57 protein-coding genes (2 of these 57 running past the window's edge) are annotated in these 57,671 nt (G+C 37.1%); 27 read left to right on the plus strand and 30 right to left on the minus strand.

The genetic code is table 11. From position 1 onward, the window contains the following. Together RM573_RS02070 and RM573_RS02075 are read left to right on the plus strand one after the other, a co-directional pair. Nucleotides 1-68, plus strand: the final stretch of a protein-coding gene (locus RM573_RS02070) for a sigma-54-dependent transcriptional regulator (protein WP_311576459.1). 1,354 nt of this gene lie to the left of the window's left edge; 68 of the gene's 1,422 nt are visible here — the last part of the coding sequence; its start codon lies beyond the left edge, outside the window; its stop codon occupies nt 66-68. After that, nucleotides 58-1,407, plus strand: coding sequence for a sensor histidine kinase (locus tag RM573_RS02075; protein WP_311576462.1), 1,350 nt, complete (start codon nt 58-60; stop codon nt 1,405-1,407). The genes RM573_RS02070 and RM573_RS02075 overlap by 11 nt, the downstream gene beginning before the upstream one ends. A 65-nt stretch (nt 1,408-1,472) precedes the next feature. On the opposite strand, the gene trhO is transcribed toward RM573_RS02075, so the two are convergent. After that, nucleotides 1,473-2,450, minus strand: a complete 978-nt coding sequence (trhO, locus tag RM573_RS02080; RefSeq protein ID WP_311576465.1) for an oxygen-dependent tRNA uridine(34) hydroxylase TrhO — start codon at nt 2,448-2,450, stop codon at nt 1,473-1,475. 224 nt (nt 2,451-2,674) lie between these two features. Between trhO and rsmE the strand changes: the two genes are divergently transcribed. The 4 genes from rsmE to ruvX are packed head-to-tail and all read left to right on the plus strand — an operon-like array spanning nt 2,675 to nt 5,424. Continuing rightward, the gene (gene rsmE, locus RM573_RS02085; protein WP_311576467.1) at nt 2,675-3,421 is read left to right on the plus strand and encodes a 16S rRNA (uracil(1498)-N(3))-methyltransferase; all 747 of its coding nucleotides are present in this window, start codon (nt 2,675-2,677) and stop codon (nt 3,419-3,421) included. A gap of 47 nt (nt 3,422-3,468) precedes the next feature. Then, nucleotides 3,469-4,416, plus strand: a complete 948-nt coding sequence (gene gshB, locus RM573_RS02090; RefSeq protein WP_311576470.1) for a glutathione synthase — start codon at nt 3,469-3,471, stop codon at nt 4,414-4,416. A gap of 19 nt (nt 4,417-4,435) precedes the next feature. Beyond that, nucleotides 4,436-4,990 (plus strand): YqgE/AlgH family protein, encoded by a 555-nt coding sequence (locus tag RM573_RS02095; RefSeq protein ID WP_311576473.1) that lies wholly within the window; start codon nt 4,436-4,438, stop codon nt 4,988-4,990. After that, a complete protein-coding gene (ruvX, locus tag RM573_RS02100; protein ID WP_311576476.1) occupies nt 4,990-5,424 on the plus strand; it encodes a Holliday junction resolvase RuvX in 435 nt (144 codons plus the stop codon). Before RM573_RS02095 ends, ruvX begins: the two co-directional genes overlap by 1 nt. Nucleotides 5,425-5,574: 150 nt before the next feature. On the opposite strand, the gene RM573_RS02105 is transcribed toward ruvX, so the two are convergent. Both RM573_RS02105 and RM573_RS02110 read right to left on the minus strand, forming a co-directional pair. Next, a complete protein-coding gene (locus tag RM573_RS02105) occupies nt 5,575-6,699 on the minus strand; it encodes a PilT/PilU family type 4a pilus ATPase (protein ID WP_311576479.1) in 1,125 nt (374 codons plus the stop codon). 25 nt (nt 6,700-6,724) lie between these two features. After that, nucleotides 6,725-7,768 (minus strand): type IV pilus twitching motility protein PilT, encoded by a 1,044-nt coding sequence (locus RM573_RS02110; RefSeq protein WP_303451645.1) that lies wholly within the window; start codon nt 7,766-7,768, stop codon nt 6,725-6,727. Between the two features lie 168 nt (nt 7,769-7,936). On the opposite strand from RM573_RS02110, the gene RM573_RS02115 reads away from it, so the two are divergent. From RM573_RS02115 to RM573_RS02130, 4 genes are all read left to right on the plus strand, one after another. Then, the gene (locus tag RM573_RS02115) at nt 7,937-8,623 is read left to right on the plus strand and encodes a YggS family pyridoxal phosphate-dependent enzyme (protein ID WP_311576486.1); all 687 of its coding nucleotides are present in this window, start codon (nt 7,937-7,939) and stop codon (nt 8,621-8,623) included. Nucleotides 8,624-8,700: 77 nt separating this feature from the next. Next, nucleotides 8,701-9,516: a pyrroline-5-carboxylate reductase gene (proC, locus tag RM573_RS02120; protein ID WP_311576489.1), complete on the plus strand. Its 816-nt coding sequence runs from the start codon at nt 8,701-8,703 to the stop codon at nt 9,514-9,516. Between the two features lie 77 nt (nt 9,517-9,593). Continuing rightward, nucleotides 9,594-10,142: a YggT family protein gene (locus tag RM573_RS02125; RefSeq protein WP_311576492.1), complete on the plus strand. Its 549-nt coding sequence runs from the start codon at nt 9,594-9,596 to the stop codon at nt 10,140-10,142. Between the two features lie 83 nt (nt 10,143-10,225). Then, on the plus strand, nt 10,226-10,666 hold the full coding sequence (locus RM573_RS02130; protein ID WP_311576495.1) for a DUF4426 domain-containing protein: 441 nt from the start codon (nt 10,226-10,228) through the stop codon (nt 10,664-10,666). A 76-nt stretch (nt 10,667-10,742) separates the two neighbouring features. Here the strand turns inward: RM573_RS02130 and RM573_RS02135 are convergent, their stop codons facing one another. Further along, a complete protein-coding gene (locus RM573_RS02135) occupies nt 10,743-11,642 on the minus strand; it encodes an EamA family transporter (RefSeq protein WP_311576498.1) in 900 nt (299 codons plus the stop codon). A 94-nt stretch (nt 11,643-11,736) separates the two neighbouring features. Between RM573_RS02135 and RM573_RS02140 the strand changes: the two genes are divergently transcribed. The 4 genes from RM573_RS02140 to RM573_RS02155 are packed head-to-tail and all read left to right on the plus strand — an operon-like array spanning nt 11,737 to nt 14,581. Beyond that, nucleotides 11,737-12,348, plus strand: a complete 612-nt coding sequence (locus RM573_RS02140; protein WP_311576500.1) for an XTP/dITP diphosphatase — start codon at nt 11,737-11,739, stop codon at nt 12,346-12,348. Between the two features lie 12 nt (nt 12,349-12,360). Further along, a complete protein-coding gene (gene hemW / locus RM573_RS02145; RefSeq protein ID WP_311576503.1) occupies nt 12,361-13,530 on the plus strand; it encodes a radical SAM family heme chaperone HemW in 1,170 nt (389 codons plus the stop codon). Then, nucleotides 13,527-14,057 carry a tRNA adenosine(34) deaminase TadA gene (gene tadA, locus RM573_RS02150; RefSeq protein WP_311576507.1) on the plus strand — a complete coding sequence of 177 codons (531 nt, stop codon included), beginning with the start codon at nt 13,527-13,529 and terminating at the stop codon, nt 14,055-14,057. Before hemW ends, tadA begins: the two co-directional genes overlap by 4 nt. 50 nt (nt 14,058-14,107) lie before the next feature. Then, complete coding sequence (locus tag RM573_RS02155) at nt 14,108-14,581, plus strand: GNAT family N-acetyltransferase (protein WP_311576510.1); 474 nt, start codon at nt 14,108-14,110, stop codon at nt 14,579-14,581. Nucleotides 14,582-14,643: 62 nt separating this feature from the next. Here the strand turns inward: RM573_RS02155 and RM573_RS02160 are convergent, their stop codons facing one another. After that, nucleotides 14,644-14,772 carry a hypothetical protein gene (locus tag RM573_RS02160; protein WP_311576513.1) on the minus strand — a complete coding sequence of 43 codons (129 nt, stop codon included), beginning with the start codon at nt 14,770-14,772 and terminating at the stop codon, nt 14,644-14,646. Between the two features lie 214 nt (nt 14,773-14,986). Continuing rightward, complete coding sequence (gene mltF, locus RM573_RS02165) at nt 14,987-16,456, minus strand: membrane-bound lytic murein transglycosylase MltF (protein ID WP_311576516.1); 1,470 nt, start codon at nt 16,454-16,456, stop codon at nt 14,987-14,989. 172 nt (nt 16,457-16,628) lie between these two features. Here mltF and purL point away from each other — a divergent pair, with 172 nt between their 5' ends. Beyond that, nucleotides 16,629-20,555, plus strand: a complete 3,927-nt coding sequence (gene purL, locus RM573_RS02170; protein ID WP_432280194.1) for a phosphoribosylformylglycinamidine synthase — start codon at nt 16,629-16,631, stop codon at nt 20,553-20,555. An 81-nt stretch (nt 20,556-20,636) separates the two neighbouring features. Here purL and RM573_RS02175 read toward each other — a convergent pair whose 3' ends face one another. Next, on the minus strand, nt 20,637-21,518 hold the full coding sequence (locus RM573_RS02175) for a universal stress protein (RefSeq protein ID WP_311576519.1): 882 nt from the start codon (nt 21,516-21,518) through the stop codon (nt 20,637-20,639). A gap of 383 nt (nt 21,519-21,901) precedes the next feature. On the opposite strand from RM573_RS02175, the gene RM573_RS02180 reads away from it, so the two are divergent. Then, a complete protein-coding gene (locus tag RM573_RS02180) occupies nt 21,902-22,576 on the plus strand; it encodes a nitroreductase family protein (protein ID WP_311576522.1) in 675 nt (224 codons plus the stop codon). A 71-nt stretch (nt 22,577-22,647) separates the two neighbouring features. Here the strand turns inward: RM573_RS02180 and RM573_RS02185 are convergent, their stop codons facing one another. Beyond that, nucleotides 22,648-22,860 (minus strand): hypothetical protein, encoded by a 213-nt coding sequence (locus RM573_RS02185; protein WP_311576525.1) that lies wholly within the window; start codon nt 22,858-22,860, stop codon nt 22,648-22,650. A gap of 5 nt (nt 22,861-22,865) precedes the next feature. Continuing rightward, nucleotides 22,866-23,213 (minus strand): ribonuclease E inhibitor RraB, encoded by a 348-nt coding sequence (locus RM573_RS02190; RefSeq protein WP_311576528.1) that lies wholly within the window; start codon nt 23,211-23,213, stop codon nt 22,866-22,868. Nucleotides 23,214-23,473: 260 nt separating this feature from the next. Here RM573_RS02190 and RM573_RS02195 point away from each other — a divergent pair, with 260 nt between their 5' ends. Then, nucleotides 23,474-24,361 carry a pseudouridine synthase family protein gene (locus RM573_RS02195; protein WP_311576532.1) on the plus strand — a complete coding sequence of 296 codons (888 nt, stop codon included), beginning with the start codon at nt 23,474-23,476 and terminating at the stop codon, nt 24,359-24,361. A 13-nt stretch (nt 24,362-24,374) separates the two neighbouring features. On the opposite strand, the gene dapA is transcribed toward RM573_RS02195, so the two are convergent. The 3 genes from dapA to RM573_RS02210 form a co-directional block, all read right to left on the minus strand. After that, nucleotides 24,375-25,286 (minus strand): 4-hydroxy-tetrahydrodipicolinate synthase, encoded by a 912-nt coding sequence (gene dapA / locus RM573_RS02200; protein WP_432280195.1) that lies wholly within the window; start codon nt 25,284-25,286, stop codon nt 24,375-24,377. Between the two features lie 42 nt (nt 25,287-25,328). Then, nucleotides 25,329-25,709 (minus strand): hypothetical protein, encoded by a 381-nt coding sequence (locus RM573_RS02205; protein ID WP_311576539.1) that lies wholly within the window; start codon nt 25,707-25,709, stop codon nt 25,329-25,331. Nucleotides 25,710-25,828: 119 nt separating this feature from the next. Continuing rightward, entirely contained in the window at nt 25,829-26,596 is a 768-nt protein-coding gene (locus RM573_RS02210) for a DUF4097 family beta strand repeat-containing protein (protein ID WP_311576542.1), read from the minus strand. Between the two features lie 127 nt (nt 26,597-26,723). Between RM573_RS02210 and RM573_RS02215 the strand changes: the two genes are divergently transcribed. The 4 genes from RM573_RS02215 to RM573_RS02230 all read left to right on the plus strand — a co-directional run bounded on the left by RM573_RS02215 (nt 26,724) and on the right by RM573_RS02230 (nt 31,089). Next, nucleotides 26,724-28,001 (plus strand): CinA family nicotinamide mononucleotide deamidase-related protein, encoded by a 1,278-nt coding sequence (locus RM573_RS02215; protein WP_311576545.1) that lies wholly within the window; start codon nt 26,724-26,726, stop codon nt 27,999-28,001. A gap of 240 nt (nt 28,002-28,241) precedes the next feature. After that, complete coding sequence (locus tag RM573_RS02220) at nt 28,242-28,568, plus strand: hypothetical protein (protein WP_311576549.1); 327 nt, start codon at nt 28,242-28,244, stop codon at nt 28,566-28,568. Between the two features lie 46 nt (nt 28,569-28,614). Next, complete coding sequence (locus RM573_RS02225; protein WP_311576552.1) at nt 28,615-30,300, plus strand: flagellar assembly protein A; 1,686 nt, start codon at nt 28,615-28,617, stop codon at nt 30,298-30,300. A 15-nt stretch (nt 30,301-30,315) separates the two neighbouring features. Continuing rightward, the gene (locus tag RM573_RS02230; protein WP_311576556.1) at nt 30,316-31,089 is read left to right on the plus strand and encodes a DUF2884 family protein; all 774 of its coding nucleotides are present in this window, start codon (nt 30,316-30,318) and stop codon (nt 31,087-31,089) included. A 42-nt stretch (nt 31,090-31,131) separates the two neighbouring features. Here RM573_RS02230 and RM573_RS02235 read toward each other — a convergent pair whose 3' ends face one another. The 12 genes from RM573_RS02235 to murJ form a co-directional block, all read right to left on the minus strand. Then, on the minus strand, nt 31,132-31,452 hold the full coding sequence (locus RM573_RS02235; RefSeq protein WP_311576559.1) for a TapY2 family type IVa secretion system protein: 321 nt from the start codon (nt 31,450-31,452) through the stop codon (nt 31,132-31,134). Nucleotide 31,453: 1 nt separating this feature from the next. After that, on the minus strand, nt 31,454-31,861 hold the full coding sequence (locus RM573_RS02240; RefSeq protein WP_311576562.1) for a type IV pilin protein: 408 nt from the start codon (nt 31,859-31,861) through the stop codon (nt 31,454-31,456). Further along, nucleotides 31,861-35,412, minus strand: a complete 3,552-nt coding sequence (locus RM573_RS02245; protein WP_311576566.1) for a pilus assembly protein — start codon at nt 35,410-35,412, stop codon at nt 31,861-31,863. The genes RM573_RS02240 and RM573_RS02245 overlap by 1 nt, the downstream gene beginning before the upstream one ends. A gap of 30 nt (nt 35,413-35,442) precedes the next feature. Further along, nucleotides 35,443-35,949 carry a pilus assembly PilX family protein gene (locus tag RM573_RS02250; protein WP_311576569.1) on the minus strand — a complete coding sequence of 169 codons (507 nt, stop codon included), beginning with the start codon at nt 35,947-35,949 and terminating at the stop codon, nt 35,443-35,445. Next, on the minus strand, nt 35,943-36,920 hold the full coding sequence (locus RM573_RS02255; protein WP_311576572.1) for a PilW family protein: 978 nt from the start codon (nt 36,918-36,920) through the stop codon (nt 35,943-35,945). The genes RM573_RS02250 and RM573_RS02255 overlap by 7 nt, the downstream gene beginning before the upstream one ends. A gap of 1 nt (nt 36,921) precedes the next feature. Then, nucleotides 36,922-37,470 carry a type IV pilus modification protein PilV gene (gene pilV, locus RM573_RS02260; RefSeq protein WP_311576574.1) on the minus strand — a complete coding sequence of 183 codons (549 nt, stop codon included), beginning with the start codon at nt 37,468-37,470 and terminating at the stop codon, nt 36,922-36,924. Between the two features lie 315 nt (nt 37,471-37,785). Then, complete coding sequence (gene ispH, locus RM573_RS02265) at nt 37,786-38,715, minus strand: 4-hydroxy-3-methylbut-2-enyl diphosphate reductase (protein WP_311576577.1); 930 nt, start codon at nt 38,713-38,715, stop codon at nt 37,786-37,788. Between the two features lie 31 nt (nt 38,716-38,746). Continuing rightward, on the minus strand, nt 38,747-39,181 hold the full coding sequence (gene fkpB / locus RM573_RS02270) for an FKBP-type peptidyl-prolyl cis-trans isomerase (RefSeq protein ID WP_311576580.1): 435 nt from the start codon (nt 39,179-39,181) through the stop codon (nt 38,747-38,749). 1 nt (nt 39,182) lies between these two features. Then, nucleotides 39,183-39,695 carry a signal peptidase II gene (gene lspA / locus RM573_RS02275; protein WP_311576583.1) on the minus strand — a complete coding sequence of 171 codons (513 nt, stop codon included), beginning with the start codon at nt 39,693-39,695 and terminating at the stop codon, nt 39,183-39,185. A 116-nt stretch (nt 39,696-39,811) separates the two neighbouring features. Beyond that, a complete protein-coding gene (gene ileS, locus RM573_RS02280; RefSeq protein ID WP_311576585.1) occupies nt 39,812-42,649 on the minus strand; it encodes an isoleucine--tRNA ligase in 2,838 nt (945 codons plus the stop codon). A gap of 54 nt (nt 42,650-42,703) precedes the next feature. After that, the gene (ribF, locus tag RM573_RS02285) at nt 42,704-43,654 is read right to left on the minus strand and encodes a bifunctional riboflavin kinase/FAD synthetase (protein ID WP_311576588.1); all 951 of its coding nucleotides are present in this window, start codon (nt 43,652-43,654) and stop codon (nt 42,704-42,706) included. Nucleotides 43,655-43,787: 133 nt separating this feature from the next. Further along, nucleotides 43,788-45,359: a murein biosynthesis integral membrane protein MurJ gene (gene murJ, locus RM573_RS02290; protein WP_311576591.1), complete on the minus strand. Its 1,572-nt coding sequence runs from the start codon at nt 45,357-45,359 to the stop codon at nt 43,788-43,790. A gap of 247 nt (nt 45,360-45,606) precedes the next feature. Here murJ and rpsT point away from each other — a divergent pair, with 247 nt between their 5' ends. Both rpsT and RM573_RS02300 read left to right on the plus strand, forming a co-directional pair. Beyond that, a complete protein-coding gene (rpsT, locus tag RM573_RS02295; RefSeq protein WP_311576594.1) occupies nt 45,607-45,867 on the plus strand; it encodes a 30S ribosomal protein S20 in 261 nt (86 codons plus the stop codon). A gap of 158 nt (nt 45,868-46,025) precedes the next feature. After that, nucleotides 46,026-47,678, plus strand: coding sequence for a DUF8614 domain-containing protein (locus tag RM573_RS02300; protein WP_311576597.1), 1,653 nt, complete (start codon nt 46,026-46,028; stop codon nt 47,676-47,678). Nucleotides 47,679-47,742: 64 nt separating this feature from the next. On the opposite strand, the gene prsT is transcribed toward RM573_RS02300, so the two are convergent. Continuing rightward, nucleotides 47,743-50,532, minus strand: a complete 2,790-nt coding sequence (prsT, locus tag RM573_RS02305; RefSeq protein WP_311576600.1) for an XrtA/PEP-CTERM system TPR-repeat protein PrsT — start codon at nt 50,530-50,532, stop codon at nt 47,743-47,745. 274 nt (nt 50,533-50,806) lie between these two features. On the opposite strand from prsT, the gene RM573_RS02310 reads away from it, so the two are divergent. Further along, nucleotides 50,807-51,658: a PEP-CTERM sorting domain-containing protein gene (locus RM573_RS02310; RefSeq protein WP_311576603.1), complete on the plus strand. Its 852-nt coding sequence runs from the start codon at nt 50,807-50,809 to the stop codon at nt 51,656-51,658. Nucleotides 51,659-51,802: 144 nt separating this feature from the next. Here the strand turns inward: RM573_RS02310 and RM573_RS02315 are convergent, their stop codons facing one another. The 4 genes from RM573_RS02315 to RM573_RS02330 all read right to left on the minus strand — a co-directional run bounded on the left by RM573_RS02315 (nt 51,803) and on the right by RM573_RS02330 (nt 54,785). Then, nucleotides 51,803-52,546: a tRNA-uridine aminocarboxypropyltransferase gene (locus RM573_RS02315; RefSeq protein WP_311576606.1), complete on the minus strand. Its 744-nt coding sequence runs from the start codon at nt 52,544-52,546 to the stop codon at nt 51,803-51,805. Between the two features lie 232 nt (nt 52,547-52,778). After that, nucleotides 52,779-53,579, minus strand: coding sequence for a DUF2884 family protein (locus RM573_RS02320; protein ID WP_311576609.1), 801 nt, complete (start codon nt 53,577-53,579; stop codon nt 52,779-52,781). 292 nt (nt 53,580-53,871) lie between these two features. Then, entirely contained in the window at nt 53,872-54,081 is a 210-nt protein-coding gene (locus RM573_RS02325; protein WP_303451569.1) for a cold-shock protein, read from the minus strand. A gap of 188 nt (nt 54,082-54,269) precedes the next feature. Then, nucleotides 54,270-54,785: an RNA methyltransferase gene (locus tag RM573_RS02330; RefSeq protein ID WP_432280202.1), complete on the minus strand. Its 516-nt coding sequence runs from the start codon at nt 54,783-54,785 to the stop codon at nt 54,270-54,272. Between the two features lie 132 nt (nt 54,786-54,917). On the opposite strand from RM573_RS02330, the gene RM573_RS02335 reads away from it, so the two are divergent. The 3 genes from RM573_RS02335 (at nt 54,918) to RM573_RS02345 (ending at nt 57,458) form a co-directional block, all read left to right on the plus strand. Then, entirely contained in the window at nt 54,918-55,682 is a 765-nt protein-coding gene (locus RM573_RS02335; RefSeq protein ID WP_311576619.1) for a class I SAM-dependent methyltransferase, read from the plus strand. Between the two features lie 206 nt (nt 55,683-55,888). After that, entirely contained in the window at nt 55,889-56,539 is a 651-nt protein-coding gene (gene lepB / locus RM573_RS02340) for a signal peptidase I (protein WP_311576622.1), read from the plus strand. Nucleotides 56,540-56,714: 175 nt separating this feature from the next. Then, nucleotides 56,715-57,458 (plus strand): peptidylprolyl isomerase, encoded by a 744-nt coding sequence (locus RM573_RS02345; RefSeq protein WP_311576625.1) that lies wholly within the window; start codon nt 56,715-56,717, stop codon nt 57,456-57,458. 94 nt (nt 57,459-57,552) lie between these two features. Here the strand turns inward: RM573_RS02345 and arfB are convergent, their stop codons facing one another. Beyond that, on the minus strand, nt 57,553-57,671 hold the 3' end of the coding sequence (gene arfB, locus RM573_RS02350) for an alternative ribosome rescue aminoacyl-tRNA hydrolase ArfB (RefSeq protein WP_311576628.1). The gene runs 301 nt beyond the window's last position; the window shows 119 of its 420 coding nt (coding positions 302-420); the start codon falls outside the window, past its right edge — the gene reads right to left on this strand; its stop codon occupies nt 57,553-57,555.

Below are 57,671 nucleotides of genomic sequence, written 5' to 3' on the forward strand. Positions count from 1 at the left end.
ATTCAGCCAAGGAGCTAGGTTTAACAAGAGCGGCACTTTATAGAAGGATGGAAAAACATGGGCTTTAAACGTTTTTCTTTAATGATAATAACTCGCACTCTTTTAGTCATTTTAACTGCATTACTTTTTGCCTATTTTATGTATTCACCAGGCTATCATGCGGCAAGCTTTGTGACCTTATTAATCATCGGATTTCAATTTCATGAAATGATCCGATTCATCACAAAAACCAATGCGGAATTAACACGGTTTTTAAATGCAGCTCGATATGCCGATTTTTCTCAACGATTTGAATTAGCAGAATTAGGTATGGGTTTTGATGAGCTTGGCAAGGCATTCACGGAAATCTTAAACCGATTGCAATTAGCCAGAGTTGAGCAAGAGAAAGACCTCAAATACTTCAAGGCAGTTATAGAACAAGTTCCCGTGCCTTTACTGACGGTTCATCATAATAAAAACATCACGTTATGGAATAACGCTGCACGTCGTTTATTTGGCAGTAATCACGTCACAAAACTGTCAGATCTACAGCAATTTTCTCAAGATTTCGAACAAACGTTAGCGAATATAAATCATAGTGGTAACTTACTGATTGATATAATGATTGATGGAATGGAGCATAGATTAAGTGTTTCTGCGACTCAAATTACCGTCAACCAACAGCAAGAAATTTTAATCAGTATGCAAGATATACAAAACGAGTTAAATATTGCCCAGCTGCAAGCATGGCAAGACTTAGTGAGTGTATTAACTCATGAGATTATGAATAGTATTACGCCTATCGCTTCTTTAACAAAAACAGCTGCCGATCTCGTGGAAGATGTCAGAAAAAACTATCATCATAACCAAGCAGCTCTTGAAGATTTATCAGATGTCGCTGACGCGGTAAAAACAGTTGCTAATAGAAGTGATGGTTTGATGAGCTTTGTTAGTAGTTATCGAAAATTAACACGGCTCCCTACCCCAAATAAAAAGCGGATCAAAATAGAGCCGTTTTTATCGGATATCAGTAATGTGATGAGTCAAACAGGGTTTTGTCACGACATTACAATGTCTATCCTTGTGGAGCCAACAACCTTGGAATTTGAGGTTGATGTTGCCATGATGGAACAAGTGTTTATCAACTTATTGAAAAATGCTCAACAAGCACTAATTAATAAGACTAAGCCAATCATAAATATTCATGCAAAGCTTAATAAGCGAGGCAGAGTAATGATTGCGATTGCCGATAATGGTAACGGGGTGGCGAAGGAAATCATCGAACAGATCTTTGTGCCGTTTTTTACAACCAAGCGGGAAGGCTCAGGCGTTGGTTTAGCGTTAACACGACAAATAATGATTGCTCATGGCGGTCATATTAAAGTTGAAAATACCAATGAGGGTGCTTGCTTTACCCTGACATTTTAAACATAAACTCAAGCAATAAAAAGCACAACACTGACGTCGGTTAACGCTACCACATTAATTGATTTTTATTTACTAGCCTGCTCTTTTTTCGCGGCTAGCTTTTCTTCTCGACGTTGTTTGATAACGCTTTCGATTTCACCACCAATATGTTTTTCGCCGCGAGCTTTGGCTAAATTGATCTGCTTTTCACGTTCTGCAAACCGACTACGTTGTTCTTCATTGTATTTGTCGATACATTTAGGGCAACTCACGCCTTTAACATAATGCTCGCTTTGTTTTTCTTCTTCGGTTATTGGATAACGACAAGCGAAACATTGATCATATTGACCTTGTTCTAAACCGTGTCCAACGGCAACTCTGCCATCAAAAACAAAACATTCACCTTGCCACATCGACTCATCTTGTTTCATTTCTTCTAAATATTTCAGTACACCGCCTTCTAGGTGATATACGTCTTCAAAGCCTTGTTCTTTTAGGTAAGCGGTTGATTTTTCGCAACGAATACCTCCCGTACAAAACATCGCTACTTTTTTATGCTTGGTTTTATCGAGGTTTTTCGCGACATACTCTGGAAATTCACGGAAAGTTTCGGTGTTAGGATTGACCGCATTTTCGAAAGTACCAATTTCAACTTCGTAATCATTACGGGTATCTACTAATAACACTTCAGGATCAGAAATAAGTGCATTCCAATCTTTAGGTTTGACGTAAGTACCAACGGTTAATGTCGGGTCTATGCCCTCAACTCCCATAGTCACAATTTCTTTTTTAAGTTTAACTTTGCTGCGCTGAAAAGGATTTTCATCAGCATACGAATACTTATGTGAAACAAGGCCTAATCTTTCATCTTTACTAAGATGCGATAATACTTTATCAATGCCCTCTTGTGGTCCAGCAATCGTGCCATTAATCCCTTCATTAGCAAGCAGTAAAGTGCCTTTTACTTCATGTTCTAACATCACATTTAGTAATGGTGTTTTTAATTGTTCAAAGTTTTCTAAACGGACAAATTTATAGAGTGCACAAACCGTAATATTTTTCATATCATACCCATTGAGCCAGCCAGAGCGTAAATCTGGAGCTGTAGATTAAAAAATTAACCGTGCAAAATAATTCACTAATTTCATTGCACGATCGACTAAAGGCGCGCAGTTTACCAAAAAATAACAAAAATGAAAAAATAAATCCCATTGAAATAAATTAGTCATTGAAAATCCCCCCTTTTGTCCTTATCTTCAAAGACATAACTGTTTACTATTTAATGACTATGCGTAACCCTCGAATTTATCAAAATAACCAATGGACGATTGGCGACACGATTACATTAAGTGATGACGCTTTTGGTCATACGGTTCGTGTATTACGGTTAAAAAACGGCGATAACGTCACCTTATTTAACGGCTCAAAATATCAAGAGTCATGGGGTGAATTTCAAGCTGAATTAGTCAATGTTGGTAAAAAAAGTGCACAAGCAATTATTCAAAGTTTTAAAGCCATTGCTAATGAATCTCCCGTTAATATTCATTTAGGTCAAGCAATCTCGCGCGGCGATAGAATGGATTTTACTTTACAAAAATCTGTGGAATTAGGCGTAAATAGCATTACGCCATTGTTTACTGAGCGCTGCGGCGTGAAAATTTCTGGAGAACGATTGGCCAAGAAAATAGAACAATGGCAAAAAATTGTCATTAGTGCTTGTGAGCAAAGTGGGCGATGCACAGTACCTGTCGTTCATCCTGCATTGCCTTTGGACAATTGGTTAGCACAAGAAAGTTCTGCGTTAAAATTAAACCTACACCCGAAAGCGGAACATTCTATAATGAATTTACCCAGTGAAAATTCTCGTATACGCCTACTGATTGGGCCCGAAGGTGGACTAAGCGACGAGGAAATTTCGCAAGCAAATGAACAGCAATTTATTGATGTATTACTCGGTCCTAGAGTATTACGTACTGAAACAGCAGCGTTAACTGCCATAACAGCTCTACAGTGTCGTTATGGCGATATAAAATAACCATATCATGGTACACGCAACATCAACCAATTAGGAAAAGACTTACAATGACAATTAAACTCGGTATCGTCATGGATCCCATTTCACAAGTGAAGGTGAAAAAAGATTCGTCCATGGCAATGATGTTAGAAGCACAAAAACGTGGCTACGAAATTCATTATATGGAAATGCAAGACTTGTATCTTTATCAAGGGCAATGTCGAGCGAGCACACAAAAAATAACCGTGTATGATGATCCTGAGCATTGGTATGAATTAGCTGAGCCTCAAGACATTGCGGTGGAGTCTTTAGATGCCGTGTTAATGAGAAAAGATCCGCCTTTTGATACCGAATATATTTACGCAACGTATATGTTAGAACGTGCTGAAGTTGCCGGAACATTAATTGTTAACAAGCCACAAAGTTTACGAGACTGTAATGAAAAGCTTTTTACTGCTTGGTTTCCTGAATTAACCGCAAAAACATTAGTGACACGTAAAAGCGAACAAATTCGCGCATTTCATCAAGAAGAAAAAGACGTGATTATTAAACCACTTGATGGCATGGGCGGCTCGTCAATTTTTCGCATTAAAGAGCAAGATCCAAATGTTGGCGTTATTATTGAAACCTTAACTAATCACGGTAGCCAGTATGCTATGGTGCAAGAATTTATGCCGGAAATTAAAGATGGCGATAAACGCATTTTAATCGTTAATGGCGAACCTATGCCTTATTGCTTAGCTCGTATACCTGCACAAGGTGAAACACGTGGCAATTTAGCTGCAGGTGGTAGCGGGCGAGCACAACCTTTATCTGCCAGCGATAAAATGATTGCAGAGACGATTGCCCCAGAATTAAAGAAACGTGGTCTATACTTTGTAGGGTTAGACGTCATTGGTGACAAAGTGACTGAAATAAACGTGACCAGCCCAACCTGTATTAGAGAAATTGAAGCAGCCTATCCCATTAATATCAGTGGTAAATTAATGGACGCTATTGAGCAAAACATACAATAATAATTGTTGAGGTGTTGATATGGAAAGCTTAGAAAATCATTTATTAATTGCAATGCCGACGTTGAAAGATTCTTATTTTGACAAAACGGTTACCTATATTTGTGAGCATAACGAAGAAGGCGCGATGGGATTAATCATTAATGTACCAGTGAATGTCACTATTAATGAATTACTTGCACAATTAGAAGATGATATTCCCTCTCGCTCTCATTTAACACAACGGGTATTAACTGGAGGACCTGTTTCAACCGACCGTGGTTTTGTTTTACATAGCCCACAAGCCGGTTGGAGTAGCTCGCTTGCCTTAAGTGATGATGTGATGATCACCACTTCAAAAGATATTTTAATTGCTCTGGGCAGCGATCAAGAGCCTGAAAAATATATGGTTACTTTAGGTTATGCTGGATGGGGTCCTGGTCAATTAGAAGAAGAAATTCAAGCGAACTCTTGGTTAACCACGCCTTCTGACAATGATATTTTATTTAATACGCCAATCGAGAAACGATGGCAAAAGGCCGCTGAAAAAATAGGCGTTAATGTCGCACATTTATCTTCAGAAGTAGGTCATGCTTAATGGCAAAAGCAATCGGAGAGCGAACGGTACTCGGTTTTGATTTTGGCACAAAATATATTGGTGTAGCCGTTGGCCAAGAATTAACGGGAACGGCTTCCCCTTTAGGCTCTATCAAAGCAAAAGACGGTATTCCTAACCAAGAACAACTGAGTAAATTTTTTAATGAATGGCAGCCAAATTTAATTGTAGTTGGCTTGCCATTGAACATGGATGGAACGAATCAAAACGTCACCTTTGCGGCAAAAAAATTCGGAAATAGACTAGCGAACCAATTTAAATTAGCGGTTGAATTTGTTGATGAACGCTTAACCACTGCAGATGCGAAAGAGCAGCTTTTTGCCCAAGGCGGTTACCGTAATTTAAAAAAAGATAATATCGATGCTGAATCAGCTAGACTGATCATTGAAAGCTTTTTTGAGAGTCAATATTTGTAATAGCTTAGTCATTTTCTCCATTCATATTGAATTTATATAGCTAAAATTTTATACCTATACTTAGTCGATATAACCGCAAAAAGCAGCAATAAAAAGGGCGATCGTTATCGCCCTTTTAACTTTTAACTTTTAACTTTTAAAGCAATAAGCCTATTCTGTCGGCTCTAAACCATCAATAGTTACGCCTGAAAGTGAACCTGAGCCACCTTGGTCATTACTTCTTAGTTTGATCATTAAGCGTAAATCATTTGGAGAGTCGGCGTGATGTATCGCATCAGCGTAATTAATCAGTCCTCTTTGGTACAAATTAAATAGTGCCTGATCAAAAGTTTGCATGCCTTGATCGGTCGATTTTTGCATTACTTCTTTAATACTCCCTACTTCACCTTTTTTAATTAATTCAGCAACAAAAGGAGAATTCAGTAGTATTTCAATAGCGGCAACTCGACCATTACCATCTCGTGTTGGAATTAATTGCTGGGCAATTACCCCACGTAAATTCAACGCCAAATCAAAGAGTAACTTACCATGTTGCTCTGCTGGTACTAAGTGCATTATGCGGTCAATCGCTTGGTTCGCATTGTTAGCATGCAAAGTAGCAATACATAAATGGCCGGTTTCAGCGAAACTTAACGCATGTTCCATAATCTCTTGACTACGGATCTCACCAATAAGAATAACATCAGGCGCCTGACGTAAAGAACTTTTTAGTGCAGCATCAAAGCTTTCAGTATCTAAACCTACTTCACGTTGTGTGATCATCGATTTGCCATGTTCGTGCACAAATTCAACCGGATCTTCTATCGTTAAGATATGGCCTTTAGAGTTACGATTACGGTAACCAATTAAAGAAGCCATTGAAGTTGATTTACCTGTACCTGTTCCCCCGACAAAAAGGACTAAGCCGCGTTTCGACATCACCACATCTTTTAACACGGAAGGTAAGCCTAAATCATCGGCGTCAGGAATTTCTGTCACGATACGACGAACTACCATGCCCGCCATATCTCGTTGCCAAAAGGCCGAAACACGAAAACGGCCAATGCCATCAATTGATATTGCAAAGTTACATTCTTTTTCTTGATCAAATTGCGCTTTTTGTTTTTCATTCATCGCACTATGAACAAGGTCTAACGCATCATCCGCTGATAATGAATGTTCATCAATGGGGGTTAATTCACCATTAATTTTGGCACTCACCGGCAACTTTGCCGTAACAAACATATCAGATGCGTCTTCTTGCACCATTTTCTCTAAATAATTATGAAATCTCATAAATGAAAACCTTTACTAACACTCATTAATAGCTTTGAAATTGTGTTTTATCCGATGCTTTTTCCATCGCGTCTTGTTTCGTGATCATCCCGCGATTCACTAAGTTTTGTAAACATTGATCCATGGTTTGCATCCCATGTTGCATACCGGTTTGAATTGCAGAATACATTTGGGCAACTTTTGCTTCACGAATTAAGTTACGAATAGCCGGCACACCGATCATAATTTCATGTGCGGCAACACGACCACCACCGACTTTTTTCACTAAGGTTTGTGAAATAACCGCTTGTAATGATTCAGATAACATTGAACGAACCATCGACTTTTCTTCCGCTGGGAAAACATCAATAATACGATCGATTGTTTTTGGTGCTGAGGTAGTATGCAAGGTTCCGAACACTAAATGACCGGTTTCTGCTGCTGTCATAGCTAGGCGAATTGTTTCTAAATCTCGCATCTCACCGACCAGAATAACATCTGGATCTTCACGCAATGCCGAACGTAACGCCGCACTAAAACTTAAAGTATCGCGATGCACTTCACGTTGGTTTATCAAACACATTTTATTTTCGTGGACAAATTCGATAGGATCTTCAATCGTTAAGATATGATCATGTTTACTATTGTTAATGTAATCGACCATGGCAGCCAAGGTTGTTGATTTACCTGAGCCTGTCGGACCGGTAACCAAAACTAAACCACGTGGTTTTTCAGATATTTGTCTAAAGATATCAGGACAACCTAAATCTTCTAGCGATAATACTTTACTTGGAATGGTACGAAATACTGCTGATGGACCACGGTTTTGATTAAACGCATTCACCCTGAACCGAGCAAGATTTGGCACTTCAAAAGAGAAATCGACTTCCATATTCTCTTCATATTCTTTACGTTGACGATCATTCATAATATCGTAAACAAGCGCATTCACATCTTTCGCGTCAAATGCGGGGATATTGAGTTTACGAACATCCCCATCAACACGAATTAAAGGAGGAGTGCCAGTAGAAAGATGTAAATCAGATGCATTATTTTCTACGCTAAACGCGAGTAATTCGGTAATATCCATAAAAACCTCTTATAAACTAATTTTAACTTTTATTTTTATAAACTAAGTAACTATTTTTATACTAAGCAATTTTTCTAATAACTATTTATTTAAATTCTATATTTTATGAAAGCATAAACGATGAATGCTTAAACTTAACATTTTTCTCAGGTAATTGAATAAAAAAACATGACCCATATTAAAAATAATCTCGCCGCTATTAAACTGCAAATAACGCAAGCTTGCGAACTTGCTAACCGAAGTATAGATGAAGTTTGTTTGTTGGCGGTAAGTAAAACTAAATCGGCAGATCTTATCCAACAAGCCTATGACAGTGGACAACGAGCTTTTGGTGAAAGCTATATTCAAGAAGCGGTTGAAAAAATTCAGCAATTAACTCACCTTAATGATATTTCTTGGCACTTTATCGGTCCTATTCAATCGAATAAAACGCGACTGATTGCCGAAAATTTTTCTTGGGTTCATAGTGTCGATCGAGAAAAGATTATTTACCGCCTTAATGAACAAAGGTCAAATCAAGATATCCCTCTCAACGTTTGTTTACAAGTAAATATTAGTGATGAAAAAGCTAAATCTGGTATTAATGTCAATGAGTTAGAACGTTATGCGTCGCTTATTGAGCAAGCTAAACATTTAACTTTACGGGGATTAATGGCCATACCGAAAAAAAATGACTCAAGCGAAAGCTTTCATAAAATGGCTGAACTTTTTACCAAGTTAAAATTAAGCCATCCATCCATTGATACCCTTTCTATGGGCATGTCTGGAGACTTAACCGAAGCAATAGCTAATCATTCGACCATGGTCCGTATAGGTACTGCGATTTTCGGCGAGCGAGAAATAGCAAAAGAATAACAGAAAAAGCGCGACTTTTTGCTTCAATTCAACGACAATTTGACTAAACGTCAATTCCAAAACAAACTAGGTTTTCTATGACAAATATCGCTTTCATCGGTGCTGGAAATATGAACAGCGCCATTATTTCTGGACTTATTAAAAAAGGCTATGATGCCAACAATGTGATGGTTTCAAATCCCTCAGCTGGCAAAAGAGAAGCCTTAGCCAATACTCTTGGCATTAAACATACCTCAGATAATATCGAGGCAGCAAAATTTGCCGATTTTATCGTTTTAGGAGTAAAGCCACATTTTATCGCCGAGGTTTGTCAACAAATCAGTCAAGCAATGGATGTCAGTGATAAATGTTTTATTTCAGTTGCTGCTGGCTGTTCAATGGCAACCATGGAAAAAGCGTTAAACAAATCCTGTTCAGTGATACGTACCATGCCGAATACGCCAGCTCAATTAGGATTAGGAGTGAGCGGAATTTATCCTTCAAAAAACACAAACACTCGTCAAAAAGAACTGGCTGAGCAGTTAATGTCTGCCGTTGGCATAACTAAATGGCTTGATAAAGAAGAAGAAATTGACAATATCATCGCCGTGACAGGTTCAGCACCGGCTTACTTTTTCTTATTTATGGAAGCCATGGAAAAAAAAGCGCTCACCTTAGGATTTACTGAACATGAAAGTAGAGAATTAGTGCAACAAACAGCACTCGGTGCTGCACAAATGGTGGTAGAAAATGACATTTCAATTAAAGAGCTGCGTGAAAATGTCACCTCTAAAGGTGGTACCACACAAGCTGCATTAAGCACCTTTATTGACGGTGGCTTAGAACAGTTAGTGTCTGACGCTATGGATAGAGCCTTGCACCGCGCGAAAGAAATGGCACAAAGTAATCGTTAATTAACCTTAAAATCACAATTGAAAAATGCTTCACTTGACCAAATATTATAAGTAAGTGAAGCAATTTGGAGTATGCAATGGCAGCAATAAATTATTTACTTGGCTTTGTTTTTGACGCCTTGTTAATGGTATTAGTAATTCGTGTTTGGCTTCAGCTAGTTAAAGCTGACTTTTATAATCCACTGAGTCAATTTGTTGTAAAAGTTACCAACCCAGTGGTCATTCCATTTCGTCGAGTAATTCCAGGCTTTGGTGGAATAGATGTGGCAACGCTTGTTATCGCGTACCTTGTTGCTTCTTTGAAATTTATAATTATCCCAGTATTAAATGGTGGACCAATCGATATTATCTCGTCACTATTTTTAGGCTTGTTGTATTTAGCCAAACAAACTGGATTTTTATTGTTTGTGCTAATGCTGGTAATGGCATTAATGAGCTGGGTTGTACAAGGATATAATCCAACACTGATGATCTTACATCAATTAACAGAACCTGTTTTACGTCCGATCAGAAATATTATTCCCAATATTGGTGGTTTAGATTTATCAATTTTAGCGGCATTTTTATTATTGAATGTGATTAATATATTACTCTCTGATTGGATCCCCTACTGGCGAATTCTTTAACAATTGCCTTTTTAATTACAAAACAATCTAAACTAGGGGTATGAGTCACTTCACGTGTCATACCCTTTTTTATTGGAGATATCATGAATACCTACATAAAAGTTACGTTAATCACCTTAATAATATTGGCAAGCACCCTGTTAAACGCACAGGCTGAAAACATGAAAAAAATGGGTAACATGAATATTCATTATATTGCCCTAAATGCCAGCTTTTTAACCCCTGAAATAGCTAAAGCTTATGACATAGTGCGTAGTAAATACAATGGCTTAATTAATATTTCAGTGCTAGATAATACTTTAGCTTCAACACCAGCAAAAACAGTGTCGATTACCGGAACTGCGAGAAATTTAGCCGGACAAGACAAAAAATTAGCATTTGTTGAAGTTAAAGAAGGCGATGCGATTTATTATTTAGCACAAGTCAATTATCGTAACGAGGAAACCATCGTTTTTGATTTAACGATTACCGATAGTAAAGAAAGTCATCAATTAAAGTTTTCACAAAAGTTTTATGTCGATTAGCAACATTTATCATTGAAAATAATCTGTACTAAATACAAACCGACAGCTCTTGTCGGCTTGTATTTAAAAGCCGATGTCAACTAACCGTTGAACGTGAAAAACATTTAAACCATCGGCCGCCTACGGCATTTATCACCAGCCCCACCATCACTAAACAAATTCCTAGATATTGTTGCTCACTTATACTTTCATTAAGAAATAACGCCGCACAAATAATACCAACTACGGGAACGCCTAATGTTAATGGTGCAACTTGTCCTGCCGGGTATTGAGATAACAGGTAACTCCATAAACTATAACCTAATATAGAGGCTGCTACTGCCAAATAAAAAATCACAAAAACAGTAGTAAAGCTACTTTGTTGTAAGCTACTGAGAATGGCATCACTGCCTTCAAAAAGTAAACTGGTTAGAAAAAAAGGTATCATTGCAATCCAAGATGACCACACAACCAACCCCGTATTCGATTGATAACCACGTTGATTAATCATGCGATTACAAACATTTCCACTTGCCCATGAAATAGCGGCGGCAATCGTTAATGCAAATCCAATCACTGTCATATTACCGTGTTCGCCAGTAAAACCTATAATACTTAGCCCTATTCCAGCAAAAATCATCGCGATAATTTGATTGATTTTAATCGTTTCATGTAAAAACAATGCCGACAAAATTAAAGTGAAAACAGCCTGAGATTGTAAAACTAATGACGCTAAACCGGCTGGCATACCAAAGGCCATAGCTGAAAATAACAAGGCAAATTGTCCGAAACATAAGGTCAATGAATAAGCCGCCATCCAACGCCAAGGAATATCAGGCTTTTTAATAAATAACGAGCCCAAGGAAGCCACCAATAAAAACCTCGCGGCTCCCATAAATAATGGCGGTAAATCATCAACCCCCCATGAAATGACGACGAAATTAAATCCCCAAATGAAGATAATCAATAAACTGATTAAACTATCTTTAATGGTCATTACTATCCTTACATTCAATCAATACAGGTCTCCCTCTTTCCTTTAGATTAAGGTATTATGCACGGCAATTGAATGAATATTTTGAGAATGCACTATGTCTACTATCGTATTGGCAACAGGCAATAAAGGAAAAGTGAAAGAACTCGCTGAATTATTAGCCGAACATCATATTAATGTTGTACCACAAAGTGAATTTAATGTGCCTGACGTGCCTGAAACTGGCACCACATTTGTTGAAAATGCAATTATCAAAGCAAGACATGCGGCAAAAATTACCGGCTTACCAGCCATTGCTGATGATTCAGGTTTAGAAGTTGATGCCTTGCATGGCTCACCCGGTGTTTACTCGGCACGTTATGCCGGTGAAGGAGCAAGCGATCAAGACAACAACAAAAAATTAATTACCGCACTTAAAAATGTTCCCGAAGAAAACAGAAGTGCACGATTTCATTGCGTATTAGTGTTTATGAAACATGAAAATGATCCTACGCCGATTATTTGTCATGGCAAATGGGAAGGTTCAATAATCACCACTCCTCAAGGCGAACAAGGTTTTGGTTATGACCCGCTATTTTGGCAAGCAAGCCTTAATATGACGTCAGCGCAATTACCCCGTGAGATTAAAAATACCTTAAGCCATCGTGGCCAAGCTTTACAGTTACTAACCGCTAAATTAAATCACGTTTTCACTGACAAAACAGGGTAAGTTACTAATATAATGCTCATTGAACAGCCACTTTCTTTATATATTCATATTCCATGGTGCGTGGAAAAATGCCCTTACTGTGATTTTAATTCTCATGCCCTACCGCACAATAAATCTAAGCAAGAAAATGGCCTGCCTGAAGATGCTTATGTCACGGAACTCATCAAAGATTTAGACAGTGATATTAAACGTTTTTCGCTGGAGAGCCGTCAACTACATACTATTTTTATTGGTGGAGGCACACCGAGTTTATTTTCAGCACGCGCTATCGAACGCTTGCTTTCACAAGTTTTAAAACGTTTTGATCATGACGATAATATTGAGATCACCCTAGAAGCAAACCCAGGCACGGTTGAAGCCGAAAAGTTTATTGGTTTTTTCAATGCAGGAGTGTCAAGGTTATCGGTGGGTGTACAAAGTTTTGAATCTGACAAATTAATCAAACTCGGGCGCATTCATGATAGTCAACAAGCAAAGAATGCTGCTAATCTTGCCGATAGCTGCGGCGTACAAAGTTTTAATTTAGATTTGATGCATGGTTTACCTAATCAGACAATCGCTAATGCCTTAGACGATTTAAAAACTGCTATTTCACTTAATCCCCGTCACTTATCTTGGTATCAATTAACCATAGAGCCTAATACTGCTTTCCATTCAAAACCACCGAAACTACCAATGGATGAAACCTTATGGAAAATTCAAGATAAAGGTTTTGAATTATTAGCTCAAGCGGGTTATCAACAATATGAAATATCGGCCTTTAGCCAACAAGGTTATCAATGCCAACATAATTTAAATTATTGGAAGTTTGGTGATTACCTCGGCATTGGTTGTGGAGCCCATGGAAAAATATCAGACGTAGCGCAACAAACCATTTACCGCACCGTAAAAGTCAAGCACCCTAAGGGCTATTTAGATCAATCGAGAGCACATCTTGATCATTTAAATATCGTTGAACAATCAGAGCTGCCTTTTGAATACATGATGAACCGTTTGCGTTTATTCTCATCTTTCACACTTAATGAATATCAAGAAGCTACTGGCTTAGCCGCCGATACAATAATCACTATTTTACATCAAGCTAAAGCTAAAAACTTGATGGAAAATCAAGATGATAGTTGGCGAGTCACTCAGCAAGGACATCGATATTTAAATGATTTACTCGAGATGTTTTTGTCATGAATGAAGATTTGATCATAACCGATGAGCAACACAGTATTGATGAAAAATTCATGGCATTGGCGATTAAATTAGCTCACCAAGCAGAACAACACAACGAAATTCCCGTAGGCGCTGTGGTAGTGGCAAACGGTAACGTTATCGGTGAAGGTTTTAATCAATCGATTATGTTAAACGATCCATCAGCACATGCTGAAATGATAGCCATTCGCCAAGCAGGTAAAGTGCAAAATAATTACCGATTACTCGATTGCACCCTATACGTAACACTTGAACCTTGCCCAATGTGTGCAGGATTATTAGTGCATAGCAGAATTAAGCGCATCGTTTATGGTGCTCTAGACTTAAAAACAGGCAGCGCTGGAAGTGTTTTTAATATTACAGGTAGTGAAAAACTCAATCATCAAATTCCAGTGACTTCAGGGGTTTTAGCCGAGCAATGCAGTCATTTATTATCCGCTTTTTTTAAACGTCGTCGTCTAGAAAAAAAAGCATTAAAGCAAGCTGCTAAAACAAGTGAACGGCAATAAATAACCTGTGAAACTTTCATCGGCTCATCATTGGAGAGAATAACATCAATATGAATCGTCTTAAATTAATCCCATGTAGTAAAAAACAGCTAGAGATTGTACGCACTTGGTCAGCTGGGAAAAATGAATTGACCCAATGGGCAGGACCAAATATACGTTTCCCTCATACCCTTAACACATTTTTAACCGACCTAAAAATTCAAGAACTACCTAGTTACGGTTTAATAAACGATAAAAAAGAACTAGTTGCCTTTGGACAATACTATCAACGATTAGGTCATTGTCACTTAGGTAGGTTAATCGTAAACCCTGAATATAGAAGACAAGGTATTGCTAGCATTTTAGTAGAAACATTATCTGTGAAAGCAAAGCAGGATTTAAAGTTATCCCCTTTATCATTATTTGTTTATCAAAATAATACCGCAGCATTAACCTTATATAAAAAATTAGGTTTTATCGAAACATGCTATCCAGAAAAAATGCCTTTAGATGACTGTTTATATCTAACAAAAGTTGACTGTTGAAAACGAACATTGAAATAGAGTTGAGATAGGGACAAAGGTGTCACTCAAAAATATTCGAGTGATTACTTTGTTATAGATTGAGAGAGCGATTGATTTTCTTGAATAAACTGCACATGACGTCGTGCACTTACTTTATGTTTTTGTTGACTGATCAAACGTTTTCTTTGAATTGAATGAGATTTTTTTCGCATACAAGTCTCCTAATAAATTGAATGTTATATAAATACATTAATGGCATAAATACTTTCGACAATTAGTTTTTAGTGATCGCTAAATAAAACGATAACAAGTATTTACTTTTACAACCTAAGTATCTATGAGTTATATGACCAAATGATGACAATAAAAATTTCACCACTAATTTTTATTGCTTAACGATTATTAAAAAAAATCAAACAAGCAAAACTACTTCGGGCTGGTTGCAATATCGCTAGTCTTTTGGCTATTTGGGATGGCCTCTTCTAGTAATGCTTTTTCCGCCTCTTGTAATTTCAGCGCTTCTTCTTGTTTTAACTCAGCTTGTTGTTTGTTATCCATCCAAGTTAAAGTGTCATAGTATCGTCGTATATTATCCACATAATTAATCGGTTCATCGCCACGAGCATAACCGTATTTGGTATTTTTATAGTATTTTTTCTGTTTTAATAATGGCAATCTGTCTTTTACTTCCACCCAACGATCAGGGTCACCGCCTTGTTGTTTCGTTATTTTACGAGCGTCATTTAAGTGACCTAAACCAACATTATAAGAAGCAAGTGCAAACCAAAGTCGATCTGGATGTGGCACTCTATCAGGCATACGTTCAAACATTTGCTTAAAATATTTAGCCCCCCCTCGAATACTTTGTTCGGCATCTAAACGACTTTTAATGCCCATTTGTTTTGCGGTAGGTAAAGTTAACATCATCATACCTCTTACCCCCGTATGTGAACGAGCATGTGGTTCCCAGTGAGACTCTTGATAACTAATTGCGGCTAATAAACGCCAATCTACGTCTTGACTATATTTTTCAAAAATAGCACGATATTTCGGAAGTTTTTCTTCAACCGCTTTGATAAAAGTACGTGTATCAACATAATTAAATTCTTCAACATGTCCATAATACTTATCGTCTAACGCCAGCAATGTCCCGTTATGATGAACGCTACCAAAAAAATCAATTAAACTTGCAAGAATTGAATCATCTCCTGTATTAGCAACAACCCATGCCATTGGCTCAGATTTTTTGATGGTAAAACCTATACTAATTTCCGGATAATAACGTCGACTGACGGCTAAGGTATGACTATCAACTATGGTATAATCAATTTCTTCCGCTAATATTTTTAAAAGCAACTCTTCATTATCGAGTTCTTCGCTTTCTTGCCATTTCAAGCCTGCATGGCTTTCGGACAAACGAGTAAGATTTTCGACATGACTTGAGTTCGCTGTCACCATGATAGTGCCGGTAAGATCTTCTAATTCTCTCGGACGTTTTTTACCTTGTTTAAAAACGAGTTTTTGACTGATATTGTTGTAACTGGGTGCAAAATCATACTTTTCTCGACGATTTTCTGTGACGGTAAGTCCAGCGGCAAGCAAGTCGACTTCGCCTTTATCTAAACGGCTAAAGAGTTCGTCTAAGCTGTAACTTGCCATGATTTTTAAATCTACGCCTAACGAGTCAGCATATTTTTTTGCTAATTCGTACTCAAAACCTGTGTCACCTTCAGCACCAACATAATAACTGGTTGGCCCATAAAGGGTGCCAACCACAAGATAGCCGCGTTCAAGAATGCGCGATAAACTAGCTGATTTTTTTTCCGGATTACACCCTTGTAGCAATAGTATTGATACTATTGTACAAACAAAAATGCTAAGTCTGTTTTGCTTCATATAAAATTGATTTTGCTTCATAAGCACTTATTGTGGCTTGGTTTTATTTTTTGTGAAAGTATTATTTCAGTATAGCTAATTTCTGATAATAATTTTGCTTATCATTGACTTCAATATCCACTATAATACGCGCGATTTTTTCCCCTAATTTAATTTACTAGTGAGTAAACAAATGGCGATGTTGATCCAAACACTTCGTGGCGCTCCGGCACTATCAGATTTTCGTATCAAAAAACTGTTAAACCAATGTGCTGAGTTAAACCTTCCTATCAACGATATTTATGCGGAGTTTACTCACTTTGCTCAATTATCATCGGCATTAGATGATACTGAAACTAAGGTACTGGCTAAATTATTAACCTATGGCCCAACCATAGAAGAACATGAGCCTGTTGGACAATTTATTTTAGTTACGCCTCGCCCTGGTACTATTTCTCCTTGGTCATCAAAATCAACCGATATTGCTCATAACTGTGGCTTAGATAAAGTAATACGGTTAGAGCGAGGGATTTCTTATTATGTTTCTGCGGATGAACTAAATGAACATCAAAAGACGCAATTAGCAAGTTTGATTCATGACCGTATGATGGAAACGCTTTTTAATGATTATCAAGAAGCAGAACAATTATTTGCCACAGCTGAGCCGGGTCATTTTACATCTATTGATGTGCTTTCTGGCGGTCGTGCAGCATTAGATAAAGCAAACGTAGATTTAGGTCTTGCCCTTGCAGAAGATGAAATTACTTATCTTGCTGAAAACTTTGCTAAGTTAGGTCGTAACCCTAACGACATTGAATTATATATGTTCGCCCAAGCAAACTCTGAGCATTGTCGTCATAAAATCTTCAATGCTGACTGGACTATTGACGGAGTTAAACAACCAAAATCATTATTTAAAATGATCCGTAATACCCATGAAATCAACCCTGATTATGTGTTAAGTGCTTATAAAGATAATGCGGCAGTTATGGTCGGTAGTGAAGGCGGACGATTCTTCCCTGATCCTGAAACCTTAGAATATGGCTATCATCATGAAGACATTCAAATTCTAATGAAAGTAGAAACTCATAACCACCCTACCGCGATTTCTCCTTACCCTGGAGCCGCAACAGGATCTGGTGGTGAAATTCGTGATGAAGGTGCAACCGGTGTTGGCTCAAAACCCAAAGCGGGATTAGTCGGTTTTTCTGTATCAAATTTACGTATTCCAGGTTTTGAACAACCGTGGGAAACAGACTTTGGCAAGCCTTCACGCATTGTGTCAGCCCTCGATATTATGATGGAAGGCCCATTAGGTGGCGCGGCATTTAATAATGAGTTTGGACGCCCTGCGATTTTAGGTTACTTCAGAACATATGAAGAACAAGTTAACTCATTTAACGGTGTTGAAGTTCGCGGTTATCACAAACCTATCATGCTTGCCGGTGGTTTAGGTAATATTCGTGACGAACATGTCCAAAAAGGTGAAATTAGTGTTGGCGCAAACCTAATCGCTTTAGGTGGTCCAGCCATGAATATCGGCTTAGGCGGCGGTGCAGCATCTTCGATGGCATCAGGTCAATCGGCTGAAAACTTAGACTTTGCTTCAGTTCAACGTGAAAATCCAGAAATGGAAAGACGCTGTCAGGAAGTCATTGACCGTTGTTGGCAATTGGGTGATGACAACCCTATTTTATTTATTCACGATGTGGGTGCTGGCGGTTTATCCAATGCTTTCCCTGAATTAGTATCAGATGGTGGCCGTGGTGGTAATTTTGAACTACGTAATGTACCCAATGATGAACGTAGCATGGCCCCGCATGAAATTTGGTGTAATGAATCTCAAGAGCGTTATGTATTAGCGGTTTCTGATGAACGCTTAGCCGACTTTGAAGCTATTTGTAACCGAGAAAGAGCCCCTTTTGCTGTCGTAGGTAGAGCAACAGAAGAAGAGCATTTAACGGTAACGGATTCTCACCATAACAATACACCTATCGATCTACCCCTTGATGTTCTATTAGGTAAAACGCCTAAAATTATCAAAGATGTAAAATCCGTAAAAGAAACGGGTGAAGCGTTATCATTAAATGATATTTCCATCAGCGAAGCTGCTGATCGATTATTACGCTTACCGACCATTGCTGAAAAAACCTTTTTAATTACCATTGGTGATAGATCGGTAACGGGTATGGTAAACCGAGATCAAATGGTTGGCCCATGGCAAGTGCCTGTGGCGGATTGTGGCGTGACTGCAGCAGCATTAGATTCTTATCATGGTGAAGCAATGTCACTCGGTGAAAGAACGCCCGTTGCTTTGCTTAACTACGGCGCATCTGCTCGTTTAGCAATTGCCGAGTCTTTAACGAATATTGCTGGTACGGACATTGGCGATTTAAATCGTATTAAATTATCAGCAAACTGGATGTCTCCAGCCGGTCACCCTGGTGAAGATGCTGGTCTTTATGAAGCCGTTAAAGCCGTTGGTGAAGAATTATGTCCCGCATTAGGGTTAACTGTTCCAGTTGGTAAAGATTCAATGTCGATGAAAACCCAATGGGATGAAAATGGTGAGCAAAAGTCGGTAACTTCGCCACTTTCGCTTATTATTACCGCTTTTGGTCGTGTGGAAGATATTCGTAAAACAGTGACACCAGAGCTTCGTAGCGATAAAGGCGACACTCGATTAGTTGCCATTGACTTATCGGGCGGAAAAAATCGTTTAGGTGGCTCATGTTTAGCTCAAGTATATAAACAGTTAGGCGATGAAACGCCTGATGTTGATAACGCAGAGCACTTAAAAGGTTTCTTTAATGCTATACAAACCTTAGTTCGCGAAGAAAAATTAATCGCCTATCATGACAGATCAGATGGTGGATTATTCACAACGGTGGCTGAAATGGCTTTTGCCGGTCATACCGGTGTTGATATCGATCTTTCAAACTTAACTATGACTGATGGTGGCAGCGATTTAGAAGTATTGTTTAATGAAGAATTAGGTGCGGTGATCCAAATACGTGAAGCAGATGTAGATGATATTCACGCGACTTTTGAAAAGCACGGCATCTTATCGCTTTGTACCGATATTGGTCGTTTAAATGATTATGACATGATCACTTTTAAACGTGATGATACCGTAGTTTTAGAAAATACTCGTACTTATTTCCGCACTATTTGGGCAGAAACAACCCTTAAAATGCAAGCTTTACGCGATAATCCAGAATGTGCGCAACAAGAATTTGATGTTAAGTTTGATACAGAAGATCCTGGTTTAAACGTCGAATTAACTTATGATATCAATGAAGACATTGTCGCTGATTTAATTGCAAAAGATGCAAAAGACATTACCAATCCACGCGTGGCAATTCTACGTGAGCAAGGTGTTAACTCGCATGTTGAAATGGCAGCATCATTTGACCGTGCTGGTTTTATTGCAGTAGACGTGCACATGTCAGATATTCTCTCAGGTCGTACTGATTTAGCAGATTTTAATGGCTTAGTTGCTTGCGGCGGCTTCTCTTATGGTGACGTTTTAGGAGCTGGTGAAGGTTGGGCAAAATCTATTTTATTTAATGCGAATGCGCGCGAAATGTTTAAAACCTTCTTCCACCGTGAAGACACATTCTCTTTAGGGGTATGTAATGGTTGTCAAATGTTGTCAAACCTGAAGGAAATTATCCCAGGAGCACAAGCATGGCCACATTTTGTCCAAAACAAATCAGAGCGTTTTGAAGCACGTTTTTCACTCGTTGAAATTCAAGAAAGCCCGTCGATTTTCTTTAAAGGTATGGCTGGCTCTCGTATGCCAATTGCGGTGTCTCACGGTGAAGGTCGTGCTGAGTTCACATCAGAACAAGCCATTGCTGATACCAATAATTCGGGTACAGTTTCAATGAGATACGTGAATAATTACGGCGACGTAACAGAAACTTACCCAGCTAACCCTAATGGCTCACCCGATGGTATAACTTCTTTAACAACTACAGACGGACGAGTAACTATTATGATGCCTCATCCTGAACGTGTATTTAGAACTGTCGCAAACTCTTGGCACCCTGACGAGTGGCAAGAAGACTCACCTTGGGTAAGAATGTTTAGAAATGCGCGTAAGTTTATTGGTTAGTATCAATTAACCGATAAACTTCCAGAAATAGAATAGGACTAAGCGAGGCTTGGTCCTTTTTTATTGCTGAGTAATAAAATATTAATGAATTACGCCCGGTTTTAACGCAAGCAAATCACAATCAAGTTTGCCTAAAACAAAGTCAATCGTATGTCCTTGAATCATTGATAAAATACCTTTATGTTCTCCACAACCTAAAACCACGATATCAGCATCCATTTTTGACGCTTGTTGGGGTAATAAGTCATCAACTAGCCCCTGCTCTATATGCAAATTATCTTTATTCAAATGATGTTTTTCAGCAAGTAATGTTAAATGTTCAGAATGGCTAGAAAACTTACTTTTTTCCGGTTGAACATCAATTGTAGGAAAAGACATCAAACAACTTTCTAAATAACAGTTTAATAAATGAATATCCCCATCTAATAGGTGAGCAACATAACAAGTACTATCGACTATTTCTCGGTTGAGCCTTTGATGTACTAGTGTCTCCTCTTCTGTTTCAATAGCCGCTAAAATTTGCCCTTTATTATGCCATGTTTTATTTTTGACAAACATCGTCGGAATATTAGAAGCATACAGTAAATTTGAATTTTCATGTCCGTCAAATGACCACAAACTTTCATCTTTATTCTGGTATTCACATACCACTAAATCACAGTTATTTTGATTAAAAAAACTATGCAAAATCTTGTTTTTATCACCTACATTAAATTTCTCACAACTAATATTTATACCTTGCTGATGAGCTGATTCAACGAGTTTATGCAATAATATAAATTCTTTATTTTGAGCTACTTCAGCTTTTTTTAACCATTTATTAATATAAGAAGGACTCTTTTCAAAGTACAAAACTTTGAGATTTGCATGGCTAATATTCGCAAGTTGTATTGCCTTTTTAATAGCCGGGAACCCTTCATTTTTTGAGTGTGCTAAAGCCAATATGTTGTTAATACATTCCATCGAAATAACTCCCAATGACGTTATTTTACTTATTTCTGAATAATAAACATTAGCTGAATTGTAAAAAAAACCTAAATAAGAATAAGACTGATTTAAACTAAAAAAAGCTTCGTTAGAGTAAAAAATTGTAAAATTATTAACTGTAAAGTATTCACACTGAAATGCTTATTAAAATATGACTTAAAATGAATATGTTATAAATTATTCCACCTTATAATTTTTGTTATCACTGTTAGCTTTCAAACGTCATTTCAAAAGATCAACTTTTAAATTGTAAAGATTTTTATACAGAAATAAAAATATTAAAATACAAAGTTGTTGCACTTGCAATATAATTTCGATTGGTTATTCTGTCAAAAACCATTGATAGGAAATCAACTATTATGCAATCTCATGACGCTGACCCGCTTACAGATTACATTGAGTATTCTTGTGAAGAAATGCTTGCTCGCTCAGAAACATTTTATGCCGAAATAAAGCGCCGCCATTCGATCCGCAGCTTTAGCAATCGTCCGGTCCCACAGGCTGTGATTGAAAACTGTATCAAATCTGCAGCTACGGCACCAAGCGGTGCCAATCATCAGCCTTGGCATTTTGTCGCCGTTCATAGTGACGATATTAAAAAACAAATCCGTGAACAAGCAGAAAGCCATGAGCGGAGTTTTTATGAAGGTCGAGCGGGTGAAGAGTGGCTAGATGCTTTAAAGCCTTTAGGCACTGATGCCAATAAACCCTACTTAGAAGAAGCACCTTGGTTAATTGCTATTTTTAGCCAAAAAAAGGGCGGTATTCATGCCGATGACAATAATACTAATTATTACGTCCATGAATCGGTCGGGATTGCGACTGGTTTTTTAATTAACGCACTGCATTCTTCTGGCTTAGTTACCTTAACCCACACCCCTAAGCCAATGTCTTTTTTAAGTAAAATTTGTCAACGCCCTGAAAATGACCGTGCTTACATGTTAATTATCACAGGTTATCCTGCTGAAGATGCCACGGTGCCACATCATGCTTTAGTCAAAAAATCTTTCGACGAAGTGTGCACCATTTTATAACGAACAAATAATTACGACAAAAAAAGGAATGCTGAGTTGGCATTCCTTTTTTCAATATTGAGTCAAATCTATTAACTACAATCAAGTTCAATGTCAGTACATTTTTTTGCACAACGTATCGTCGACGGTTCGTCTAAATGGCTCAAGTTTATAGTCAAGTTTTGCTTACATTGCGGACATTGGCTAATCCGGCCCGCTAACACTTTTTTGATGAAATTTTTTTGCTGATGAAAAGAGTCACTGGTTGACTTATTAAATGACTTTAATTGAGTATGTTCAAACATAACCACTATTTGTTTTCGCTAACGCAATACCAACCATCAAATTTTCCTTTTAATGGCTCAGAGCTAGTTTCTAATAAATGCTGATAAGCCGACAGGTTTTCATAAGTAGCCGGCATTTCTGGGTAAGCGGTGATTTCCCATGGGTATTCTTCGCTTTCTTGATAACTACAAAAAGATAATTTTTGATTATTTTCAAGTAACAATTGGCCAAATTTCAATGCCAATTCTTGATCAGGAAAAATTACAGAAAATTCTATTTCTCGTGCTTGTGAAAGATCATCGCCGTCTAACAACATTTGCCATAAAGCATCACCATTATTATCACTTGGGAAAAGTGTTAGGTCACGTTCCATTTATTTTGCCTTTTTTGTGTCTATGAGCGTTAACACAGCGCCATAGCACTTCAATACCGTATTTAGTTACCGTTAAGTTTAATAGTAAAGTTGGTAAATTAACATGTAAACTTTTAGCTAATTTCATTAAATGATAAAACCCATTATTTAATGTTCGAATTCTAGAAGCTAATTGCTACAATACGTTTTTGGGTGAAGTCCTTGTTAACTCTAACAACCCACTTGCTTTGACCAGCATAATTTAATGAAACTAAGCTTACATGATAAAATTTGAACGCCATATTAATGTTTCGACGGATAACCTCAATTTACTTGAGTTATTAGCCGAGAGTTGCAGTGAATTTTCACTAAGTAAGGCGAAATTAAAAGACGCAATCAATAAAGGCGCCTTGTGGTTGTCACGCGGTAAATATACGCAACGCATTAGAAAAATCAAAAAAAGTCTACAACCACATGATGTTATTCACTTTTACTACGATGAAAAAGTGTTGAATCAACTTCCTCCGCAAGCACAGTTAATGGCAGACCTGAATCAATACAGTGTGTGGTACAAACCATACGGCATGTTAAGTCAGGGGTCGAAATGGAGCGACCATTGCACTATTGCGCGCTGGGCAGAAACTCATTTATTACCCCAAAGACCGGCGTTTATTGTTCATCGGTTAGACCGAGCTGCATCGGGCTTAATCATCATTGCTCATAGTAAAAAAATGGCACGAGCTTTTAGCGAAATATTTGAAAATCACCATTTACAAAAAATTTATCAAATAATTGTCCACGGAATTTTACCTGATAACTTTGATAATAAAATGGGTTTAGAAGTCACTGAAAAGATTGATGATAAAAGTGCCAAATCTACTTTTTACCGACAAGAGGTCGATCAACAAACTCAATTAACTTTAGCGAAAGTAAGCATTGAAACCGGTAGAAAACATCAAATAAGAAAACACGCGGCGAGCATTCATTTACCTGTGGTGGGAGATAGATTGCACGGCGATCAAACCAAGAAAATACCTGAGACAGTAAATTTACAATTGTGTGCAGTTGAATTGCAGTTTACTTGCCCTGTCAGCCAAATAGATAAACATTTTAAATTACCAAGTCAATTATCATTATCGTTAACCGACTTGGTTAATTTATTGAGATAAATCACCGACAACACTATGCAGGGCTGTAAGTAAAATCATCATCGCTGAGAAGTTGTAATGTATCGCCAACGATATCGCTTTGCGATAGTTCAGACAATAATGCGAAACCTTGCTGACGTTGTTCAAGGGTTAGCGCTTGATAAGGCAATCTAAAGTTTGCAGAAACTGCGTTTGTCATCATTAAAGCCGTATTAATAGCAATAGGATTTGGCTCACAAAACAACCACTTCATTAAGCCATTCATTTCTCCATTCAATGAATCATTTTTTTCATCCATAAGCTTACGCATTAAACCTGGGACTATATTAGACGTAACCGAAATAACGCCGTGCGAGCCAAATTGATGACGACCATCATGACTTTCATCATCATTACCAGACCAACAGGCAATACCTTTCTTTTCATAATAAGCAATACGTTCGTTGCCCGCACACTCTTTTACCCCGATAAAATTCTCTAGTTCAGCTAATGGTTCAATAATATCCGGTGTTAAGTCTTGACCCGTACGACCTGGCACGTTGTAAATAAACGCCGGTCCAATTGCTAATACTCGTTTAAAGTGTTCAATAACACCCGCTGTAGATGTACGACCATAATAAGGGTTGATTTGTAAAGCAGCGTCCATTCCCATCGCAAAGCCATTTTCAGTGGCTTTAATAGCTTCACGGGTATTATTACTACCGGTATTACCCACAATAATTAACTTTTCGCCATATTGATGAACACTATGTGCAATTAACATTAAGTGCTCTTCCCAACTCAATAAATGACCTTCACCGGTTGTACCTCCAACAATAATACCATCAACACCTGCAGCTATTTGCTCAGCGATTAATTTATCGTACGTCGGTAAATCAATATCACCATTGCTGTGGTATGGGGTTTTTATCGCGGTAATTAAACTAGCGGCTTTTAATTGCTTCATCCGTAATCTCATGTATTGGGTTAAATATTTAAAGGGTGGAAACTAGCAGTGGGCGATCTTATCAATAACGCGTCTAAGGATAAACACCTCATTGCTAACAATATGCTTATATTTAAAAAATTGATGGGTTAATTCTAAGACCTTATAGGCATGATAATTATTTTGGTCAGCTAAATCTGCGGCGTATTGTTCATCATCGATGTATTCTGCTTTTGCTATAGTAAAATGGATATCACCAACAAGTCCCCAATCACCAAACTCGATCGAGTGTTCTATTACTTCACCTTGCTTTCCATGGATTGAAAAAGCAAATTCATATGCCCCATCTTCAGACATTTTAGCAAGTTCTGTTTGAATGGCGCCATCTGGTAGCACTTCGCTACGATACCAAGAACCAAATAATTGTTGCCGTTGAAAATTCATCTTTGAAAATAATTAATTTCTTTACCGGCAATAATACGCTATTCATACATACTAGGCATTAAAAAAGCGACAATAAGTCGCTTAAATTAACTACTTTTTTAACCATAGGTCAGCAGATATTAATTTTTCCGTAATTTGACACCGCCATTAACACTTTCAATAGAAATACGTATATCTCCAGAGCCAATCGTTCCGTGTAAATTTTTACCAGAGAACATGTTTTTATTAACCGATAAGCCAAAGTCATTTCGGATACTTCCGTTCATCGTATCTATTTCAACATCGGCATTAATTGACTCAGGTAAATTTAATTCTATACGGCCGTTAACGGTATCTATAGAGATATCGCGTAAATCATTGGATAGCGACTGATAGGTGGCGACTATACTCCCGTTGACGGAATTGATTTCGCTGTCTTTTGTTAAGCCTTTAGCCTCAATAGACCCATTGACTAAATCAATATTGACCTCGCCTTCTACGCCTTCAACAATTAATGAGCCGTTAACTAAATCAATAGAAGACAAGCGAGTATATCGTGGCACCATCACGGTATATTCAACACTACCGGAGTGATTCCTCCCCCACCCTGATGATTTTTTATAATGCGTTTCAACACTTATACCACGATCATTCTCATTCATTTCAATCGTGATCCTTTCTCGTGCAGCTTGATTTTTAGCTTTAATAACAGCATTCACTTTAATTTTATCATTATCCCAAGCACGTATTTCCACATCACCATTGACATTATCTAAGCGAAATTCAGTTGGCTCTGCTACTGTAAATATTTTAGTAATTTCATCATGTACTTCCGCCGTTGCAGTACCACTAAGTATTGATGTCAACAAAACGAAACCAACAACACTACTCATATTTAATAATTTCATCTTTATTCCTTTTCTCATAAACTTGATTTATACCATTAGTAACAACAAATAATAAAAAGGTTTAAATACCCTCAGTAAATAGTTAAATTACTTTCCTAGCGTGAGTATTAATAACAGGGACACAGGTTTGGATAATCTTAAGATTCAATTGCTTTTAACCGGAAATGAATTGATGGTGGGAGATATTATTGATTCAAATTCTGCCATGATTGCACAATATTTATTACCTTTAGGTGCTTCGATTGAGCGGAAAGTAACGGTGGCAGATGACATAGAGTTACTCATTCATGAAATTCAAACAATAAGTAAACAGGCCGATGTACTGATCATTAATGGTGGTTTAGGTCCAACAATTGATGATTTAACCGCACAAGCACTTGCCAAAAGCTGTCAGCTGCCTTTAACAGAACACCCTAGTGCTGTTAACCATCTACAAGATTGGGCGAGTCGTCGCGGCATTCCTTTAGATAAAACAAACCTAAAACAAGCGATGCTTCCCCAAAGTGTCAATATTATCGAAAATAGGACGGGAAGCGCTGTCGGTTTCCATCTTAATTTTCAACAATGCGATATATATTGTACACCTGGAGTACCTAGCGAATTAGCCATCATGCTCCAAGAAGAAGTGATACCGTTAATACAACCCAAATTATCACAACATCAGCATTATCAGGTATTACGACTTCATGTTTTCGGGCTAGGTGAATCAACTTTACAAGCGTTATTAGTAGAAAAATTCCCTGCGTGGCCAAAAGAAGTTGATATTGGCTTTAGAGCTTCTTCACCCTTTTTAGAATTAAAATTAACGATTCATCAAAAGCAACATATTGAGAGTTTAACAACGTGTCGAGATAAACTTTATCATTTATTAGGGGATCATATTTTATCCCAACTGAATGATAAAACGCCCACCATGGCAGAATACGTATTACACTTATTACAACAAAAAAATCAAAGTATTTGCACTGCGGAGTCTTGTACCGGCGGTTTGATATCAAGTTTATTGACGAATATTGCTGGTTCTTCCAAATCATTTGAAGCGGGATACGTTACCTACTCCAATAAAGCTAAACAACAGATGCTAGATGTCAGCAATGAAACACTTCAACAATATGGTGCTGTTAGCGAACAAGTGGTTATCGAAATGGCACAAGGTGCATTAGCGAAATCTGATGCTACTTATGCAATTGCTGTTTCTGGGATTGCTGGTCCAGATGGTGGTTCGAAAGAAAAACCAGTCGGCTCTGTATGGATAGCCTGGGGAAGTGACAAAAAGATCAAAACCGTTTACCTTTGTATAAAAGGCACAAGACGTTACTTTCAAACGGCTGTAGCCAATAGAGCATTAGATTTAATAAGACGAGAATTAATTGCTAGTACGCAACAACCTTATTATTTTAACTAAAAAAGAAAGGCATAAGTCACACGCCATAATAGTAACTTTTTCATGTGATAACTTGTTATTTATTGCGTATTAAATCAAAACTTTATATATTTATATTAATCTAAACTAAACTGTCACAAAAAAAAGGCAATAGGGTGTGAAAAATATTGGCTATGAATAAAGATATTTAGTGTCTTAACAGGGAAATCCCGATAATTTATTAGCCTTTAACATCATCATAAAGCTATTTAGGAGTATATTTTGATTGAGAAGAATTTTATCACCAGTGGTAGAAACACAATCATCCATAAAATTCGTAAGTTTGATTTATTAATCATCAATGGTGCTCACCCGGTTGTGGTAATCAGTAATAGAGGTATTGGCATATATAACGGAGAGATACCTCGAAAAAAATCAGATGCAAAAAAAGCTTATCAAGATGTTGTTGATGTTGCCTCTACCGATGTATTCGGTGAAGAGAAAACGTTGATATTTATCCAAGCATTGGATAATAAAGAATATAAAATTGATTATTCTAAAGTTGGCACCAAAAACTTCATTAGAATTCATCAAGAAAATTATACTTAACATTCTTTGTAATAAAGTAATAATTAAGTAAAAGAGAGCTTATAACGTGACCATAGCGTGTTTAGAAATCAATAAAAAAGATAATATCGACTTATTATTGCAACCAGTAAAAGACGATAAGTTGATCACTGAAGTTACAATCAACGAGCTTATTGAAAATTCAGAATATTCTGATTTATATGTTGATAACGGTAACATTAAAAACGCTATCGCTGAATTAAACAGCGTTTTAAAACCTCTACAAGCGAACCAATCTGGTCGCGAGATACGATATCAAGTTTTAGAAAGACGTGACGCCAAGATTTCCATTGAAATAGATAAAGATGAAATGTCTGCTACCGGTGAAATATCCACAGCGTTAGGTGGTAAACATTTATCTGCAAAAGCAATTCTTCATGCCGCACAAAAAGCCGGAGTGACTAAAGGTTTTAGTAAAGAAGAATTAGTAAAACTTGCCCAATACGCTGCAAAAGAGCCACCGGGTTCTATTGTTAAAGGCAAAATAGCACTAGGTAAAGACCCGATCAATGGTCAAGATGGCAATATAAAGTTATTGGTTGAAAGCGCGCAACAAAGAATACTTAAGCCAAAAGAAAAAGAAGATGGCTCTGTTGATATGCGTGATTTAGGCGACATAATTTGCGTAAGAGTTGGCGATCCATTAGCGAAAAAAATCCCTCCGACAGAAGGCATAAAAGGTTTTTCTGTTACCGGAACGCCATTAGAGCCGGTTCCTGGTGAAGACGTTTCATTAAATGTAGGTGAAGGCACAACCATCAGTCCTAAAAATAAAGATGTGTTAGTTTCAACCCGAGTGGGTTTACCGCGTGTTATTGATAACGGTATGGAAGTTGATGAAGTCTATAAAATCAAAAACGTCGATGTGAGTACCGGACACATTCAATTTGAAGGGAGTGTGATCATTGATGGTGACGTTTGTGAAGGGATGAAAGTGATCGCAAGCGGTGATATTTCTGTTGCTGGTTTTGTTGAATCGGCGTATTTAGAGTCAGGCGGTGATATCACGATTGGCGGCGGCATAATCGGTAAAAAACAAGATGTTGAAGATCAAAAAATGACCGACATCATCATGAGTGTCTCCATTAAAGCGGCTGGGAAAGTTTTCGCTAAATATTGTCAATATGCTGATATTGCTTGTAAAGAAATGCGCATTGAAAATCAAATGATGCATAGCATCATAAATGTAGAAGATAAATTATGGTTAGGCACGGAAGATAAAGCAAACGGTAAATTAATTGCGGGCTTTATTAGTGCTGGGAATTCAGTTCATGCTGGCACTGTTGGGGCTACAGCGGGAAGCACAACCATTATTACTTTTGAGAAACGTTTAGAAGAAATCCAAGAAAAACTCAGCGCAATAGAAGAAAAACTAGAAGTTGAATCTAACGCGACCAATGAATTAAAAGAAGCGAGCAACAAGTTAAAAAAATTACCAAAAGATAAAGTGAACCCAGAAGTGTTAAATAAAGTCATGTCTACTTATAAACATCACGCGGAACGCATGGGAACTTTACTTAACGAAAAAGAAAGTGTCGAAGAAGAAATAAATAATTATATGGCCAGTGTTTTTGTCGAAGCAAGTGAGCGTATTTATCAAAGTGTGCAGTTAATTATCGGTGAATATCATGATAAAACCAAAAGAGAATATGGGCCGAGTAAAATGCGCTATAAAGAAAGAAAAATAATAATAGATCCCATCGTAAATTCTTAATGCGTCTTTCGATACATGTATAAATTTTTTCGTAATTTAGCACTAGTTAGCACTTCACTGTTTATACCGCATGCTTTAGCTCACCAATGTGATATAAACCTGAATTACGGTGTGATCATTGACCCTACACATGTGCGAATAATTGATAATGGCAAAACCTATGTTCAAGTAAATGGCGCGAGCCAGTTATTCATAAACGGTAGTGAAATCCAATTATCCGCGCCTCAAAGACAACTGATCAAAGAGTATTTTTCCGGAATACGCAGTCAAATCCCTGAAATAGTTTCTATCGCGATTGAAAGCGTCGACGTTGGGCTAAACGTAGTGAATAAAGTCATCGCAGGGATCACCGGAGAAAACAGCGCATCTCATCAGAAACTGCAGAAACAATTCGACGAATTACAATGGCGTATCCGTACCCGCTTTAATCATAGCGACAATAGTTTTTATATCGCGCCTCAAGATTTCGATAATTTTGATGATGTGTTAGCCGGTGAGTTTGAAGAAGAAATTGAGGCTATCATTGCTAACTCAATCGGAACAATTGTTTCGGCTGTTGGAAAAGCGATGAGTAATAGTGATAGCGAAAGTAGTGAACAAAGACCTAATACCCATGTAAATAACATGGGGAATATTAGTAAAGAACTTAAATTGAATACCAAAGTCAGTACGATTGAATCTAAGGTTTCTGCATTTTGCCAACAATTAAAAGCATTAAATATCGTTGAGCAACAACTAAGTGACGATATTAATGCCCTTAAATCATTTAACTTAATTGATAAACATTAATCCTTATATCGTCACCGACTCCCCTTTTATGGTGTAATTTATCTATTGCGGTGTAATTTTCTCAACCGCTTGTGCAAATTTATTTTTAAATGGCTCCGAAGACTTAGTACATTCCGTCACTTTATAAACCTTTTGTTTTTCTTCAGATAAAGTTGTCATTGTCGTTGAATTTGTTAATGTTTTTGGTAATTGAGACAATTCTTTCGCATTAATAATTTGATACAGAATCGTTTTTTGACCACCATATAAAGTGACGAAACATTTTGTTTTAATCGTATTGTCTTGGATAGATGATTTTGCTATCCCTTGATGACTTACTATCATCAAAGTGGTACTCACCACGAAAAGTAATATTTTATTCATTTTACTGCTCCCAGCAATTACTGCTTGGTGTTTTCTTGCCCGTTTCAGTAATTGTCATTGTTTTACAATTGGTGTCTTTTGTTTGGGTGCCTTTGGCCGTAGCCGTTAATGTAAAAGTTTCACCAACAACCTTAGCATCAATACTATAAAAGCCACTCTCAGTGATATATGGATCGGCTGCTAAGCCTAATTTAGTCATATCAGCGGTATACGCGCGACTATCAACGTAAAGTTGTTCTTGTAAATTAGCAAGGCGAACTAACTCTCTTTGTCCTTCAGATCTATTGGATTTAAGAACAAAGTCTATGTATGACGGATAGGCCACAGAAGCTAATATACCAATAATAGCGACTACTATCAGCAGCTCTACTAAGGTAAAGCCCTGTAACTTTTTTATGTTATTTTTCATTAATTATTCTCATCAATATAAAGGTGTGTTCTCATCGTTTGTAAACTAAAACCCACAGGTACTATTTTTCGGCCAACAATAATATTGCCAACGGCTTCATCTATGGTGTTATCATCACCATCGTCTTCAGGTACGACAATTAAAGTTGGTGTCCCTAAAAATTGTTCACTGATGTAAACTTTTCGTTCATCACCATCGGTTATACCATCAGGATTTTCTGAATCCACCCAATTATATTTTTTAGTTCCAAGTGCTAAATCAACTGCATATAACCAGCCTTGACCACCTGGTATTTCACAAATCGCCTGATTACCAACCAATGATGGCGGCATAAAAGAAGTAAAATATGCCACGCCTTTAATAACAATAGCGGACTCGGTATTTTTTTCACCGTCTGACTTGCCAAAGTTTATATACCAACCTTGCTTCTGACTAACCGCAAGCTCTAAAGTATTTAGCTGGGTCGTGGTCATCGTTTGACCAAATGGATTGTTTGTATAATCATACAATTGGCTCATAGTGATCGCTGTTGGCGCCGGTATTGTTGGCAGAGTTTTACTTGGAAAAGATTGTGTTTTGATATTTTCATCTTTGATCATAAAGAAACTATCTTGTGTATCTTCTCCAAGTGGATTAGATCTATCGCCACTACCTATGAGGATTGCTTCATAAGGTTTTTCTTGTTTACTGGTAATTTTAGTCGTCGCACCTTCTTCATCGGTTACCGTTGTTTCGATAGTTTCAGTGATAAAAGTTCTAACAATTGAAGGTTCGTTAAAAAAACGACGGTCAGTATCATTTGTGGTACCTCCCAACGATGCTAACTTAAATACTGTCCATGGGTTATTAGCATCTGTTGGACTTTCATCTGGCATATCGACACGCCAAAGGTTTCCTCCAGTATCTCCGGCATATAAACGATCAACCAAACCATCACCATTACTATCTAACATGCCAATACTAGAAGGGATACTATCAGTTATCCCAGTAAATGTTGTTGTGCCACCGCTCGGTGCTAAACTCCATTTTAACGTACCTGTTTTTGCATCTACCATATAGATAGCGCGGCCTTTAGAATCATTTCCGCCCACACCAGCAGCGTCTTTTCCTGCATCATAACCACCACCAAATATTAATACTGGCTCTGCAGTTGTTCCCGTGACATTAAGCGCAGAATAAGCAATTTTAGGTTGCGACCATGATTGGCCTAATTCGCTAAATCCTGGGGTGTTGCTATCAATTTTCCATAAAAATTTAGGAGAGGTAGGCGATGTTATATCAAGTGCATAATACGATGAACCACCACGACGAAGTCCAAAAAAGATATATACTTTATCCGAACCATTAACAATGCCATCACCGTTTGCATCATTAATATAAGACGTTATACGCCCGTCAATGCCATATACTTTATCCGCAGATGAATAGTTATTTCTCAGATGTTTAATATTTGGGAAAAACTCTTTCGGTAAAAAGGCCCAATTCTCAGTCACCACATCGGTATCTGTATTATCTTCAAACATATGAAGCACGCCAGCATTTGTCCCTATGACAATACGGATACTATCACCATAATTCACCACTAAAGGTTTTGAATGTAATGGATCACCAAATACATCGTATCGCATGTCGGTGGTGGAATTATCATCATCTTCATCATCGACATCCATACCCGCATGCCAATTTAACGTATCATCAATTTCATCTTCTAAGACATCTAGCTCTGCTGCTAAACCTGCCGCATCAGTAAAAGCTTTTTCAGCATTTGAACGGTTAAAGGTTACTAAGCTATCTCCGTCAACCGTTAAATCGCTGTAAAGTGTTCTACTGGTCATATTTCGCAGCATATCTGCAACGCCACCTTCTGCAACTTTATCGCCATCTTTCGAATTGGTTTTTGACCAAAAGCTGGTGACACTGTCTGAAAAATGCCCTGTATCATCATTCAACGCCGCTACACTTGACTGCCCTACTTGCTCACCACCTATGACTTTATATTTTTTCAAATTACCTTGCCATCGTGGGCCATTTTGCGGATTAAACATGGCGTAGTAAACGGCATTTAATGTTTCTGTTCTATCAAAGTTATTTGAAGCAACAGAGGCCGAGGTTAAACTATCGTTACTCGGTTCTAATTCACCGAGTGCAGTTAAAAGTGCCGCCGTTAACTGAACACTATCCTTAGCTTTAAAGTATTGCCCTCCACCTCTTGAAGCGGTTTCTTTTAAAAGATCTGCTGCACTATCCGCACCTTTACTAAATCCTATAGTAAAGGTACTCACTTTCTGAGAGCCGTCTAAATCGACATTAACATCGTAATCATTCATCCAACCTGCTAAGCCTGCTAAATAATTACTTTTATATTTTGTGCCATTAAAATTTACTGTGCTTTCATCTACCTCACTCGTTAGCGCTTTAATTTTTGTATCCGCACCATTATCATACGTTGGCTCACCATCGGTAATTAAAATAACATAAGCTTTACCATTACAATTACTAAACGGTGTGATGTATTTACCGCTACTTTCTATAGAAGTATCTCTTGGCGGATTATTCTTTTTATAAGAACCTCCTTGGCTCTGATCATCATCGCCAAAATCTACCGCTTTACCAGCAAAATAATTATAAGCTTCGTAAAGAGACTCACAAAGCGGTGTCCACGTTTGCGCTTTTAATTCATCATTGATGATTTTTAAAAATGCAGCTTGTTTGGTGTTATCAAGTTCATCAATACCAAAAACTATACGCCCACCATTAGGATCTGTTGATTTATCACCATCATCATAATTAAAAATCTGCAAACCAAAATCTACCGATGGGGCTGATTTAATTACATTGGTAATACTTTCTTTCGCTTGATCTAAACGGGATCTGGAAACTTGGGCTATATCTTCACCATGATGCCAGCGTAAATAATTGTCAGTATATAATGTCACTAAGGTACCAGACCAACTGACATTAGAATCATTGACATCAGCAGTATGATAAACAGGATTTTTTTTGTCACCTTGGTTATCAACAGGATAACCAGAATCTAGTCCATCTACATTGGTAGGATCTTCATTCGTGACGTCATCTTCACAATCAATCACTTCAATATTAGCACCATTGTTGTCAGGTAATTCTTCCCATGTTCCTGTATTACCTTTTAACGAATACTCGCGAATATGCCCAGTATAAAAACCTGTAGTAGCTAAAATATCTCGTGCCGTTTGACAGCTATTTATTTCATCTAAAAAGCGACGTGATTCACTTGGGCTATCAGGTACAGGTAAACTTACACCATCAACGCCGCCTTTAACGAAGTAGACAAACTTATCAGACAGAGAGTTTAAGCCACCAACCGCGTCATATTCAGTGTCAGGATCATAGGATGCGTTAACATTTTCTTTTGTTCCCATACTGCCGGAATTATCAAAAATAATTAATACCTGCGGGCGTTGAGCTAACTGTTTAACCGTATCACTAATATAGAGCTCAATATCTTCTCCGATTGAAAAAAAAGACAAAGTGAGTGCAGACGTTAAAATCAGCGTTAGAATTTTCTTCATATTCCTATCCCCATGAATCGAATGAAAACATTATTTTAGTAACTGCTGAGCCACCCCAGAGTTAACATCAATAGTATTTACATTGTTTCGACCATAATTACGATTTACTTGAACTCTTAATACATTACAAGTAAAAACCTGAACCGAAGAGGCAGATCGAGAGTGGGGGCAATCGGCCTCTAGCCTTAAATCATTATTTGCCACATCAACACTTGCTGTGGCGCCCGTTTTTGTACCTGGTAACAATAAAGATTGATCTGTATTGGGAAAATTTGCCACCACAAGTGGTTTAGCAAACTCATTAGTTTGACCCGGAGCTACTTGATTATAGATCACTTCATCAATTGCGCTGACTGCTTCTTGCGTGGCAACCAATTTTTCTTCACTGGCCCCTGACATTTTCATATCTGAGGTAGTATTTTGCATTAAAGCTGCAGCAACTGCGGTTAATGAAATTAAAAAGATCAAAGATACAATCAGTACCGCGCCTTGTTGTGTATCTTTTAAAATACGAATGTTACGAATGCTATCTACCATGAATCAACCCTCGCATTAAATAAAGTGACTGTCGAACTGAATAATAACCGACGGAAATTATCATTAGGTGTAACGGACAAATCCCCTAATAAATACGTATTATCATTGGTGTAATTATTATCAGGTAAAACACTTCGAGCAAGTACAAACACTTTTACCGCCAATATATTTGAGTTTGTCGAATTATTCCATAATGCTTCAGTCATATTATCAGCCGAAATAAAAGCATTGACGACACCATCATCGGTGGTATCCACCCCATACATAAAACGGATCATTTCAATGCCATCTATGATAGGAGAAAAAGTCATCGAGTTCGTTAAGCGCCCTTTCATCAAAACTGGCACGCTGATCGTGCCTTGCACTTGTTCAGTGACGTAATATACATGATGCTGATATTCCCAAATTTGGCTGTTGTCAACGCTTGGTACCGCCGAACCTCCATCAAATAACTCACCATCGCTTAAGTTGGTGATTAAATAATAATTATCTGCTGTAATATCGGCAGGTAACACGGGCGTTGAAATAACCCGTTTTAATTGTAAGATATCTGAGCCAGCTTTCGCTGGTGCCGATGTAGCAAAACATCCCAAAGGATCATCAGTGGTAGCCGTTTCTCCCCAAAGAGTTCTAAAATGTCCTACAGCCACAGGAAATGTTCCATTGTTAATACCGTCTCCCTGACATTCATTACCAGGAGCTCCCAAAACAGCACCATTTAAATTAGCTAAATCAAAGGTACCAACATAGTCGCCCCAAAAATCTTGTCTTAGTAAATCATCGGATAAAACAGTTAATGCAAATCGTCCATTTTCTTGTAACTCACCATAAGTAGACGTTTCTTTGGTTGTCGTTTTCATACTGACAAAAACGCTTAATACGCCAGCAAGTAAGCCTAAACCTACCGCTAATGCAATAAATAATTCAATTAAGCTAAAGCCTTTATGATGAGAATAGTTAAATGTTTTCATATTAATTTATAAACGCCTCAACAACGACTTGACGTCTTTTATCCCCACCCGTACCACAAGCATTCACTTTTTTACTATCTGAAATGTCAACCCGTCCTTGCCAGCTAACCACAACCGTAATCGCGTTAAGTGTATTACTAATACATGCCCTACCGCCCACTAATCCACCTGTTTTAGTTGTACCTTGGGTAACATTTGCCCCCATTAAAGCAGCTTCCCACTCATAAGTATCATTGATCACCATTTCAGTAGGAGTACATAGACTAGCAACCGTATTACAACGTTTAGCAGGTACTGCATCTAATGCAACGCCATAATCTGTTTTCATATACCCTGCAATAGTTGCCGGACCATTACTACGCATTCTTTCGATAATGTCTTGAGCTAATGCAGAAGCTAAAGAACGTTGCATAGCATCAAAACTGCCTTTTTTAACGGTGGCCTGCATAGCCACAGCGCCTAACACACCTGTTACAAGTATAAAGAGTGCAACAAGTACTTCAATAAAGGTCATACCGAGTTGATTATTATTTTTATATGCTTTTTTCATATCCCTTCCTTTGTGAATAAATTACAAGGATCCAAATAACAACAAGAACGTATTATCTGTTGAGCATACATTGATTTTTTGACAAGTGGAAATGTCGATATAAAAGAAACATTTAATATCGAGAAGAAAAGCTTATATGTGTTAAAAATCACCAACGTGAACAGCATTAACCCATACCTTACATCCATATAACAAATAGTCATCCAACAAAAGACGCACAGTAACTATTTGTTTAATAGTAATTATTTATAAAAATATAGCAGTTTAATTATCTCTGTGAAGATTATGTTGCTTAAATTTCAACCTAAACTAAGATTAGCGCAATTCAATCGGTACCGCAAATACTGTATTTTCTTCGCGCCCAGGAAACTCAGTTACGGCTTTTCCCCCATATTCTTTTAAGGCATCGATAACTTGTTTTACTAATATTTCGGGTGCGGATGCCCCTGCAGTAACACCAACATTTTTAACGTTCTTTAACCAAGATTCTTTGATATCACCGGCAGTATCGATTAAATAAGCCGTAGTCCCTATTTTATCTGCTAGTTCTCTTAACCGGTTTGAATTAGAGCTATTTTTCGCACCAACAACCAATAACAGATCAACTTCATTGGCAATAGATCTAACCGCATCTTGACGGTTTTGGGTGGCATAACAAATGTCGTCTTTTCTTGGGCCTTGAATTTCAGGAAATTTCATTCTTAATGCGTTGATAACATCACTAGTATCGTCAACAGACAGAGTGGTTTGACTACAATAATAAAGTTCTTGAGGATTTTTTACTTGTAAACCCGCAACATCATCAACCGATTCAACTAAATAAATTCCACCTTTTTCACTTTCATATTGTCCCATAGTGCCTTCAACTTCTGGATGGCCTTCATGTCCAATTAATATACATTCAACATTTTTTCTACTAGCGCGAGTGACTTCCATATGTACTTTAGTCACAAGCGGACAAGTCGCATCAAAAACTTTTAATCCACGGCTTTTAGCTTGATTTCTAACGGCTTTAGAAACACCATGCGCACTAAAAATAACCGTACTATCATCGGGCACTTCATGAAGCTCATCGACGAATATTGCTCCCCTATCTTTTAAACCATTAACGACGAATTTATTATGAACCACTTCATGGCGAACATAAATTGGTGCATCAAATAAGTCTAGCGCACGATCAACAATACTAATGGCTCTATCAACACCGGCACAAAAGCCTCGAGGGTTAGCTAAAATAATATCCATAATGGCTCTCTAGAAAATAAGGTTAAATACATTATAAAACTTCAACAACATCAATCACAAAAGTTACTGCTTGCCCAGCTAATGGATGATTAAAATCAACGGTTACAGAGCTTCCTGATACTTCGCTGATCATCCCAGGAAGTTCAACACCGCCAGGTTGGGTAAAAGTAATAATATTACCGACTTTAGCTGGTGTTTCCGCAGAAAACTTGCTCGCATCAACATAATGGATATTATCAGGGTTCGACTCACCAAACGCATCTTTAGCCGCTAAGGTAAACTCTTTACTTTCATTCGCGGAAAGCCCTAATAATTGCGCTTCAAAAGCAGGTGAAATACTCGCATCACCCATAATAATTTTTGCTGGTTTATTATTAACTTTAGTACTATCAGCTGCTGAGCCATCCGCTAATTTCATAGTTATATGAACGATAACTTCAGAATTTTTTTCTATAATTTTAGACATATCAGTTCTCTTTCGCATCCTGATTTTTAGAGGTTTTGTCTTGCTTAAATGAATCAATTATCATTAAAGCCGCGCCTACAAAGATGATTGAATCGGCGACATTAAATGTTGGCCAATGATACCCCTTGACATAAAAATCCAAGAAGTCGATAACGTAACCAAACATTGAACGGTCAATTAAATTGCCTAAAGCTCCACTTAACATACAAGCCAGTGCTGCGGCTAATAGTGGTTGTTCTTTTGGCGTTCGTTTTAACCAAACTAGAAATACTACCGAAGCGATTGCGGCAATTGAAGTGAAAAACCAACGTTGCCAGCCACTTTGATCAGCTAAAAAACTAAAAGCCGCGCCATGATTTTGTGCGTAAGTAATATTAAAAAATGGAAGAATATTAATCGACTGATAAAGTTCCATTGAACCGGCAACCCATTGCTTGGTTATTTGGTCGATGATTAAAAATATTGCCGTGAGCCATAGCCACTGCAAACTTGAATTGATTTTTAAAAAGGTCATTAATTTCTCTGAAATATTATTAAGTTAAACAACCAAATGCTCTGAATGAAAAATGCTCAGTTACCAATAGTGACATCACTAATAACTGAGCATTCTCTTCATCTACTTAGTTAAAATTAAGCAAATTTCCGTGTTTCGCCATCACCATCAACATTACTAATACAACGACCACAAAGTAATTCATGGGCCGAATGTTGACCAACATCTGTCGTGACATGCCAACAACGATCGCATTTTTTACCTTCTGCAGGTTCAACACTAAGCCATAAACCATCAATTTCAGTATCATTAGCATTGGCTGGTTTTTCAATCACTACCTCAACATTCGCTGCAGACGTAATTAAAACAAAACGTAGTTCATCGCCTAAGTGATTTAAAATAGCGGCTAAAGCTTCATTCGTATACAAAGTTACTTTTGCTTCAAGTGCTTTACCCACTTGTTTTTCTTTACGAGCCAGCTCTAAAGCTTTATTGACTTCACCGCGTACTTGCAGTAATTGGCTCCAAAATTCGTTATTTAATTCACTTCCGTCAGCCATAGATGATAAACCATCAAACCAAACATTGGTGAAAACAAATTCATCACGCTCACCTGAAACTGGTGCAGGTAACGCTGTCCAAATTTCTTGTGCGGTGAAAGATAAAATAGGCGCCATCCAACGGGTCATTGCTTCAGCAATCAAATACATAGCTGTTTGGCATGAACGACGCGCCACACTGTTATCTTTAGCGGTATATTGTCTATCTTTAATTATGTCTAAGTAAAAACCACCTAGCTCATTAGTACAGAAATTCATCATCTTGTGAACAACTTGATGAAACTCGTATTCATCATAAGCATTAATAATGTCAGCTTGTAACTCGGCAGCTTTTCCTACTACCCAACGATCTAAAGCAACCATATCTTCGAAAGCAACAGAATGATTCGCCGGTTCGAAGCCATTTATATTCGCTAACAAGAATCGAGACGTATTACGTATACGTCGATACGCATCTGCCTGACGTTTAAATATCTCTTTCGATACCGTAATTTCTTGCGTGTAGTTCACCGAAGCCGTCCATAAACGCAAAATATCAGCACCATATTGCTTGGTGATTTCATCAGGAGTAATAACATTCCCTAATGATTTCGACATTTTATGGCCTTTTTCATCGACGGTAAAACCATGTGTTAACACTTGTTTATATGGCGCTTTACCATTCATTGCAACAGAAGATATCATTGAAGACATAAACCAACCACGGTGCTGATCAGAGCCTTCCAAATATAAATCAGCGCCTGCATTAAGTTCTTCACGTGCATCCACCACAGAGTAATGGGTAGTACCTGAGTCAAACCAAACATCTAACGTATCAGGTACTTTGATAAATTGTTCAGCGTCATCGCCAATCAATTCACTGGCTTCTAGATCAAACCAAGCTTGTATACCTTCTTTTTCAACTCGTTTAGCGACTTCTTCAATAAGTTCAATACTACGAGGATGCAATGCACCTGTGTCTTTATTGATAAATAACGCAATAGGAACACCCCATGTACGTTGACGAGAGATACACCAATCAGGGCGACCTTCTACCATAGACTCGATACGGCTTTGCCCCCAATCAGGGATCCACTGTGTTTTAGTAATTTCTTTTAACGAATCTTGACGCAAACCAGCTTTGTCCATGCTGATAAACCATTGCGGAGTAGCACGGAAAATTATCGGCGTTTTATGTCGCCAACAATGAGGATAAGAATGCTCATAAGCATGATGATGCATTAAGGCACCATGTTGTTTTAACACTTCAACAACACTATTGTTGGCTTTAAAGACATGCTGACCTTCAAAAAGCTCAGTGCCTTCAAGATAAACACCATTAGCGCCAACAGGGTTTGCAACTTCTAAATTGTATGCTTTGCCGACAACAAAATCGTCAACACCATGACCAGGCGCCGTATGTACACAACCTGTACCAGAATCAGTTGTAACATGCTCACCACAAATAATAGGGACGTTAAAATCATAAAATGGATGTTTAACTTCAGCGCGATCTAACTCAGCACCTTTAGCAAAACCTAAGGCGTGATATTTTTCAATACCAAAGCGGTCCATACACGCTTTCACCAAATCAGTTGCAAGAATTAAACGTGCTTTGCCCTGCTCATTCTCGTATTGTATTAGTGAGTATTCTACATCGGGGTGAACAGAAACAGCCCGGTTTGCCGGTAAAGTCCATGGAGTAGTCGTCCAGATAACGACGCCAATTTGGCCTTCACCTGAATGTCCTTCAGGGTGGGAAAATTTATCGGCAAGCGCTTCATCTACCACATTGAATTTTACATCAATCGCTGGTGACATTTTATCTTGATATTCTACTTCAGCTTCAGCCAAAGCACTGCCGCAATCTGTACACCAATGAACAGGTTTAAAGCCCTGTTCTAAATGACCATTTTCAGCTATTTTTCCCAGCGCTCGGATGATATTCGCTTCCGTATCGAAGTTCATGGTTAAATAGGGATTCTCCCAGTCACCAAAAACACCTAAACGTTTAAAATCTTGACGTTGACCATCAACTTGTTTGGCCGCATATTCACGACATTTTTGACGAAATTGTGCAGCTGTTACTTTATGACCCGGTTTGCCGACCTTTTTTTCAACCATTAATTCAATAGGTAAGCCGTGACAATCCCAACCAGGAACATAAGGAGAATCAAAATCAGATAATGTTTTAGATTTAATAATAACGTCTTTTAAAATTTTATTAACTGAATGACCTAAATGAATATTACCGTTTGCGTACGGAGGACCATCATGCAAAATAAAAGATTTCTTACCTTTTTTCGCCGCACGAATTTTGCTGTATAGCTCCTTTTCGCTCCAGTCTTTTAACATTTGCGGTTCACGATTTGCCATATTTCCTTTCATTGGAAACTTAGTATCTGGCAAATTCAATGTATGTTTATAATCACTCATTTAAATTACGGTCCGTTATTTAATCTAGCTGGTTCACACCAACATGCATATTAATCAATCTAAGCTTAAAGCCTGTGTAAATTGCCAAGCTTGCTCACTATCTTTACTAATTTGTTGTTTTAACTCATTCAGTGAATTAAAACGTTGTTCTTCACGTAGTTTATGCAGTAAAACCACTTCAATAGATTGCCCATAAATATCTTGCTGAAAATTAAAGATATGAACTTCTAGTTGTTGTCTGATACCTGAAACAGTTGGCCTTGAGCCTATATTCGCTACACCAAAAAAATCACCGTTATTGGTCTTTACTTTAACTACATAAACACCCGATACAGGCGATACGCGTCTTTTTAGCAAAACATTAGCGGTAGGAAAGCCTAATTCACGCCCTCTTTTATCGCCATGAAATACCCGACCGATAATAGAATATGGCCGACCTAGCATTTGCTCAGCTTCTTTTAATTTATTATTTTCGAGCGCTTTACGTATTTCCGTACTACTAATTCTGCATGCTGATACTTTATAACTAGCAGTATCAGAAACACCAAAATCAAAATATTTACCTGCATCGCATAACGTCTCAAAATTTCCTTGACGATTTTTCCCAAAATGAAAGTCATCACCAATAATGAGATATTTGACATTCAATTGTTTAACTAATAATTTTTCAACAAAATCCTTAGCAGTTAATTGCGCAAATTTTTGATTAAAGTTCACACAAATCAAACGTTCAACACCTAAACGTTCGAGTAAAACATATTTATCTCTTAACCGAGTTAAACGCGCAGGCGCTGTCTCAGGAGAAAACAACTCTTGTGGTTGAGGTTCAAAAACTAAAACCGTAGCAATACAATTTAAACGCTTAGCTTTTTCCACTAACGCCTTGATGACTTGTTGATGACCTAAATGAACACCGTCAAAATTACCAATGGTTAGTACACAGCCATTATTATCACTCGAATTTTCGACTGACTTTATATTGTGGATCCCACGTATTAACTGCATTAAACCAACAAACCTTTCTTACCTTATTCGTTATTTTCTAAAAAAGAAAAGCAACTTTATCTAAAAAATCGACGAATTATAGCGTAGTCAATAGTAAGAATCAGCACTTGAGCGTAATTTGTTGGTAATTTTTTTACTTTGTCGAAATTACTTTAAAATCGTTAAATCTCACACCTAACAAAAGTATCGAAACAAAATAACAAATTCCCCCAGAAACAATACAAAACAGTAATTGCAAAATTTGCTCTAGAAATGTAAAGGTTAACCAATGTTCAAAAGGAGGGGATAAAAAGTAAACCACGAACGCCATCACAATAGATGACAAGGCCACTTTCACGATAAGTTTTTTGGCCGCTGTTGTTAAACAATATACATTTTGAGTTTTTAATCCGCTATATAGCCAATAAGCATTTAAACTGGCCGATAACGTCGTTGCCATAGCTAAACCAACATAACCAAAAAACGGCGCCAACATAATATTAAAGGCCATATTAGCCACCATAGCTTTAATGCCAATTTTGACCGGCGTTTTAGTATCTTGTCGAGCATAATACCCTGGGGCTAACACTTTAATAAACATGAAGCTTACCAGTCCTGAAAGGTATGCAAATAACGCAAAAGAGACCTGGACAACATGAAATTGAGTAAATTCACCCCGCATAAAAAGAATCATAATAATCGGCTGAGCTAATACCATTAGCCCAACTAAGGCAGGCCAACCAAACAAATTTATTATTTTAATGCCCCAATCGATAGTCAACGCAAATTCATCGTGACTTTTCTTGGTATGTAGCTTAGCTAAACTGGGTAAAATAACCGTTGCAATACCAATACCAAAGAGTCCTAAGGGGAATTCTAATAATCTATCCGCATAATACAACCAACTCACTGAGCCAGTCACTAATAACGTAGCAATTTGTGTATCGAGTAATAAGTTAATTTGGGTAACAGAAACCCCAAATAAAGCTGGAGCCATCAATTTGCGAATTTTAGTCACGCCTTTCGTTCGCCAGCCCCATGTTGGTTTAACTAAAGCACCCGCTCGATATAAAAAAGGCAACTGAAAAATAAACTGAACAAGCCCACCGAGAAAAACTCCCCAAGCTAATGCATATTCAGGACTGGCAAACCAATCTCGTCCAAATATTGCCATTGAAATAATGCAGATATTCAACAATACCGGAGTAAATGACGAAACGGCAAATCGACCATAGGTGTTTAAAATGGCGCCTGACAGGGCTGTTAAACTTATAAACCATAAATAAGGAAAGGTGATTTTTAATAAGCTCGAAGCCAAATCAAACTTTTCACTACCATCTTGTTGTATTGACTCCATGTAAAACCCAGGGCCAAATACCATCACAATTAAAGGAGAAGCAATCATGCCAAATAACGTCACTAAGGTAATGATCACACCTAAGGTTCCTGAAACTTGGGCAATTAATTTTCGTGTTTCTTGCGTTTGATTATCCTGATCATTTTGATGATATTCACTTAAGACAGGCACAAAAGATTGAGCAAACGCACCTTCAGCAAAAAGTCGTCGTAGAAAATTAGGAATTTTATTAGCAAAGAAAAAAGCATCCGCCGATGCCCCTGCTCCCATTAAATTAGCAATAACGACATCCCTTACTAAACCTAGCACTCTCGAAACTAAAGTCATCGCACTTACAATTATGCCAGATTTTACTAATTTACGACTCAAGGTACCCTCAAATAAAGCACGTTTTTTAATACTAGAATTATGCGTTGTTTTTACCTTGTTAAACAAGTCCTTATTCCTTTACATCCTGGGAATTTTAATTGTTATGTAAAAAACTCAGTAAAGGCTTGCGATAAAACATAGTAACAAGTTAAAATAAAACATCGAAAAGGTTTGACAATACGCTGAAAAAAAGGCATATTTCGTCGCCTTAAATTTAGGCTATATTTAATCATTTTAGGAGTTCACCTTGGCTAATTCAAAGCAAGCTAAGAAGCGCGCAACACAATCAGAAAAGCGCCGTCAACACAATGCAAGTCGTCGCTCAATGATGCGTACTTTATTAAAGAAAGTTAACGCTGCAATTGAAGCCGGTGACAAAGAAACTGCAGCAGCAGAATTTGTTGCAGCGACACCAATTCTTGATCGTTACGCAAGTAAAGGTCTTATTCACAAAAATAAAGCAGCACGTAGCAAAAGTCGTTTAAACGCAGCTATTAAAGCTCTTTAATTTTTTGAATGAAAATAGTTAAAAAACCGGCAATAGCCGGTTTTTTTTTCTGCAAAATTTACCCTACTCTCACAAACTTTCAACAATCGGCTTATAACTGTTGCCATTAGCTATATAATTTTTTAGTCTCTAACCAATAATGACAAAAAGGTTAGATAATGAAACTTTCAAAAATTGCAGCAATTGTTGCTATAGCAACTTCATCACTTACTGGTTGTTTAGAGCAAACACCAACAAATAATCACTCCATAGCACTTGTTCCTGAATATGAAAACAAGCTTGATATATATAAAACCGTTAAACTTTCTAGTGATATTTCACACTTAACGTCTGATCAAAAACAAATGCTGTCGTTATTAATAGAAGCATCAGATATTATTGATGACTTATATTGGCAGCAAGCCTTTGGTGATAACAAAGATAGCTTCCTCGCGAAAATCACCGATGAGCAAGTCAAACAATTTACTCAGATAAATTACGGTCCATGGGATCGATTAAATGGCGACAAAGCCTTCATTTCCGGGGTTGATGCAAAACCTTTAGGAGCACAATTTTACCCTGCCGATATGACAAAGGAAGAGTTTGAACAATCAAATATTGCTGATAAAACGGGATTATATTCAGTTATAAAACGAGACGATAACGGAAAGTTAACCTCTATCGCATATTCTGAATTATATAGTGATGAGTTAAACCGAATTGCCGTTATTTTAGAGAAAGCTTCTACGTTTGCCCAAGATAAAGAATTCGCACAATATTTGAAGATGCGAGCACAAGCATTAAGAACCGATGATTATCAAGCATCAGATTTTGCTTGGATGGACATGAAAAACAATCCAATTGATGTAGTCATTGGGCCAATTGAAACTTACGAAGACCAATTATATGGTTATAGAGCTGCTTTCGAATCTTATGTACTTGTTAAAGATATGGCATGGAGTGAAAAACTTGCCAAGTATGCCGCTTATTTGCCAGAGCTACAAAAAGGCTTACCTGTCAATAAAACCTATAAAAAAGAAACACCTGGCTCTGATGCAGATTTAAATGCCTACGACGTGGTTTATGTGTCAGGTCATGCTAATTCAGGCGGTAAAACTATCGCAATTAATTTACCGAATGATGAACAAGTACAATTAGAGAAAGGGACAAGACGCTTACAACTTAAAAACGCAATGCGTGCAAAGTATGATGCAATCATGCAACCTATTGCTCAAACTTTAATTGTGCCAGAGCAACGGAAAAACGTAACCTTTAACGCTTTCTTTGCCAACACTATGTTTCATGAAGTGGCACATGGTTTAGGTATTAAAAATACGATTAATAACAAAGGTACCGTTAGACAAGCATTGAAAGAACATGCTTCTGCCTTAGAAGAAGGCAAGGCAGATATTCTTGGTTTATACATGATCAGTCAATTGCTGGAAAAGAAAGCGATCACCGAGGGTGAATTAGCTGATTATTATACGACTTTTTTAGCCGGAATATTCCGTTCAGTACGCTTTGGCGCAAGCTCTGCACATGGCAAAGCAAACATGGTTCGCTTTAATTACTTTGCCGAACATGGTGCATTCACACGCAATGAACAAGGTTTATATGCGGTGAATATGGAGAAAATGACTGAGGCAATTAATTCACTTTCTGCTTTGATATTAACCATTCAAGGTGATGGCGATTATCAAGGAGTACAAAAATTAGTGAATGAAAGTGGTAATATAGGTGAGCAACTTGCACAAGATCTTGCAAAACTATCTGCCGGTAATGTACCTGTGGATATCGTATTTGAGCAAGGGAAAAAAGTTCTCGGATTGTAAAAAATAAAAGTGAGGCTATTTAACTCTAGCCTCACTTTATTGTTCACGATAAAATTCTTTCGTTTTAAGACTCTAATCTAACCAACAATGCTTTTGCTTGTTCTATTTCAGAAAAGCTTTGTGTAGAGTCGATCGCTTCTTTCAAATATTTTATTGCTTCATTTTCTCGTTTCAACATAACTAAGTTTACCGCAAGATGATATTTAACTTCAGCATTATCTGATTCTACGGCTAACACATTTCGAAATATATTTAAGGCTTTGTCAGGTTGATCTGATTTAGTGAGTGCCCACGCCATGGTGTCCATTATAGCGACATTATCGGGCATTTTATCATAGGCCTCTTTCGCATATTTTAACGCTTTATCATGACGGTCAAGCGCAATATTAACAATGGCAGCATTGTTTAGTAGGATTGGTAATGAACCATTGATGTTAATTTGTTTTTCATAAAGAGTGGCCGCTTGCTCAGCTTTATTTGTAGCCATATAAACATCTGCTAAGGCTATGGCAATCAAGGTACTTTTCGGCTCAGTTGCATGTAAGTTAAATAACATTGAAGTCGCTTCGTCAAACTTTTCTTGAGCAATTAAAGCTTGAGACAAACTTAATGTTGTTTTTTGTGATTTATCCATTGATAAAGATTCACGATAAAATTGTTCTGCTTGCGTGAATTTCTCTAACTGTAAGTAAACATCACCTTTTAACGACAATATTAATGCAGGAAAGTTGAGTTTTTCGTTCAGGCTGTTAATCACGGCCAGCGCTTCATCTTCCTGATTATTCTTTGCTAATAAATGGATTAATTTCAAATAGGCACTAATGAAATTTTCATTCCAAGCAATTGATTTTTGTAAACTACTAATGGCGCCTTCAGGGTTACGCATGGTTAATTGGCCGTCAGCAAAAGCAGATAATACGGCGGATTTATCCGCAGCATATTTCACCGCTAATTGGAATGAGTTACTTGCTTTATCAAAATTCTTATTCGCCAAGTAAAATCCTGCAAGCCTTTGTTGAATTTGTGCATTTTTATTATTCCTAGCGAGAAATTCTGTAGAAACTTCAATTGCTTTACCAATGTCACCTTTAGCTGAATAAATATCTAACACCTTATTAACCGCAAGCGTACTATTTCTATTTAAGCTATAGGCTTTCTCATAATATTTTTGTGCTTGATCTATTTCATTTTTTTGTGTGTAGGTATTCCCTAATTCCACCATTAACATAGGATGATCGGACAAGGTAGATAACTTCGCTAACAATCTCTCTCTTGCACTTGCGATATCTCCTTCCACCATGTCCATTCGTGCTAAATGAACAATGGCGTCAATATTGTTTTCATCTAAAGAAACAGCTTGTTCAAAACTGCTCCTTGCAGCTGAATGTTGGCTGAGTAACCCTTGCAAAATCCCCTGTTGTAGATAAAGAAAACTACTATTTTTATCTTTTTCAATTAATGAAACCAGGATAGTTAATGCTTTTTGATATTGTTTAGATTGCTGGAAAGCTTTGACTAATTGAAAAGTGAATTTTGGATGATGCTGAGATAATTCCTCTGCCTTAATAAGGTTTTCAAGCGCTTTTTGAGATTGCCCCATTCTTAACTGAAGATTACCTAAGTCAAAATGAGCAGACGCTGATTTAGGAAGTGCTTTAACAACATCAGTAAAATATAACTCTGCTTTTTCAACTTCTCCGGTCATATCGTATGCTTTCCCTAATAATGTCCAAATTTGAATATCATCAGGATTTAACAAGCGAGCTTTGATCAGGTAGTTTTTTGCTGAATAAGCTTCATTTAAAGCAAATTCAACCTGTGCAATTAATTTCATTGCTCTGATATCATCATTGACGATATCAATATAATCACGAAGATCATCTTGCGCTTTTAAAAACTCTCCTTGATTAAAGTTAACCAAACCCGCCAAATAATAATAGATAGGATTTTCTTTCATTATATCATCAGGCATACCGGTTAAAACGACATCTAAATGACTGGTCGTTTTAGAAAATTCATCCGACAAGCCTAAGGCATTGGTAATAATTGCCTTTAAATAGTTAGCTCTTGGTTCGTTTGGCACATCAGCTAAAATAACATTAACATCGTCCAACGCTTGATTAAATTTTTGTTGCTCAATTAAAATGCTGGCTCTGGTTAACAAAGCAGGAAAATGTTTAACATTAATGGCTATCGCTTCACTTATGGCCTTGATGGCTTGATCAATATCACCTTTAATTTGATAAATACTTGCTTTCATTTGCATTGCATTGGTATTTAACGGCGAAAGCTTAAGTGTTTGCTCAATATATTTAAGCGCCTCTTCATATTGATTTCTTTTATATGCAACTTGAGCTAAACCGAGAAAAGCTTCATAATTTCGAGGATTTAATTCGAGCGCATCTTGATATTCAGCTTGTGCTAATACTGTATTGTTTTTGTTAAATAATGCTCTACCTTTAAGCACCAAAATATCACTTGAAAGTTTCTCGCTCCCAGGAATAGGCGTAGCTTTATTGATCACTAGATCGTATTTATTTTGTAATAAATAAGCTTCCAGCAATAACAATAACGTTTTTTTATCATCGGCATTACCTTGCTCTGCAAATTTCAATTCAATTTCGGCACCAGCACCATCACCTTGAGCAATAAGAATTTCAGCCATTAAGATTCGAGAAGGCAAATGTTTAGGGTTATTTTTTAAGGCATTTTTAAGGTGTATAACAGCTGAGTTCAAATCTTCCATGTAAAAACTTTTTAGCGCATTTTCAAAAGGCTCATTACTACTTGATTGTGCTGCAATAACTGAACCGCTGAGTAAAACACTAAAAGCGACTACTTTCTTGATTGTCATCCCTTTAATTCCCATTCTATTTTTACTATCCAAAACAATGACTCTTTAATATTTGATGAGGCCTATGATATGATAAATACATTCGTTACAGCAACTATAATAAAAGTGTCTAAGTTTTTTACACCTTGAGAGTATCTAAAACTACTCATCACCACAAAAAACAAGCAACACATTGATTTTTAATCGTTTTTCAATATTGGCGTATAATTTGCTTAATCGTTATCAATGATGAAAATACTTAGTTAGCATTTAAAAGTTTAAGGTTTGAATTAGTATGAAATGTTTAAAATGGATTGCAGTTTCAGCATTGTCACTATCTTGTATTACAGCTACTGCTGGTAATATTCCTGCTACAGTGATAAATGATAATTATATTGGTGCCGGTTACTCAGGTGATGTTAAAGGTAGCGAAAGCATTTATGATATATCAAAAATGGAAGTATCGAGAACAGGTACTCAAATGACCGTTGATATTTTCACAAACTTTGTTGGCAAAAATGACGACTACGGTATCGTATTTGGTGATTTATTTATGTCAACAAACGTTACTGACTTTGATTCTCCTTGGAAGCCTAATAGTGCCAATGACACGTGGAATAATACCGACTGGAATTATGCATATACTATTCAAGACTGGGAAAACGGTGATGGTGGTCGTTGGGATGACCGTGATAACACCTCAAGTGGTCAAGGTCGCTTAGTTTCTGGTTTTAATTCTGGTGATTTAAAATATTCAAATAGTGGTACAAACCGTCATAATCAAGCAGTTTCATTAAAGAATACTAATTATTACAATCCAAATAGTTCAAATAATGCTTATGACAATATCCATTACAACGGTAACACTTATGATGCAGATTCTACTTACTGGAATTCTGCTTGGAGTAACTGGTCTGCTGGTAATGGAAAAATCTCATTTACATTTGATGTCGCCAATACGGCTTTAGCAACAGCAAATCAAATTGCATTTCGTTGGGCTATGTCTTGTGCCAATGACATTATTGAAGGTTTAGTTTCAGTAAGAGACCCAGACAATCAAACTACAGTGCCAGAGCCACAAACATTATTATTAATGTTGTTAGGTATGGCTGGTATCGCTTACCGTCGTAAAATCAACGCTAAGTAAGCAATATATTCGACGAAAAAACGACCTTATAGGTCGTTTTTTTATCTCTTAAATTTATAATTAAAGTCATTTTACCAATAGTAAACTGAAACAATGCCCCCTCGCCTGTCTCTAGAACAAGAAGACAACCCCCCAATTGAACAGCTAATATTGATAAGCTTGAATTAACGACTCATATCTTTGTTGTGCTTGAGGATCGCCTTTATTTGTTTGGCAAACACTTTTTTGATACTGATAACTATAAACATCAAACCAACTGTCCAAAATTTTAGCATTGACCGGTTCTCCAGCTACAGCTAGAACTTGCGCAGCGACTTCAGCAGTACATAATTGATTGATTTTTTCTGAACTTCTTAATTGATATTTTGGTAAGTAATCTTTATGAATGAAAGACTGCGGATCAATAGAGAGTATAGGTAACCCATTTAAATATGGACTTTTTCTAAATATTTTTTTAGCTTCTCGCCAGCTACCATCTAACATAATAAACAATGGTTTTTTATTGCTTTTATCATCGATCTCTTGATTGAATACTTGTTGATTTTCTTTCGCGTATTCTTCAGGAAATACAATATAGGGCTGCCAATTATCATCATGAATTAAATCGATAAGCTCTTGCTCAACGGAGGTCCGTGACCATAAAAAAGCAAAAGTTTCAGGAATTAAGTCGGCGATTAGCTTTCCTGTATTGCTTGGTTTTAAGACCTCGGTATCATACATCAGCAATAAAAAGCCAACTTTACTATTAAGCGTTACTTTTAATTGGCAAACACAGTTTTCTTTTGCTAAGTGGCATAATTCACAGCGAATTAATCGTTGCCCTCTTGATTTGTAGACAGTAGTCGAAATACTTTTACGATATTGAAATAAACGATTAACAGCGTGCATGAAGTTGTAGGAGTTAAAACTAATTTAACCATATTTTAAAAGATCCCCCTCTAAATGAACAGTAACAATGCTAATTAGGTACTTTTCATGTTTTTTCACTACAACAATAAAAGCATTAAGCTGAAACTAAAAAGCCTGAGTCCGATGCAAAATCGAATTCAGGCCATGGTTGACGTTTAGCAATGAGTCTACTTTATGAGGTCACTTCATTTAAGCGCCTTTTCAAATGAATCTATGCTTTATTTCTTTTATCTAAATCTGCATCAATCACATTAAAATCAGATAATTCATCGATACTTTGGCTTAATTGCGTTTCTATACCATCAATTTTATAAACGGTATGACATAAAGCCTCGCCTCTCTTTTCTAACTTTTCTGCACGATACTCTATATCCCTCTCAATTTGCTCGCCAAAATTTTCCATTCGAGCTTCAAAAGCTTCCATATCACCACCAGCAAATAACATCTCTTGCCCTACAGCAATCAATAAGCTTCCTAATGAATTTTGAATGGTATCTTCTACGGCCGCTTCAATACGTTGTTCCAACTCTTCATTAAAAAAGTCGTCAGCAAAATCACCATGTTCATCGATATAAAACTCATTTTCACTAGCAAAGCGTCGATCTACTTCATCTCGGATCCCATATAAATGCTCGGTAAGATCTTCACCAACGTCATTATTTTCTCCTAATAACTCGTTAAAGGCTAAATTTACCCCTTCTACAGCTATTTCAATGGCATCAAAAGCAAGTTCTTTCGCTTCTGGCAATACAGAGCGAATACTCGTTGAGTATTCTAAAACTAACGATTGCTGATAATCATTCAATTCAACTTCTTTGCCATTTACAATTAAAATTTCATTATTAATGATTTTATAGAGCGCTTGATCATTTTTAGTAAACTCAATAAAGTTTTTATTAATTTTTACCCCTGCATTCAATTCAATATTACATGAGTCTGAAGAGAAACTCGTATCATGAGCAAACGCGGTAGTAGTTGATAATAAAACGGCTGTAGCAAGTAAAGATTTCATTGGAATACCCTTTATGTGATAACACTTTATGCTGTTTGTTTATATTCAAAACTAGTGCCAAAAGGTAACCCATTGATTTATTTGAAATATTAAAATATTTCTATTTGTTAATTGTGATAAGAAATAAAGAAGTGATGATAAAAACTAAAAAGTAGTGAATTAAACCATTCAATAAATGAAGTGGGCTTTCCTTAATTCAACAATATATATACTAAAATTGAGGCATTAAAAAAGGATAAGATTAAAATCTTATCCTTTCATTAATTTATATTTTCTTTAAAGAAAACTTAAATTATAAAGCTACGATGTTTTCAGCTTGAGGACCTTTTTGGCCTTGAGTAACAGTAAACTGAACTTTTTGACCTTCTGCTAAAGTTTTGAAACCGTCGCCAGAGATAGCGCTGAAGTGTGCAAACACGTCAGGACCAGATTCTTGCTCGATAAAACCAAAACCTTTAGATTCGTTGAACCATTTAACTGTACCAGTAGTTGTCTCAGACATAATACTTTCCTATTTAATTGAGTAATGTTTTGCCCTAAGGCGGTGTTGCAGGAAGTGTAACTATTACTTATCAAACGGGACGAGCTACTAATAACGCGATACGATGTATATAAAAATAGGTCTTACTTTCTAGCTGATTTGAATTCTAATGATTTACAGCTAAGAGTCAAGCTATTTCGTTTTTATCGTCAATTGTTATTTTTAACTTTGATTTTATTATTCGTATCTCTACTTTGTTTAATTAGCTCATTGCTGATATCTAAATGTTCAGATTTCGCAAGACGATCATATAAAACCACATTGACAGTAGCAGCTAAATTCATACAACCTTTGGTTGGTATATAGACAACATGATCAGCTTCATCAACAAGCTTTTGGCTGATACTGCCATCTTCCGGACCTAAGATATAAAGGGCATTTCTCGGGTGTTCAAACAAAGGTAAAGGTGTTGCTCCTTCAACCAGTTCAACACAAACCACCTCAACATTTTCATCTTTATTCGATATGAGCGACTCTACTGGTGTTAACGGGATTTGTTGTGAAATATTTTTGGTATCGGTAGAAAATTTCGCCGCTTGTTGATATCGCTGGCCAGTATATATCACCTCATTAACCCCATAGCAACCAGCTGCTCTCATTACAGCACCTACATTACTCGGACTTTTGGGGTTTGTTAAACCGACCATTACTGTAGAATTTTGCACGTCATTTTTCATCATTATTCATCGGTAGTAGTAATCATTTAGCTTAAAAGAAATGATTTTATTGCTTTTAAAGATAAGTGCCAAGTGATAGATCTAGATATTAAAAATAACATCACTATAAAAAGGACTATTATGAAAACTAGGCTGATCCCGCTACTCACTATAACGATATTGTTTGGAGCAAATGCTTCTGCAAAGGTGACCTCTCTGCAACAAAACATCACTGACGTCATAAAAATGTCTCATAGAACCGACGCTGATAAGCTAAGAGATAATAATCGTTCACCCGTTCAAGCATTATCATTTTTTGGTTTTAAACAGAATATGAAAGTGATTGAATTTGCACCTGGTAATGGCTGGTATACCAAAATATTAGCCCCTTTATTGGCTGAAAAAGGAGAACTTCATCTTGCATATAATACACAATGGTTGACTGACTTAGACCCGATACTCTCTCAGAAGGGCTTTGAATCTACGATAAAATTACCTATAGAACTTTCTTGGAACAACCAAGAATTTAGATATGATTTAGGCAAATTATCATTTGGCATGAATGACGCAGACATGATTTTAAACATTCGTGAATATCATAACTTTAATTTAGCTGATAAAACTAAATTAAATAATGAAGCGTTCAATGCGTTAAAACCAGGCGGACTATATGTCATTGTTGATCATACCCGACGTCACATGGCAGTTGAAACCAGAGAGCTTGCTAGAAGAGAAGATCCTGTAAAAGTGATTTTAGAAGTGCAATCTGCTGGCTTTATTTTAGAGAAGTCTTCAGACATGTTTTATCGACCTGACGATGAACTACGTTATGAAGTAGGTAGAAAAACAGTAACAGGTAATACGGATCGATTTACTTTAGTGTTTCGAAAACCAGTCGCTAAATAATGACCTTAACTTAAGTTTCCTTGACGTTGTAACTTATGATTTCTGGGAAACTTGGTTGATGACCTAAACGCTTTTACTTCTTCAGCATCTAATAGGTAGTCATAATTTGTTACATAAACCCTGAAGTATAATAAAAATGCGTAGGAACTAAACCTAAGCTGAATCATCCTATTTTAAAACGTTTCTAATAGAGTTGAGCAAAATTTATGAAAAATATGGTTAGTAAAATATGGATTGAAAACAAATCGTTAATCGTTTTTATTACTTTAATGTTAATTTTTAGAAGTGCCGTAGCCGATTGGAATGATGTACCTACTGGCTCAATGAAACCAACAATTGTTGAAGGTGACAGGATTCTAATTAATAAACTTGCTTATGATATTAATATACCTTTTACCCAACAATCATTAATAAAATTAGCTGATCCACAAGTAAATGACATTATTATCTTTGAGTCTAAAGCAGCAAATAAACGATTGGTTAAAAGAGTTATTGGTGTTCCTGGCGACATTGTTGCCATGTCAAACAATAAACTAACCATTAATCATCAAAAAATCGCCTATACAGGCAAGCAAATCAATAGCGATAAAGTCATTCTTGATGAAGAGATCAACCAAAACCCTCACCGCATTCAAATTACCAACAATCCTTCGCCTTTAAGAAGTTTTAACTCTGTAAAAGTACCAAAAGACCACTATTTAGTATTAGGTGACAACCGAAATAACAGTGCTGACTCACGAGTGATTGGTTTTGTTCCACGTAGTGAAATCATCGGCCGTTCATCAAAAGTTGTGTTATCGCTAGATTACAACAATTATTTCCTACCAAGAAAAGCAAGGTTCTTGCTTGATATATAAAAAAGGTCACTAGCGTTTAATGAATAAGTCTTCGACAAGTAGCAAACAAAAATTACTTGTCGTTTAGCTCCTAACTTACTATTATCTTCGCCTCGATTTTATACAAACATCCAATTTTATGATTAACAACATTTTTAAAAAATTACTTATTCCAGTGTTATCTACACTAGGATTTTTGAGCGTTTCTGCTCATGCAACTATCGTAGAATTTCAAACTTCACACGGTAATTTTAAAGTGAATCTACATGATGAAACGACACCAAAAACTGTCGAAAACTTTCTAAACTATGTCAATGATGGTAGTTATAACGACACTATCATTCATAGAACGGTTGATGATTTTATAATTCAAGGTGGTGGGGCAAAATTTGAAGGAACATTACCTCCTGTTTGGATTGACGTTGAAGACGCGATTATTAATGAGCCGATTTATTCAAATGTCAAAGCCACCATTGCGATGGCGAAACAAGGTGGCGTTGTTAATAGTGCAACGAGTCAATGGTTTATCAACTTAGAAAATAATAGTACATCTGGCGCACAATTAGATACTCAAAATGGTGGTTTCAGTGTTTTTGGTGAAGTGATTGAAGACGGTATGGATGTGGTTAATTTAATTGCAGCTGTTGAAAGATGTAATACCGGTTATTCTGGTTTTCAGGAATTACCTATGCCTGATTATGCTGAGCAATGTTCAGACACAAGTGCAGTACCGAGTACAGAGAACTTTGTGACAATTTATCAAGTCGTAATTTTTGATGCTACGGTAAGTACCGATAGCGGATTAAGCTCGATTAAGAATACAAGTATTGATAGTGATACAGACTCGCCTAATGAAAATACCAGTAGTGGCGGCGGCTCATTGATATGGTACGCCATCGTGTTTCTTGGCTTAATAACTAGTTTTCGCTTGAAAAAATAATCATTAAATGAGTCAGTGCTTTACGAGTGCTTACTCACCTCTTCCCTAAAAGCCTTTATCATCTACCCGAACGATATAATGTAGAAAGGTTAAATCAAAAATTAACCTTAGTACGAAGCGACTTCGTTTGACTTCGTCTCGTTTTATTATCAAGCCGCTTTCGTGTAGAAGACTTCGTTGGCTTAGTCGCTTTTCTCGTTTTTTGTACAACCG

The sequence above is a fragment of the Thalassotalea castellviae genome (assembly GCF_031846185.1).
GTDB lineage: Bacteria > Pseudomonadota > Gammaproteobacteria > Enterobacterales > Alteromonadaceae > Thalassotalea_H > Thalassotalea_H castellviae.

Coding starts and splice junctions, on each gene's coding strand:
- RM573_RS02075 (WP_311576462.1), top strand. CDS start 58: ATGGGCTTTAAACGTTTTTCTTTAATGATAATAACTCGCACTCTTTTA.
- trhO (WP_311576465.1), bottom strand. CDS start 2,450: ATGAAAAATATTACGGTTTGTGCACTCTATAAATTTGTCCGTTTAGAA.
- rsmE (WP_311576467.1), top strand. CDS start 2,675: ATGCGTAACCCTCGAATTTATCAAAATAACCAATGGACGATTGGCGAC.
- gshB (WP_311576470.1), top strand. CDS start 3,469: ATGACAATTAAACTCGGTATCGTCATGGATCCCATTTCACAAGTGAAG.
- RM573_RS02095 (WP_311576473.1), top strand. CDS start 4,436: ATGGAAAGCTTAGAAAATCATTTATTAATTGCAATGCCGACGTTGAAA.
- ruvX (WP_311576476.1), top strand. CDS start 4,990: ATGGCAAAAGCAATCGGAGAGCGAACGGTACTCGGTTTTGATTTTGGC.
- RM573_RS02105 (WP_311576479.1), bottom strand. CDS start 6,699: ATGAGATTTCATAATTATTTAGAGAAAATGGTGCAAGAAGACGCATCT.
- RM573_RS02110 (WP_303451645.1), bottom strand. CDS start 7,768: ATGGATATTACCGAATTACTCGCGTTTAGCGTAGAAAATAATGCATCT.
- RM573_RS02115 (WP_311576486.1), top strand. CDS start 7,937: ATGACCCATATTAAAAATAATCTCGCCGCTATTAAACTGCAAATAACG.
- proC (WP_311576489.1), top strand. CDS start 8,701: ATGACAAATATCGCTTTCATCGGTGCTGGAAATATGAACAGCGCCATT.
- RM573_RS02125 (WP_311576492.1), top strand. CDS start 9,594: ATGGCAGCAATAAATTATTTACTTGGCTTTGTTTTTGACGCCTTGTTA.
- RM573_RS02130 (WP_311576495.1), top strand. CDS start 10,226: ATGAATACCTACATAAAAGTTACGTTAATCACCTTAATAATATTGGCA.
- RM573_RS02135 (WP_311576498.1), bottom strand. CDS start 11,642: ATGACCATTAAAGATAGTTTAATCAGTTTATTGATTATCTTCATTTGG.
- RM573_RS02140 (WP_311576500.1), top strand. CDS start 11,737: ATGTCTACTATCGTATTGGCAACAGGCAATAAAGGAAAAGTGAAAGAA.
- hemW (WP_311576503.1), top strand. CDS start 12,361: ATGCTCATTGAACAGCCACTTTCTTTATATATTCATATTCCATGGTGC.
- tadA (WP_311576507.1), top strand. CDS start 13,527: ATGAATGAAGATTTGATCATAACCGATGAGCAACACAGTATTGATGAA.
- RM573_RS02155 (WP_311576510.1), top strand. CDS start 14,108: ATGAATCGTCTTAAATTAATCCCATGTAGTAAAAAACAGCTAGAGATT.
- RM573_RS02160 (WP_311576513.1), bottom strand. CDS start 14,772: ATGCGAAAAAAATCTCATTCAATTCAAAGAAAACGTTTGATCAGTCAA.
- mltF (WP_311576516.1), bottom strand. CDS start 16,456: ATGAAGCAAAACAGACTTAGCATTTTTGTTTGTACAATAGTATCAATA.
- purL (WP_432280194.1), top strand. CDS start 16,629: ATGGCGATGTTGATCCAAACACTTCGTGGCGCTCCGGCACTATCAGAT.
- RM573_RS02175 (WP_311576519.1), bottom strand. CDS start 21,518: ATGGAATGTATTAACAACATATTGGCTTTAGCACACTCAAAAAATGAA.
- RM573_RS02180 (WP_311576522.1), top strand. CDS start 21,902: ATGCAATCTCATGACGCTGACCCGCTTACAGATTACATTGAGTATTCT.
- RM573_RS02185 (WP_311576525.1), bottom strand. CDS start 22,860: ATGTTTGAACATACTCAATTAAAGTCATTTAATAAGTCAACCAGTGAC.
- RM573_RS02190 (WP_311576528.1), bottom strand. CDS start 23,213: ATGGAACGTGACCTAACACTTTTCCCAAGTGATAATAATGGTGATGCT.
- RM573_RS02195 (WP_311576532.1), top strand. CDS start 23,474: ATGATAAAATTTGAACGCCATATTAATGTTTCGACGGATAACCTCAAT.
- dapA (WP_432280195.1), bottom strand. CDS start 25,286: ATGAAGCAATTAAAAGCCGCTAGTTTAATTACCGCGATAAAAACCCCA.
- RM573_RS02205 (WP_311576539.1), bottom strand. CDS start 25,709: ATGAATTTTCAACGGCAACAATTATTTGGTTCTTGGTATCGTAGCGAA.
- RM573_RS02210 (WP_311576542.1), bottom strand. CDS start 26,596: ATGAAATTATTAAATATGAGTAGTGTTGTTGGTTTCGTTTTGTTGACA.
- RM573_RS02230 (WP_311576556.1), top strand. CDS start 30,316: ATGTATAAATTTTTTCGTAATTTAGCACTAGTTAGCACTTCACTGTTT.
- RM573_RS02235 (WP_311576559.1), bottom strand. CDS start 31,452: ATGAATAAAATATTACTTTTCGTGGTGAGTACCACTTTGATGATAGTA.
- RM573_RS02240 (WP_311576562.1), bottom strand. CDS start 31,861: ATGAAAAATAACATAAAAAAGTTACAGGGCTTTACCTTAGTAGAGCTG.
- RM573_RS02245 (WP_311576566.1), bottom strand. CDS start 35,412: ATGAAGAAAATTCTAACGCTGATTTTAACGTCTGCACTCACTTTGTCT.
- RM573_RS02250 (WP_311576569.1), bottom strand. CDS start 35,949: ATGGTAGATAGCATTCGTAACATTCGTATTTTAAAAGATACACAACAA.
- RM573_RS02255 (WP_311576572.1), bottom strand. CDS start 36,920: ATGAAAACATTTAACTATTCTCATCATAAAGGCTTTAGCTTAATTGAA.
- pilV (WP_311576574.1), bottom strand. CDS start 37,470: ATGAAAAAAGCATATAAAAATAATAATCAACTCGGTATGACCTTTATT.
- ispH (WP_311576577.1), bottom strand. CDS start 38,715: ATGGATATTATTTTAGCTAACCCTCGAGGCTTTTGTGCCGGTGTTGAT.
- fkpB (WP_311576580.1), bottom strand. CDS start 39,181: ATGTCTAAAATTATAGAAAAAAATTCTGAAGTTATCGTTCATATAACT.
- lspA (WP_311576583.1), bottom strand. CDS start 39,695: ATGACCTTTTTAAAAATCAATTCAAGTTTGCAGTGGCTATGGCTCACG.
- ileS (WP_311576585.1), bottom strand. CDS start 42,649: ATGAGTGATTATAAACATACATTGAATTTGCCAGATACTAAGTTTCCA.
- ribF (WP_311576588.1), bottom strand. CDS start 43,654: ATGCAGTTAATACGTGGGATCCACAATATAAAGTCAGTCGAAAATTCG.
- RM573_RS02300 (WP_311576597.1), top strand. CDS start 46,026: ATGAAACTTTCAAAAATTGCAGCAATTGTTGCTATAGCAACTTCATCA.
- prsT (WP_311576600.1), bottom strand. CDS start 50,532: ATGACAATCAAGAAAGTAGTCGCTTTTAGTGTTTTACTCAGCGGTTCA.
- RM573_RS02310 (WP_311576603.1), top strand. CDS start 50,807: ATGAAATGTTTAAAATGGATTGCAGTTTCAGCATTGTCACTATCTTGT.
- RM573_RS02315 (WP_311576606.1), bottom strand. CDS start 52,546: ATGCACGCTGTTAATCGTTTATTTCAATATCGTAAAAGTATTTCGACT.
- RM573_RS02320 (WP_311576609.1), bottom strand. CDS start 53,579: ATGAAATCTTTACTTGCTACAGCCGTTTTATTATCAACTACTACCGCG.
- RM573_RS02325 (WP_303451569.1), bottom strand. CDS start 54,081: ATGTCTGAGACAACTACTGGTACAGTTAAATGGTTCAACGAATCTAAA.
- RM573_RS02335 (WP_311576619.1), top strand. CDS start 54,918: ATGAAAACTAGGCTGATCCCGCTACTCACTATAACGATATTGTTTGGA.
- lepB (WP_311576622.1), top strand. CDS start 55,889: ATGAAAAATATGGTTAGTAAAATATGGATTGAAAACAAATCGTTAATC.